Here is a 44,336-nt window from a genome sequence, read left to right on the forward strand (position 1 = left end):
GGGCCGCCGCCAGCCACAGCGGGATGGTGACCGTGTTCACGTACAGGGCGGCGGCGCGGGTGCGGCGCAGCAGCCGGACGGCCCGCGGCAGGGCCCGCAGCGACGCGGCCGCGAGCCGCACCACCCCGCCCGGCGACATGTACGCCTTGCGCAGGACGGGAACGGGCAGCACCACGACCTCGGCGCCCGCGTCCCGCAGCGGCTCCGACAGCGGCCCGTCGGCGGGCAGGGTCACCAGCACGCGCCACTCGGCGGCCAGCGCCCGGACCGACTCCACCAGCATGCGGTCCGAGCCGTAGAGATCGGGCGACGGGTGCGCGAGCACCACCACGGATCTCTCGTCACCCTCGTCCACGGCCCCCTCCTTCCGGCGCCGGATGCGCACAGTCACCGCCGTCGCGCCAACCCTCAGATTAACCGCGCTTTACTAACAAGACGCGCGAGACGGCCGCTCGCCTTACGCTGACCAAATCGAACCGTGCCGTTCTACGACCGCGGCCGGATCTTCGGTTCAACAAGGTAACGCTCAGCGAGGGGATCCAGGGTGCGCATCGCCATGGTGGGAACGCGCGGAGTGCCCGCGCGGTACGGCGGCTTCGAGACCGCCGTCGAGGAGATCGGACGCCGGTTGGCCGCCTCCGGCCACCAGGTGACGGTGTACTGCCGGGGCGAGCGACATCCCGAGCGGGAGTACCTGGGCATGCGGCTGGTGCACCTGCCCGCGGTGCGCGCCAAGGCCGCCGAGACGCTCAGCCACACCGCGCTGTCGGTCCTGCACACCGCCGGCCGCCGGATCGCGCGCCGCGGCCCCGACGTGGCGCTGGTGTTCAACGCGGCGAACGCGCCGCTGCTGCCGGTGCTGCGCGCGCTGCGCATCCCCGTCGCCACGCACGTCGACGGCCTGGAGTGGAAGCGCACCAAGTGGAGCGGCACCGGGCAGCGCTACTACCGGGCCGCCGAGCGCCTGGCGGTGCGCTGGTCGGACGCGCTCATCGCCGACGCGCGCGGCATCCAGGACTACTACCGGGAGCGTTTCGGCGCCTCGTCGGTGTTCATCCCGTACGGCGCGCCGATCCTCACCGAGCCCGACAACGCCAAGCTCGCCGAGGCCGGGTACGAGCCGGGCGGGTACCACCTGGTGGTGGCCCGGTTCGAGCCGGAGAACCACGTGCACCTCGCCGTCGAGGGCTACCGGCTCAGCAAGGCCGAGCGTCCGCTCGTGGTGGTCGGCTCGGCGCCGTACTCCGACGAGTACACCGCGCGGGTGAAGGAGCTCGCCGGAGACGACCCGCGCATCAGGTTCCTCGGCGGCGTCTGGGACCAGGATCTCCTCGACGCGCTGTACGCGGGCGCGCTCACCTACATCCACGGCCACTCGGTGGGCGGCACCAACCCGTCGCTGCTGCGCGCGATGGGCGCGGGCGCCCCGGTCGTGGCGTTCGACGTGAACTTCAACCGGGAGGTGCTGGGCGAGGAGGCCGGGCGGTTCTTCACCGGCCCGCAGGACCTCGCCGCCGAGATCGAGGCGGCCGAGCGGGACCCGGGCACGGCCGCCGACCGGGGCGCCGCCGCGCGCAAGCGGGCCGCCGAACGCTACGTGTGGGACGACGTGGCCGCCGATTACGAGCGTCTCTGCGAGGACCTGCTGGCGCGCCGGCTGACCCGCAGGACCGTCCGCGGCGGCGGGTGAGTCCGCGTCGGCGTTCGCTGCCGGGCACCGGTCGTCCGCCGCCACGTGAACGGGCCGCGTTCCGGGACGGATCTCCCGGAACGCGGCCCGTCGCGTTCTCTCCGGTCTGTCCTGGCTCTCCGGTCTGCCCTGGGCGTCTCCGCCGGGGTCAGCGCGCGGCCGTCACTTGGTCACCGCGTTGGACGCGGGGCTGGTGACGGTGTTCCCCAGGGGGTCCTTCACCCGGATCTTGTAGGTGTGCTTGCCGCGCGGCGCCTTGGTGTCGGTGAAGGTGAGGGTGGGCAGCTGCCAGAACGTGGACGCCCGGCTCACCGTGCCGACGGGGGTGGTGCCGTTGTCGCGCAGCACCTCGTAGGTGAGGTTGGCGTTGTCCATGTCCCAGGTGGCCTTCCAGGACACCCGGATGGAGCCGTTGGCCGCCTTGACGGCCTTGGGCGCCGCCACACCCGACTTCTGCGGGCCGGACTTGTTGGGCGCCTTGGCCTTGACGGCGAACCGCACGAGCCCCTGCTGCGCCACGCCGTTGACGCGCGGGAACTCGCCGCCCAGCGCGATGTACTCGGAGTTGCCCGTCACCGCCCAGGCGGCCTGGGACTGGCCGGTGAAGGTGCCCGCCGACAGGGTCGGGAACCAGTGCAGCAGGCTCGGCACCGGCTGCCTGCGGTAGTTGCTGTTGGACCCGGGGGGCGCCTGGTCCTTGCCGGTGGCGTAGGTCGTCTCGGCCAGCGCCCGGTGCCACGACGGCGGGTTCGTCTCGGGGAACGCGCCGAGCGAGGAGCAGTCGTGGGCGTGCGACACGCTGTAGAGCGACTTGCCCTGCGCGTACACGCCGTAGGTCGCGCCGTAGCAGTTGTCCAGCCAGATCAGGTCGCCGTTCGACGCCTTGGCGGCGAACCGCCCGTCGAACCAGTGCAGCCCCTCGCCGTTGGCCGACCCGTACACGGTGTCGCCGGACACGAACAGGTCGGTCACGTACGAGTAGCGGCTGCCCTGCCGCGTCGGGATCGGGCGGCTGTTCCACGTGGCGGTCGCGCCCGTGGTGGTGTTGACCGCGCCGATGCCGACCTTGGCGACGCCGTTGAGCTTCTGGAACCGGCCGCCGATGATGACGCGGTTGCTGCCCGCCATCGCCATGGCGAACACCTCGTCGTCGTCGGCGGTGGGACGCCAGGCGTCGATGAGCGACCCGTCGGACGCCTTCACCGCGGCCAGCCGCGTCCGGGACTTGCCGTTGACGTTGAAGAAGTTCCCGCCGAAGTAGACGGTCGAGTTGGTCGCGGCGATGGCGCGGACCTTGTTGGAGACGCGCGGGGCGAAGCTCGTCACCAGCTTGCCGGTGGCGGTGTCGAACGCGGCCAGCCGCGACCGCGCCTTGCCGTCCACCTCGGTGAACTCCCCGCCCACGTACACGCGCTTGCCGTCGGGGGACCGCGTGATCCGCAGGCCCTGCCCGTTGAGCGAGTGCTTGAAGTTCTTGACCGGGTTCCCGGTGCGGATGTCGAACGCGAAGATGTTCTTCGCGTCGATCTCCTTGCTGCTTCCCGGCGCGGTGCCCGGGGGCCGCGCCTTGGTGAACTTGCCGGTCGCGTAAACGGTGTTCCCGACCGTCGTCATGCTCCACACGACGCCGTTGACCTGCCAGGTCGGCAACGCGTCCGCGCTCACCGTGGCCGGCGTCCCCGAGGGCGGCGCCGTGTCGGCCGCCGCGGGGGCGGCGGAGACGCCGAGGACGGCGGTCGAGGCCGCGACGGCGGAGGCGACCGCACGACGACGTCGAAGCGAAGGACTTGTCACGAGTCAGATCCCTTGCCAGATGGCCCCTGTGACCCCTGCGGTCACTTCGATCCGGAGATCGTAATGCTCGGCCGCAGGGGACACAGCGACAACGGACGAAATTGTCTGCATATCGGGAGGCGCCCCGTCGCGGCGGGTCAGCCGTCCGGCGCACCGCCGCGGCGGGGCGCCCGTCACTCGGCCGCCCGCGCGGTGAAGTCGTCCACCGCCAGGACGACCGGCGCGTTGGTCGCGCTGCCCGACAGCTGGGAGCGCAGCCCGACGCCGCCGGACGTCTGCAGCCCGGAGGTGGCGTCGGTGCCGGTGACCTGCCAGTCGGGCTCGGCGGCGCCGTCCGCCCACACCTTCGCGCTCAGCGTGGTCGGCGCGGTGCCCGTCACCCTCAGGCGCAGCCGCAGCGGGACGCCCGGCGTGTAGGTCAGGCCGGAGACGGTCTGTTCGGCGCCGATGACAGTCTCGCTGTTGCCGGCGTCGGTGCGGCTGATTTGCAGGGAGACGACCCCGGATGGCCGCAACCGGACACGCGCCCGGTAGTCGCCCGCGCCGGCGACGCGGCGCCCGGCCACCCAGAAGTAGACGCCGTTGCCGGTGCCCTCCTTGTCGACCGACAGCTTGACGGTGACGTCGGTGCCGGCGGCGGACACGCCGTTGAGGTACGCGCCCATGGCCGCGCCGGGGGCGCCGAGCGTCATCTTGCCGACGCCGCCGCCCACGGACAGGCCGCTGACCGTCCCGACGCCCGACCACGGACCGCCGATGTCGGCGGTGCCGAACCCGCCGCTGACGGTGCGCTCGAAGCCGTCCGAGGCGAGGGTCTGCGAGCGCGCGGTGACGGTGCGCTCCGTCTCGTCGGTGGCGCCGTCGTCGTCGGTGACGGTGAGCTTGACGGTGTGGTCGCCGGGGCTGGTGTACGTGTGCGTGACGGTCGCGCCGGCGCCGGTCTTCCCGTCGCCGAAGTCCCACGCGTACGCGGTGATCGACCCGTCGGCGTCGGTGGAGCCGGTGGCGTCGAACGTGCAGGTCATCCACTCGCACTCCGCGGTGAACGCGGCCGTCGGCGGCTTGTTCGGGGTGACGGCGCCGGTGCCGACGCCGTAGTGCTGGGCGACCTGCTCGGCCGTCAGGGCGCGCGGGTACACCGCCACCTCGTCGAGCGTGGCGTTGAGGAAGTTGCTCGTCGGGCGGTTCGGCCAGGAGCCGAGGTTGTCCCCGCCGACGCGCCAGTAGCCGGAGAACTTCTCCCCGTTCTTGACGGTCGGGTCGGCGGCGACCTGCTGGCCGTCCACGTACAGCCGCATCCCGTCGGACGCGTCCAGCGTGCCGACGACGTGGTGCCACCGCCCGTCGTTGAGCCCGGCGCCGCTCTGCACCGTCTTGACGGAGTCCGCCGGCTTGGCGCCGAAGACGACGCGGCCGTCGTTGGTCATGTACAGGTGCCGGTCATAGGCGGTGCTGTTGCCGGAGTTGCGGTTGCCGTAGCCGATGATCTTGCCGCCGGAGGTGCTGGTGGTCTTGACCCACGCCTCCACGCTGAAGTCGCCCGGCGTCGGCACGGCGGGGGTGCTGGACGTGCCGGTGGAGGTGCCGTTGAACCGCATCGCCCGGTCGGAGTCGTTCGCGACGGCCCCTGCCTGGCCGCGCGTCACCCCGGACTGGAGGGTCAGGTCGTAGGGGCCCGCGTGGTCGTAGGCGGGTCCGCTGCCGCCGTCGCCCAGGCGCCAGTGGTCGGCGGGTCCGTCGCCGGCGATCGTCTGAGCGTACGCGCTGGGCGTCGCGGACACCGCGGTCACCGCGTTGGACGCGGCGCTGGTGACGGCGTTGCCGAACGGGTCCTTGGCCCGCACCTTGTAGGTGTGGGCCCCCGACGGAGGGGCCGCGTCGACGAACGCGGCGCTCGGCATGTCCCAGAAGGTGGACGCCTTGGTGACGCGTCCGATCGGCGTGCTGTCGCCGTCCCGCAGGATCTCGTAGGTGAGGTTGTTGTTGTCCATGTCCCAGGTGGTCTTCCAGGACACGCGGATCCTGCCGTCGGGCAGGGCGACCGCCTGGGGCGTGCCGAGCTCGGACTGTTCCGGACCGGTGTTGTTGGGTGCCTTGTCCTTGAGGGCGAACCGCACGAGCCCCTGCTGCGGCACCCCGTTGACGCGCGGGAACTCGCCCCCCATGGCGATGTAGTCGGAGTTGCCCGTCACCGCCCACGCGGCCTGGTACTGACCGGTGAACGTGCCCATGGCCAGCGTCGGGAACCAGTGCAGCAGGCTCGGCACGGGCTGGCCGGAGTAGTTGCTGTTGGAGCCGGGGGGCGCCTGGTCGGTGCCGGTCGGGTAGCTGGTCTCGGCCAGCGCGCGGTGCCACGTCGTCGGGTTCGTCTCGGGGAACGCGCCCAGAGACGAGCAGTCGTGGGCGTGGGACACGCTGTAGACCGACTGGTCTTGGACGAAGATGCCGTAGGTCGCGCCGTAGCAGTTGTCCAGCCACACCAGGTCGCCGTTGGACGCCTTGGCGGCGAACCGCCCGTCGAACCAGTGCCACCCCTCGCCGTTGGCGGACCCGTACACGGTGTCACCGGACACGAACAGGTCGGTGACGTACGAGTACCGAGAGTCTTGCCGCGTCGGAATGGGGCGGCTGGTCCAGGTCGCCGTCGCGCCCGTGGAGGCGTCCACGGCTCCGATGCCGACCTGGGTGGCGCCGTTGAGCTTCTGGAACCGGCCGCCGATGATGACGCGGGTGTCGCCCGGCGCCATCGCCATCGCGAACACCTCGTCATCGTCGGCGGTGGGACGCCAGGCGTCGATGAGCGACCCGTCGGACGCCCTCACCGCCGCCAGCCGCGTCCGCGACTTGCCGTTGACGTTGAAGAAGTTCCCGCCGAAGTAGACGGTCGAATTCGTCGCGGCGATGGCGCGCACCTTGGCCGACACCGTCGGCGCGAAGTCGGGGACGAGGGCGCCGGTGGCGGTGTCGAACGCCGCCAGCCGCGACCGCGGCTGCCCGTCCACCTCGGTGAACTCCCCGCCCACGTACACGCGCCGGCCGTCCGGGGACGCGACGATCCGCAGACCCTGCCCGTTCAGCGAGTGCCGGAACGACGTCACCAGCTCGCCGGTGCGGATGTCGAACGCCACGATGTTCCGCGCGTCGACCTCCTGGCCGCTGCCCTCCGCCGTGCCCGGCGGACGCGCCTTGGTGAAGTTGCCGGTCGCGTAGACGGTGTTCCCGACCGTCGTCATGCTCCACACGACCCCGTTGACCTGCCAGGTCGGCAATGGGTCCGCGCTCACCGTCGCGGGGGTCCCGGCGGGTGGTGCCGTGTCGGCCGCCGCCGGACCCGCCACGACGCCCTGGACGGACGTCGCGGCGAGCGCACCCGCCGCCGTGACGGCCGCGACGCGGCGCGTGAAGCCGCGCACGAGACATTTCATAGGAAGCAACCTCAAAGTCGTATTACTCCGGACTGTGACAGCCCGGTCACCCCACCAGGTCGCCAATACTCGACCGTCAATCATTGCCGCTCTTTTACACTGTTGGCCACCCCAGGGGACCTGCTTCGCCTGCAGCACGCCCGCTCCATCCGCCGGCGTCCGTGCTCCCCGATTCCGCGACAACCGAGGAGATAGCCGCATGCCCCGTTCGGGTTCGCGTCCGGTCCGGCCGATCCGGCAGGCAGGCCGCGTGGCCGGTTCCGGCCTGACGCTCGCATTGGCCCTCGCGCTGGCGCTGTCCGGATGCTCCGGCGACGACAAGAAGAAGAAGGAGGAGGCGGGTCCGCCGCCGCCCCCGCCCAGCCAGCAGTCCGAGGCGGACGCCAACGCCGCGCCCGGCGCGCAGAGCCTGCGGCTGTCGCAAGGGCTGCGCAAGCCGGTCACCTACGACGACAAGATCACCGTGCAGGTCACCGGCATCCGCAAGGTGCGCAACCAGAACAAGGGGCCGGGCGAGATGACGGGCCGCGTCCTGACCATCTTCACGCTGCGCTTCACCAACGGCTCGCCGCGCCCGCTCGACCTCAACCAGGTGCGCGTCGTGGCGCGCTACGGCCCGCGGAACACCGAGGCCAGCCCCACCTCCTACGCCAACCTCAACGACTTCTACGGCACGGTGGCGCCGGGCAAGACCCGGTCGGCGTCCTACGCCTTCGACCTGCCCAGCTCCGGGTACGGAAAAGTGACGCTGGGGGTCAAGTTCAGCGACACCCACAAGGTCGCGCTGTTCACGGGGGCCATCGAAGCCTGATCCGGCGCACAACGGCCGTTCACGGTCGCGTCCAATGCGCGCCGGTCGCCGGGACGAGCGGTTAGTGTTCGCGTCATGAGCGGCAGCACCCGTAGGACGTGGATCATCAGGGCCATCGCCCTGCCGGCGGCCGCCGCCGTCGCCGTCCTCGGCTGGCTGGCGCCGCGGGACGAACGGCCCGCCGAGACGGTCGCGAGCACCGTCGGCGCCGCCCGGGTCGGCAGCACCCGCTACCCCGCCCCGGACGGCGCCCTCTACGTCGCCCCGACCGGCCGCGACTCGGCGTCCGGCGACCGCGGCGCGCCGCTGCGCACCGTCGCCGCCGCCATCGCCAAGGCGCGCTCCGGCGACACCGTGGTGCTGCGCGGCGGCACCTACCACGAGTCGGTCACCGTGCCGCCCGGCAAGAAGCTGACGCTGCAGGCGTACCCGGGGGAGGCGGTCTGGTTCGACGGCAGCTCCCCCGTGACCGGATGGGTGCGGCGCGGCGACGCGTGGGCCGTCGACGGCTGGACGGCCTTCTTCGACTCCACCCCCGGCTACACCAAGGGCGCGCCCGAAAGCTCCGATCCCGCGTTCCGGTTCGTCGACCGCGCCCACCCGATGGCCGCCCATCCCGACCAGGTGTGGATCGACGGCGTCGCGCAGCGGCAGGTCGGCTCGCTCGACCAGGTCGACGAGGGCACCTTCTACGTCGACGAGAAGGCCCGCCGCCTGTACATCGGCACCGACCCGCGCGGCCGCGCGGTGCGCGCCAGCACCCTCGCCGAGGCCATCACCGTGCGCGGCGCCGGGTCCGCGCTGCGCGGCATCGGCGTGCGCCGCTACGCCACCTCCATCCCCCAGCTCGGCTCGGTGAAGGTGGCCGCGCCAGACGTCACCGTGGAGAACGTGGCCGTCACCGACTCGGCCACGACCGGGCTGAGCGTGGTGGCCCCGCGCGCCCGCGTGCGCCGCGTCACCGCGACCCGCAACGGGATGCTCGGCGTGCACGCCAACCACGCCGACGACCTGCGGCTGGAGTCGGTGCGCGCGGCGAACAACAACACCGAGCGCTTCAAGCCCTCGCCCGTCGCCGGCGGCATCAAGATCACCCGTTCCCGGAGGGTGGCGCTCGTCGGCGGCGCCGCCGTGGGCAACCGCGGCAAGGGCGTCTGGCTGGACGAGTCGGTCTACGACATCACGCTCACCGGATACCGCGTCGCCCGCAACAGCGACCACGGCGTGTCCCTGGAACTGAGCGCCAAGGCCGTCGTCGCCGACAACGTGATCCTCGGCAACGGCGGCGACGGGCTGCGGCTCAACGACACCGGGGACGCCGAGATCTGGAACAACACCGTGGTCGGCAACGGCCGCGCCGTCCACCTGGTGCAGGACCGGCGGCGCGCCGCCGACCTGTCGGTCCCCGGCCACGACCAGCGGCAGAAGCTGCCCGACCCGACCGTGCCGTGGCTGGTGCGCAACGTCGCCCTGCGCAACAACGTCCTCGCCGACGCCCGCAGCGGCGCCCCGTGCCTGCTGTGCGTGCACGACCACTCCGAACGCCCGCGCGGCGCGGAGCGCATGGGCATTTCCGCCAACGGCAACGTGTACGTCCGCCCCGGACGCGGCACCCCGTTCTTCCTGGTCGTCTGGCAGCGCGACGGCGCCGCCCCCGCGACGTTCGCCGGGCTCGAGGCGTTCCGGGCGCAGACCGGCCAGGAGAAGAAGGGCGTGGCGTTCGACGACCCCGCCGCCGCCGCGCCCGACGGCTCGCTGTCCGCCGCGGCCGCCAAGCGCGCCCGCTCCGCGCCCCTCCCCCTCCCGGCCCGCATCGCCGAAAAGGTGGACCGCCGGGCGGGCGCCCGCCACGTCGGCTCCTGGGCCGTCGCGCACGGCTGACCGGCGTCCGCCGCGCGGGCCGCGCCGGAGGCGAAGCGGGCCTATTCTGAGGGCGATCCGTTCTCGGGAGCGCCGTTGAAGGTTGCCAAGTTCTCCGTTCTGCCGCACCGCCGCACGCGGCCCGCCGTGCCCAGCGCGGGCTGGTGGACGGTGCTGCTGCCGCTGGCGTTGATGCTGTCCAGCGACTACAAGCTGCGCAGCCGCGAGGTCGACCAGGCGGTCAGCGGAAGCGCCGACCTGACGGTGCTGGTGGAGATCGCGATCTACGGCTGCACGGCCCTGTACCTGCACCACCGGTTCCGGCTGCGGCCGCCGGCGCGGCGGCCCAGCGGGGTGCTGCTGGCGGCCTGGGGATTCGCCGGGTACGTGGCGCTCTCGGCGCTGTGGTCGCCGTACAAGGAGCTCGGCGTCGTGCGCGGCGTGCAGCTGCTCGTCACGATGACGCTGATCTACACGATCGCGACCCGGGCGCAGCCGCGCGACCTGCACCGGCTGGCGCACGCCTTCATCGTGATCGTGCTGCTGTCGGTGGGCATCGGCGTGGCGCACCCGTTCCCGCGCACCGCCCACACCCAGGAGCGCTTCAACTGGCTGTACGTCCACCCCGTCATCGCGGGCGTGTACCTGGCCGTGGCGGTGCTGCTGGTCATCGGCTACCTCACCCGCCGCGAGCATCCCGAGCACCGGCTCTGGCATCCCCTGGCCTACGTCGTCGCCCTGGCGGTGCTGTCGGGCGCGCTGGTGGCCACCGGGACCCGCGGGGCGGCGCTCGGCTGCGCCTTCGGGGTCGTCGTCCTGCTGGCCACGGCGCGCGGCCCGCACGGACGCGCGGACGTCATCGTGGTCGGCGCGGCCGTGGCGGTGCTGGCGACGCTGGCGTTCTCCGACAAGATCATGGCGTTCGTGGCGCGCGGCGAGACCGCCGAGAAGCTCGCGTCCCTGAACTCGCGCACCGACCTGTGGGAGCTGGCGCTGGTCGCCTACGCCGAGGAGCCGCTGTTCGGACGCGGCCTGGGCGCGTCCCGAGGGCTGTTCCTGGAGGACATCGGGCTGGGCGGCGGCCACAACGCGTTCATCAACGCGCTGGTCGACAACGGCGCGTTCGGCGCCCTCCTCTTCGCGGCGCTGCTGATCGTCCTCGCGTACACGCTGCTGCTCCTCGCCCGGCACCGTCCGCTGCGTCCCGACGCGGGGCTGCTGCTGGGGCTGCTGGGCTTCTTCCTGGTCGACAGCATCACCACCGAGGGCCTGGCCACCCCGGCCAACGTCTCCGGCATCTGGCTGCTGATCATGGTGGCGTGGACGGAGACGCTGCGCCGCCAGGCCGCCGTGCTGACCGCGGCGCCGGCGCCCCAGGCCGAACCCGAACCCGAGCGGGCGTCCGCCCCGGTCTGACCGCTGTGGCATCCTTGCGCGTGTGGAACCACTGGGCATCAAAGGCGCCTTCTCGTTCACCCCGCGCATACACCGCGACCACCGCGGCTCCTTCCACGAATGGTTCCGGGCGGACGAGCTGCGCGCGCAGGTCGGCCACGAGCTGAACCTCGCCCAGGCCAACTGCTCGGTCTCCGCCCGCGGCGCGCTGCGCGGCGTGCATTTCGCCGACGTCCCGCCCGGGCAGGCCAAGTACGTCACGTGTCCGCGCGGCGCGATCCTCGACGTGGTGGTGGACCTGCGCGTCGGCTCCCCCGACTTCGGCCGCTGGGAGGCCGTCCGGCTCGACGAGGAGAACCGCCGCTGCCTCTACCTCGCCGAAGGGCTCGGCCACGCCTTCCTGGCGCTCACCGACGACGCCACCGTCATCTACCTGTGCTCCCAGCCGTACGCGCCCGAACGCGAGCACGGCGTGCACCCGCTGGACCCCGACCTCGGCATCGCCTGGCCGCGGGACGTCGAACCGGTGCTGTCGGCCAAGGACGCCGCCGCGCCGAGCCTGGCCGAGGCGCAGAAGTCCGGCCTGCTGCCGGACTACCGCGCCTGCCTCGACTACTACGCCGCCCTCGGCCTGCCGACCTGACCCGACCTGACCGGACCCGACCCGCTCCCGCCCGCGGCGGGCGTCGCCCGGCGCGGGACGGCGCCAGGGTCAGCTCAGAGACGGCCAGGCCGCGTGCAAGGCCTCGCGCCAGTCGCGCATGGGCTTCAGCCCTACCCGCGTCCACCGGTCGTGGCCCAGGACGCTGTAGGCGGGACGGGGCGCCGGACGCGGGAACCGGTCGGTCGTGGTCGGCCGCACCCGGTCCGGGTCGAGACCGAGCAGGGCGAACACCTCACGGGCCAGGCCGTACCAGGTGGTCTCCCCCGCGTTCGTGCCGTGGTAGACGCCGGGCGGCGCGCCCGACCCGACCAGCGCGATGACCTGTTCGGCCAGGTCGCCGGTCCACGTCGGCTGGCCGCGCTGGTCGTCGACCACCTCGACGGTGTCGCGTTCGGCGGCCAGACGCGTCATCGTGCGGACGAAATTGGGGCCGTGCGCCCCGTACAGCCACGCCGTGCGCACCACGTAGCCGCGCCCGGTGTCGAGGACGGCGCGCTCCCCCGCGAGCTTGGTGCGGCCGTACGCGCTGACCGGCGCGGGCGGGGCGTCCTCGGGGTAGGGACGGTCGGCCCGCCCATCGAACACGTAGTCCGTGGAGATGTGCACGAGCGTGGCGTCGACGTCCCCGCACGCGGCGGCCAGGGTGCGCACCGCGTCGCCGTTGACCGCCAGCGCGGCGTCCTCGTGCGCCTCGGCGTCGTCGACGGCCGTCCACGCCGCGCAGTTGACCACCGCGTCCGGGCGGTGCCGCCGCAGGGCGTCGCGGACGGCGGCCGCGTCGCGCACGTCGAGGTCGGCGCGGGTCAACGCCACGACGTCGCGGCCGCGCCCGCGCAGCCGGCGCACCAGCTCGGTGCCGAGCATGCCGCCGGCGCCGACGACCATCCAGGTCATCCGGCGTCCTCGGCGCGCTTCTTCAGCGGCTCCCACCACGCCCGGTTGTCGGCGTACCAGCGGACGGTCTCGGCGAGGCCGTCCTCGAACGACACCCGCGGCGCGTACCCCAGCCGGCGCAGCTTGGCGTCCGACAGCGAGTAGCGGCGGTCGTGGCCCTTGCGGTCGGGGACGTGCTCCACGCGGCTCCAGTCGGCGCCCACCGCGTCGAGCAGCCGCCGGGTCAGCTCCCGGTTGGTCAGCTCCGCGGTGCCCGCGATGTGGTACACCTCGCCGGGCTCGCCGCGTTCGACGACCGTCTGGATGCCGCGGCAGTGGTCGGACACGTGGATCCAGTCGCGCACGTTGCCGCCGTCGCCGTACAGCGGCACGGTGCGGCCGTCCAGCAGGTTCGTCACGAACAGCGGGATGACCTTCTCCGGGTACTGGTACGGCCCGTAGTTGTTGCCGCACCGGGTGATGCACACCGGCAGGCCGTGCGTGCGCGCGTACGCGCGGGCGATCATGTCGCCGCCCGCCTTGGACGCCGAGTACGGCGAGTTGGGCGCGAGCGGCGCGTGCTCGTCCCACGACCCCTCGTCGATGCTGCCGTACACCTCGTCGGTGGACACCTGCACGACGCGCGGCACGCCCGCGTCCAGGCACGCCTGCATGAGGGTCTGCACGCCGAGCACGTTGGTGCGCACGAACTCGCCCGCGCTGTCGATGGACCGGTCGACGTGCGACTCGGCCGCGAAGTTGACCACCACGTCGTGCCCCGGCACCACCTCGGCGAGCAGGGCGGCGTCGCAGACGTCGCCGCGCACGAACGTGAACCGCCCCTCGACCGGCTCCAGGTTGGCCAGGTTGCCCGCGTAGGTGAGCTTGTCCAGCACCGTCACCTCGGCGTCCGCCCACTCCGGATAGCCCCCGGACACCAGCTCGCGCACGTAGTGCGAGCCGATGAACCCGGCCCCGCCGGTGACCAGGATCCGCCGCGCCCTCATTTGCTGATCTGCACCTTGCTGTGGTCTCCCAGTACGAGACGGTGAGCCCTGGGCACGGGCGGAGCGGGCGTCACCCGTGCCTGCCTTCCGATGAGCGAGCACTCGATGCGGCCGACGCCGTCGATGGACGCGCCGCGCAGCACGATCGAGTACTCGATCTCGCTGTCCACGACCGAGCAGTCCCGGTCGATGGAGGTGAACGGCCCGATGTAGGAGTCGCGGACCACCGCGCCGGGCCCGATGACGGCCGGGCCGACGACGCGCGACCCGGTGACCCGCGCGCCCTCCTCGACCACCACCCGGCCGATCAGCTCGCTGGACGCGTCCACCTCGCCGGCCACCGAGGGCTCCACGCCCTCCAGCACCAGCCGGTTCACCTCCAGCATGTCGGCGACGTTCCCGGTGTCCTTCCAGTAGCCGGACACCATCGTCGACTCCACCCGGCGGCCCCGGTCGATCAGGCCCTGGATGGTGTCGGTGATCTCCAGTTCGCCGCGCCGGGACGGTGTGAGCCGCGCCACGACCTCGTGCACCACCGGGCTGAACAGGTAGACGCCGACCAGGGCCAGATCGCTCTTGGGATGCTCCGGCTTCTCCTCCAGCGCCACCACCCGGCCGTCCGCGTCGAGCTCGGCCACGCCGAACGCGCGCGGGTCGGACACCTTGGCGAGCATGATCTGCGCGTCCGGCCGCTCCCGGCGGAACCGGTCCACCAGCTCCGTGATGCCGCCCACGATGAAGTTGTCGCCCAGGTACATGACGAAGTCGTCGTCGCCGAGGAACTCCCGGGCGATGAGCACCGCATGCGCCAGCCCGCGCGGGGCGTCCTGCCGCAGGTACGTCACCTCCAGGCCGAACCGCGACCCGTCGCCGACCGCCGCCCGGATCTCCGCCTCGGTGTCCCCGACCACCACGCCGACCTCGCGGATCCCCGCGTCGGCGATGGCCTCCAGCCCGTAGAACAGCACCGGCTTGTTCGCCACCGGCACCAGCTGCTTGGCGAAGCTGTAGGTGATCGGCCGCAGTCGCGAGCCGGACCCGCCCGCCAGGACGAGCGCCTTCACCGGGCGCCCCGCACCGGCGGGAGCGACGAGACGGAGGGTTTCAACGACGGCTCCAGTGCTGCCAGGAACGTCAGTGACGCGACTTCGACATCGACATTACCGGCACCTGACCGATGACGGCCCCGCATCGTCCCACCTCGGACACCCGGTCAACCCGGACGGCGCCGCGGGCGTCACGACGCGCCGCTGATCATTCCGGCCGCGACCGTGTTGTTGGTGGCCTCGTCGATCAGCACGAACCCGCCGGTCAGCCGGTTGCGCGCGTACTCGTCGACGAACAGCGGCTGGGTGACGCGCAGGCTCACCCGCCCGATCTCGTTCAACCCGAGCGCGCCCGCCTGCTCGTCGCGGTGCAGCGTGTTGACGTCCAACCGGTAGTGCAGGTCCTTCACCAGCGCCTTCGCGGTGCGGGTGGTGTGCTTGATCAGCAGCTTGGTGCGGGGCGCCAGCTGCCGCTCCGGCGTCATCCAGCACACCATCGCCTCCAGGTCCTGGGCGACCTGCGGCCGGTTGTTCGGACGGGCGATCATGTCGCCGCGGGAGATGTCGATGTCGTCGGCCAGCCGCAGCGTCACCGACATCGGCGCGAACGCCTCGCTCACCGGCCCGTTCGGCCCGTCGATGTGGGTGATGACGGTGGTCAGCCCGGACGGCAGGTGCACCACCTCGTCGCCCGGCTTGAGCACGCCGCCCGCGACCTGCCCGGCGTACCCGCGGTAGTCGTGCAGCGCCGGATCGGTGGACTTGTGCGGGCGGATGACGTACTGCACCGGGAACCGCACGTCGATCAGGTTCCGGTCGGAGGCGATGTGCACGTGCTCCAGGTGGTGCAGCAGCGACGTGCCCTCGTACCACGGCATGTTCGCCGAGCGCTGCACCACGTTGTCGCCGTGCAGCGCCGAGATCGGGATGAAGGTCAGGTCCGCGACCTCCAGCTTGGCGGCGAACTTGGTGAACTCCTCGACGATGTCCTCGAAGACCCGCTGGTCGTAGTCGACCAGGTCCATCTTGTTCACCGCGACCACCAGGTGCGGCACCCGCAGCAGCGTCGCCAGGAACGCGTGCCGCCGCGACTGCTCCAGGATGCCCTTGCGCGCGTCCACCAGGATGATCGCCAGGTCGGCGGTGGACGCCCCGGTCACCATGTTCCGGGTGTACTGGATGTGCCCCGGGGTGTCGGCGATGATGAACTTGCGGCGCGGCGTGGCGAAGTAGCGGTACGCCACGTCGATGGTGATGCCCTGCTCCCGCTCGGCGCGCAGCCCGTCGGTCAGCAGCGCCAGGTTGGTGTACTCCTCGCCGCGGTCGGCGCTGGTGCGCTCCACCGCCTCCAACTGGTCCTCGAAGATCGACTTCGAGTCGTACAGCAGCCGCCCGATCAGCGTGGACTTGCCGTCGTCCACGGACCCGGCGGTGGCGAACCGCAGCATGTCCATCGGCTTGCCCCGCCGGTCGGACGGCCGGGCGGCGGACTCGGTGGCGGCCATTTAGAAGTAGCCCTCCTTCTTGCGGTCCTCCATCGCGGCCTCGCTGGTGCGGTCGTCGGCGCGCGTCTGGCCCCGCTCGGTGATCCTGGTGGCGGCGATCTCCTCGATCACCTCGTCCAGCGTGGTGGCGGTGGACTTGACCGCGCCCGTGCAGGACATGTCGCCCACCGTGCGGTAGCGCACCATCGCCTCGAACACCGGCTCGTCCTCGCCGCGGTTGGCGTACGGGTTGTCGTCCAGCAGCAGCCCGTCCCGCTCGAACACCCGCCGGGTGTGCGCGAAGTAGATGGACGGGATCTCCAGGCCCTCGCGGCGGATGTAGTCCCACACGTCCAGCTCCGTCCAGTTCGACAGCGGGAACACCCGCACGTGCTCGCCCGGCCGGATCCGCGTGTTGTACAGGTTCCACAGCTCCGGCCGCTGGTTCTTCGGGTCCCACTGGCCGAACTCGTCGCGGAACGACACCACCCGTTCCTTGGCGCGCGCCTTCTCCTCGTCGCGGCGCGCCCCGCCGAACGCGGCGTCGAAGCGGTGCTCTTCGATGGCGTCCAGCAGCGTCGTGGTCTGCAGCCGGTTGCGGGACGCCCACCGGCCGGTCTGCTCCACCACGCGGCCCTTGTCGATCGACTCCTGGACCGACGCGACGATCAGCCGCACCCCCAGCTCGGCCACCCGCCGGTCGCGGAACTCCAGCACCTCGGGGAAGTTGTGCCCGGTGTCGACGTGCATCACCGGGAACGGGATCGCCGCGGGCCGGAACGCCTTGTGCGCCAGGTGCAGCATGACGATGCTGTCCTTGCCGCCCGAGAACAGCAGCACCGGCCGTTCGAACTCGGCCGCCACCTCCCGGATGATGTGAATCGACTCCGCCTCAAGGACGTCCAGCTGTGACAGCAGGTAATCGCAGCGCTGCATGGTCTGGGGTTCTCTCCACGCTCTCTGGCAGATGCACCGGTGGCCGGGATGACACCGTCCCCGCCGGTCGGGGGCGGCGGGTCCGGCAGGTCAGCTCGGCGGGACCGCGCCCACGTCCCGGATGCCGGTCAGCAGCATCGATGCCGACACGGGGTGGCAGACAAGGATATCCGGCAGCCGGGGATCCTCCTGGTTGTAGCGCGGCGCGGCGCCGTCGACGCGCGACACGTGCGCGCCCGCGGCCAGCGCCACGGCGACCGGCGCGGCCGAGTCCCACTCGTACTGGCCGCCCGCGTGCACGTACGCGTCGACCTCGCCGAGCAGCACCGCGCAGATCTTCGCCCCGGCCGAACCGATCGGCACCAGCTCGACCTCGGCCTCCACGCGGTCGGCCAGCGCCTCGACGAACGCGGGAGGGCGGGTGCGGCTGACCGCGACGCGCAGGCGCCCCGGCGCGGGCTCGAGGACGCGCAGCGCCCGGCCCGCGGAGCCGTCCCACGGCTCGACGAGCGCGCCGTCCGGCGCGGTGCGCAGCGTCACGCCGCGCGCCGGCAGCGCGACCGCTCCCGCGGCGAGCCCGCCGGACCGCCACAGCGCCACGTGGACGGCCCAGTCGGCGCGGCCCTCCTCGGCGAACTCGCGGGTGCCGTCGAGCGGGTCCACGATCCACACCCGGTCGGCGTCCAGCCGCGCCGGGTCGTCCTTGCCCTCCTCCGACAGCACCGCGTCGCCCGGCCGGTGCTCGGCGAGCGCCGCGGCCAGGCGCTCGTGCGAGCGCATGTCGCCGGCCTTCCTCAGGGCGTCGGCGTCGGCGAAGCCGACCTCCTCGCGCACCTCCAGCAGCAGGCGTCCGGCGTCGCGGGCCAGCCGGGCCGCCAGCGCGTGGTCATCCCGCGGGCTCTGCGTCATCACTCGCCATTCCCGGGTCGATCGATCGGTTGGATCACCATTGTCGCCTATGCCGCTCGCCCGCTTCGGGCCGCCCCCCGCCCGTCGTCGCGCAAGGGACCGCCCGCGAGAAGACACTGCAGGCCGGACGCGGCGAACCCGGGTGGCGTCCCACCGGGCGGGACCCGTCCCGCCGACCGCTGAACGGCGACCTCAGTACGCCGACCGCGGTACGCCGACCGCTGTACGCCGTCCGCTGTACGCCGACCTCAGTACGCCCCGGACCCGCGGACCACCGCCGACCAGGTCTTCCACAGGATCAGCAGGTCGAGCGCGAGCGACCAGTTGTCCACGTAACGCAGGTCCAGCCGGACCGACTCCTCCCACGACAGGTCGGAGCGCCCGCTCACCTGCCACAGCCCGGTCAGGCCCGGCTTGACGGCCAGCCGCCGGTACACGTCGCCGCCGTAGCGGGCCACCTCCTCCGGCAGCGGCGGACGCGGCCCGACCAGGGACATGTCCCCGCGCAGCACGTTGATCAGCTGCGGCAGCTCGTCCAGCGAGTAGCGGCGCAGCTTCCGCCCGATCGGCGTGATCCGCGGATCCTTCCTGATCTTGAACAGCACGCCGTCGTGCTCGTTGTGCACCAGCAGCTCGGTCTTGCGGGCCTCCGCGTCGACCACCATGGTGCGGAACTTCAGCACGGTGAACTCGCGCCCGTCGCGGCCCACCCTGGTCTGCCGGAACAGCACCGGCCCTTCGCTGGTGAACTTGATCAGCAGCGCCACCACCAGCAGCAGCGGGCTGAGCACCACCAGCGCCACCAGCGCCATCACCCGGTCGAACAGGTCCTTGACGACCTGCCGGCCGCCGTCCAGCTCCGGATGCTCCACGTGCAGCAGCGGCAGCCCCGACACCGGGCGGATGGAGATCCGCGGCCCGGTCACGTCCATCAGCGCGGGCGCCACCACCAGCTCCACGTCGTCGCGCTCCAGCTGCCAGGCCAGGCGGCGCAGCGCCACCCCGTCCATCTCCGGGCACGCCAGCACCGCCACCGAGTCGGCGCCCACGCGCTCCACCACGGCCGCCGCCTGCCGGAAGTCGCCCAGCACCGGCACGCCCTCCACCTCGTCGACCGCGTCCTCGCCCTCGACCAGCGCCGGCGGCAGGCACACCGCGACGATGTCCATGCCGTGATAGCGCTTCTGCCGCAGCAGGCGGATCAGGTCGGCCACGGACGTGCGGTGCCCCACGGCGACCACGCGCCGCATGTACTCGCCCTCCCAGCGCCGGCGGTGCAGCCACTTGCGCAGCCGGTACCGCGCCACCAGCCCGAAGAACGTGCCCAGCGGCAGCGCCATCACCACGTACCCGCGGGCCACCTCGGTCTTGGTGGCGTACGCCACGATCGCCACCGTGGCGGTGAGGATGAACCCCGCCCGCAGCACCCGGTGGAACTCCTCGTACCCGACGCCGATGTAGCGGGGCTGGTAGGCGCGGCACAGCGCCAGGATCGGCAGCCACGCCAACGGCAGGGCCACGGTCAACGCGACGTACGGCAGGGTCAGCTCGCCCGGCATGCCCGGAAAGCGCAGCACGTACGCGACCGCGCCCGCGACCAGCATGCTCAGGAAGTCCAAGGTGAGCGCACGCCGACGATAGGTCGCCGTCCAATTGACGGAGTGGCGCTGACGCGGCCCGTCCTTCGCGGACGCGTCCGCCACCTGGACCTTGTCGACGACGGCCATAGACGTCTCACCACCCCTGCCACATGCGCCCCGGAAGACGTGGTCCAACTCGGAGACGGCTGAACGGCCTTTGAGGTTCACATGCCACGCGAACCCCGGACGGCCGCATCTTACGGACGCATCTCCCCGACGGACGCCCAAAACGGGCAGTGCGCTGCGGTTTTGTTACCTGGCCTAATGGATCACCTCACCGCCGGGCAACAAAAACACCCCCGGCGCGCCCGGCGGGGGCCGCCGCCGCGCCCGGCTCAGGAGGCGTGGAAAACGTTCTGCGCCGCCGCCAGCCCCCGCGTGAGCAGCGCCTCCACCGCGTCGGCGGCGCGCTCCACGTTCAGATCCAGTTCCTTGCGCTCCGCGGCCGAGAAATCCTTGAGAACGTACACCGCGGGATCCATGCGCCCCGGCGGACGCCCCACACCGAACCGCACCCGCAGATAATTCCCGCCGCCCAGCGACTTGGTGATCGAACGCAGCCCGTTGTGGCCATTGTCGCCGCCGCCCTGCTTGAGCCGCACCGCGCCGTAGGGGATGTCCAACTCATCGTGAACGACGACGAGCCGCTCCACGGGAACCTTGAAGAAATCGCGCAGGCCCTTCACCGGGCCCCCCGAATCGTTCATGAAACTGCGGGGCTTGGCGAGCACGACCCGCTCCCCCGCCAGGCGCCCCTCGACCGCCTCCGCGTGCACCCGGCGGTGCGCCTTGAACCGCCCGCCGACGCGCCCCGCCAGCGCGTCCAGCACCATGAACCCGGCGTTGTGCCGAGTGCCCGCGTACGACGGCCCCGGATTGCCCAAGCCGACCACCAGCCACGGCTCAGAACCCGTCACCGCACCTCCCTACCGCGAAACCCGACGGCCCCCGCCGGTGCACACCGACGAGGGCCGTCGACAACCACATGGCGCACGCCGCGACACGCGCCCCGGCGGAACCGCCCGCCTACTCGGCGGACTCGCCGGCGGCGCCCTCCGCCTCCTCGGCCTCCGCGCCCTCGGCCGGAGCCGTCGACGCCGACGCGTCGCTGATCTGCAGGACCAGCGTCTCCTCGTCGGTCGCCAGCGACACCCCGGACGGCAGCTTGACGTCCCGCGCCAGGACCTGCGTGTCGATCTCCAGGCCGGTGACGTCGACCTCCACCGCCTCGGGGATGTGCGTGGCCTCGGCCTCCACGGCCAGCTGCACGACCTCCTGGGCCACCCGGCCGCCGGCCACCACGTCGCCGACCACGTTCACCGGGACCTCCACGGTGACCTTCTCGCCGCGCTCGACCAGCAGCAGGTCGACGTGCTCCAGGAACCCCTTGATCGGGTCGCGCTGCACGTCCTTCGGCAGCGCCAGCTCGCTGCCGCCGTTCAGCCCCTCCACGCGCAGCAGCACGTTCGGGGTCTTGAGCGCCAGCATGAGCTCATGGCCGGGCAGCGAGATGTGCTGCGGGGCGGTGCCGTGGCCGTAGAGGACGGCGGGCACCTTGCCGGCCCGGCGGGCGCGCCGTGCGGCCCCCTTACCGAACTCAGTGCGCGGCTCGGCGGCGATGCGTACCTCGGACACGGCGAAAACTCCTCGTTCTTGCGATCCACGGCCGTCCGGCACGGACGTCCGCTGCGGACAAAGCGATCAGGCGGGTGCTCGATGCGTCGGGCGCCTCGAAGACTTCGTGCGTACCCCGGGGAGCGGAGATCCGACGCGGAGCCGCACTGAACGACCCGGGGCATACGCGGGTTCCCCGAGTCTAGCCGATGCGCGACCGCCCGAACGCCCGCAGGGGCGCCCGTCCCGGGACGCCGGTCAGCTGTGGCCGCCGAAGAGGCTGGTCACCGAGCCGTCGCTGAACACCTCGTTGATGGCGCGGGCCACCAGCGGCGCGATCGACAGCACCGTCAGCTTGTCGAACTGCTTCTCCTCCGGGATCGGCAGCGTGTTGGTCAGCACCACCTCGGAGATCGGCGAATTCTTCAACCGGTCCACCGCCGGACCCGACAGCACCCCGTGCGTGGCCGCCACCACGACCCGGCTGGCGCCGTGGTCGAACAGCGCGTCCGCCGCCTTCACGATGGTGCCGCCGGTGTCGATCATGTCGTCCACCACCACGCAGGTCCGGCCCGCCACCTCGCCGACCACGTCGAACACCTTCACCTCGTTGGCCACGTCCGGGTCGCGCTTCTTGTGGATGATCGCCATCGGCACGCCGCCCAGCCGGTCGCTCCACCGCTCGGTCATCCGCACCCGCCCGGCGTCCGGCGCCACCACCGTGACCTGGGACAGGTCCAGCCGCTTCTCGAAGTGCGAGGCGAGCAGGTCCAGCGCGAACAGATGATCGACGGGGCCGTCGAAGAACCCCTGGATCTGCGCCGTGTGCAGGTCCACCGTGATCAGCCGGTGCGCGCCGGCGGTCTTGAACAGGTCCGCCATCAGCCGGGCCGAGATCGGCTCGCGCCCGCGGTGCTTCTTGTCCTGACGGGCGTAGCCGAAGAACGGGGCCACCACGGTGATCCGCTTGGCGGACGCCCGCTTCAGCGCGTCCACCATGATCAGCTGCTCCATGATCCACTGATTGATGGGAGTCGTGTGGCTCTGGATCACGAACGCATCCGAACCGCGGACCGATTCGAGGAAGCGCACGAACGTCTCGCCGTTGGCGAAGTCGTACGCGGAGGTCGGCGTCAGCTCGACCTGGAGGTTGTCGGCTACTTCTTTGGCCAGGTCCGGGTGGGCGCGGCCGGTGAAGAGCATGAGCTTCTTCTGGCCGCTCGCCTTGATCCCACTCACCTCTGACAGCTCCCCCTCAATGGATGGTTCTCATGTGGGTGTTGTCCCCACTCCCCGCGCACCGAAAGAAGCGGATTCGGCGGCTCACGGGACGTCTTCTGTCGTTGTGCATGGGGACGACCCCCACCCGCCCACCGACCGGCAGACCCGGCCGACCGGCCTCACGCGCGGACGCGCGGCGGGACGCACCCGCACTCCGCCGACAGACCCCTTCCGTCGGCCGGCGGACGATTTCACGGCGAGACGCACGCGCCCCACCCTCCCCCCGCCCGGAACGGTCCGGACGGCGGACGTCACTCGGCCTCGCGGCAACACCCGGCCTCGCGACCGGACGCTAGGCGTCGCCGCCCTTCTCCTCGGCGGCGCTCCTCTCTTTGGCCCGACGGGCCGCCTCCGCGGCGGCGGTCCCCGGACGCCTGCGCTCCACCCAGCCCTCGACGTTGCGCTGCCGCCCGCGGGCGACCGCCATCGCCCCCGGCGGCACGTCCTGCACGATCACCGAGCCGGCCGCGGTGTACGCGCCGTCCCCGATGGTGACCGGGGCGACGAGCATGGTGTCGCTGCCCACCCGCGCATGGTCGCCGACCACGGTGCGGTGCTTCTTGACCCCGTCGTAGTTGACGAAGACGGTGCTGGCGCCGATGTTGCTGCCCTCGCCGATCTCGGCGTCCCCGACATAGGTCAGGTGCGGCACCTTCGAGCCCTCGCCGACCTGGGCGTTCTTCATCTCCACGTACGTGCCCGCCTTCGCCTTGCGGGCCAGGCGCGTGCCGGGCCGCAGGTAGGCGTACGGGCCGACCGACGCCTCCGGCCCGATCTCGGCCTCCACGCACACCGCGTTCACCACCGTGGCGTCGGCGCCGACCCGGGTGTCGGTGAGCGTGCACCCCGGGCCGACCCGCGCGCCCTCGGCCAGATGGGTGCGCCCGCGCAGCTGGGTCCCGGGATGGACCTCGACGTCCGGCTCGATCGTCACGTCCACGTCGACCCAGGTCGTGGCCGGGTCGACGATGGTCACCCCGGCCCGCATGTGCGCCTCCAGCAGCCGGTCGTTGAGCTGCCGCCGCGCCCGCGCGAGCTGCACGCGGTCGTTGACGCCCTGCGTCTCCACCCAGTCCGGCGTCAGGTGCGCGCCGGCGCGGTGGCCGTCGCCGCGCAGGATCGCCACCACGTCGGTCAGGTACTCCTCGCCGCCGGCGTTGTCGGTGGTGACCCGCTTGAGCGCGCCGCCCAGCAGGGTCCCGTCGAACGCGTACATGCCGACGTTGATCTCGCGGACCGCGCGCTGCTCCTCGGTGGCGTCCTTGTGCTCGACGATCGCGGCGAGCGAGCCGTCGGGGGCGCGCAGGATCCGACCGTAGCCCGTCGGGTCGGGGATCTCGGTGGTGAGGACGGTGGCGGCGTTGCCCTCCTCCTCGTGGGTGCGCACCATCGCGGCGAGCGTGGCGCCGCGCAGCAGCGGATGGTCGCCGTTGGTGACGACCACGGTGCCGCGCAGCTCGCCGACCTGCTCCAGCACGGTGCGGACCGCGTGCCCGGTGCCGCCCTGGCGCTCCTGCACGACCACCTCGGCCTTGGGCCAGCCCTGCTCCAGATGGGCGATCACCTGCTCCCGGCGGTGCCCGACGACCACGATCAACCGCTCGGGGTCCAGCTCGGCCGCGGCGGTCAGCACATGGCCGAGCATGGTGCGCCCGCACAGCTCATGCAGGACCTTGGCGGTACGGGACTTCATCCGGGTGCCCTCGCCCGCGGCGAGGACGATGACGGCAGCCGGGCGGCTAGCGCTCACTGGGAGGCTCCTCGGCATCGCGGTTAAGAACTCGGCACGGGCGCAACCGTATGGAGAGGTCCAACAGGCTGGCGACCTGCCCGTCATGGGGGCAGGCGGCAGGCCGCGGCTCACCCGACAACCGGAAGGATACCGCCCGTCCGTCTTGTGTCACCCCGGGGGCAGCCCGTCCTGCCGGATCGGCTCCCAGGTCAGGCGTGTCGCGACGCGTTCGGAGCGGTGGACGGGTCGGTATGCGGAACGGTGTGCGGAACGGCGTGCGGTCGGGGGGCGGCACGGAAGAAAGACGCGGACGGGCGGCGCCGGCGGACGCCCCCGCCCGGCGCCTCCGCGGCGCCATGGCGCCTCATTCGAACAAGGAGCTCCGCCGCCAGGATTCGAACCTGGAATCTTTGGGACCAAAACCCACTGCGTTACCAATTACGCCACGGCGGAACAACTCGGACATCCGACAGTCCGGGCCTTGACAGAGGATACAGAGTCCGACGCAGCGGCAACACATCAGTTTTCGGCCGTGTCCCGAGCGCGCAAGGTCCTGATCAGAGCCCGTTCGGACCGGTCGGCCAGATACGCCCGCGCGTGCTGCGGCCCGAGCATGGCGCCGTGCGCCCACCCTTCGATGCGGCGGTAGAGGTCGGCGCTCTTCCGCACGGCGATGTGCAGACAGCCGCGGTACTCGTCGCGGAGATTCTTCCTGACGGTCTTCGGGTTGTGCCTCTTGAGGACGGTCGTGCCGAACTCCTCCGGCGCGGCCCCGACGAGGTCCGCCCAGTACCGCACGGCGGCGTCGACGTCGGCGTTCTCGTGGATGTGCAGGCTGAAGCGGACGCAGTCGCGCGACACGCCCGCCGCCCGCAGAAAGCGGAGGAAGAAGAGGACGATCGCCGGATCGCTGTTGATGAACCTGACCCTCTCGGAGCGCCGGTAGATCTTGTCCTTGCCGCCTTCGCACCAGTAGACGAGGGCGCCCGCCACGAGGATCTCCCGATCGCCGAGCTCTCCGACCTGCTCGCAGGCGGCGAGTTTGGTCTCCAGTCGCCGCCGTTCGGCGCGCCGGTGGTAGGGCTCCCACCGGCTCTTCCACATCGCGGCGATCCGTTCCTGGGCGTACCCGGCGCGTTCCGGGGCGGGGACGTCGCGGAGGTAGCGAGAGCAGGTGCCGATGGAGATGCCGAGGGACCCCGCGATCTCGCGGCAGGTCCAGCCCTCGCGACGCAGGGAGATGGCCTTTTCTTGCAGTTCGGGGGGAAGTTTCTTGACCATGCGCCGCACTGTACGAGCGGGCGCTGACATTCCGATTATGGCCGAGCACGAAAAGTGATCGGGCGCGTCCCGACATTCAGTGACCAGCGGCGTGTTTAGGACGCGATAGGGCGAGCACGTCACAAGCGTCCGGCTCGGCGACGAGGCCGATCGGCACACCGCACCCGTCCGTCACGGACTCCCCTGGGAGGCCGCGGACGGGCACTCCACCACCGTGGCGCGCGGCGTCGCACACCGACCACGGGGTGTGAGCTTTGTGACCAGTGCGACACGGTTCCCCCCGATTTTACTTTTCGAGGCCTGTCCAACTTACGGCAGCGTAGGTTACGGTGGCGTAGGTAAGGCTGTCCCGACATGCAGGAAGTGGTGACCCATGACCAAAGCCCCCGTCGTCGACCCCCCGCTCCGTGACCGCCGGCCCCTTCCCGAGATCGACCCGGAGCCGCAGGGGACGTTCGAACGGGTCCTCGTCGCGGTGTTCACCGGTGTCCCGTTCCTCGCCCTGCTCGCCGCCGTTCCGATGGCCTGGGGCAGCTTCCTGGGCTGGACGGACGTGGCGCTGACCGCCGTGTTCTACGCCGTCTCCGCCGCCGGGATCACCGTCGGCTACCACCGGTACTTCACGCACGGCTCGTTCAAGGCCCGCCGCTGGCTGAAGATCGTGCTGGGGGTGTCCGGCAGCCTGGCCCTGGAGGGACCGGTGATCACCTGGGTGGCCGATCACCGGCGCCATCACAAGCACTCCGACAAGGAGGCCGACCCGCACTCGCCGTGGCGGTTCGGAAGCGACTGGAAGGGCCTGACCAAGGGCCTGCTCTGGGCGCACTACGGCTGGATGTTCGACGGCAACCGCACCTGCAAGGAGCGGTTCGCCAAGGACCTGCTGCGCGACCGCGACGTCGTGCGGATCCACCGCTCCTTCCCGGCGCTGGTCGCCGTGTCGCTGCTGCTGCCGGCGGCGCTCGGCGGTCTGCTCACCATGTCCTGGCAGGGCGCGTTGACCGCGTTCTTCTGGGCCGGGCTGGTCCGCATCAGCCTCGTGCACCACGTGACCTGGTCGGTCAACTCCATCTGCCACGTGTTCGGCAAGGAGGACTTCGAGGTCCGCGACAAGTCCCGCAACGTGTGGTGGCTGGCCATCCCGTCGCTGGGCGAGTCCTGGCACAACCTGCACCACGCGGAGCCGACCTGCGCCCGTCACGGGGTGCTCAAGGGCCAGGTCGACATCAGCGCCCGGATCATCCAGGCGTGCGAGAAGGCGGGCTGGGCGTACGACGTCCGCTGGCCCGACCCCGAGCGGCTGGCGGCGAAGCGGACGAAGCAGGCCGCCTGACCGACACAATTGGATGTGTGACAGAACCAGCCCCCCGGTCGAGGCGCAAGCGCATGACCGGAAAGGAACGACGGGAACAGCTGCTCACCATCGGACGCACGCTGTTCGCCGAGCGCGGCCTGGACGGCACGTCGGTCGAGGAGATCGCCGCCGCCGCGGGAGTGTCCAAGCCGGTCGTGTACGAGCACTTCGGCGGCAAGGAAGGGCTGTACGCGGTCGTGGTGGACCGGGAGTTCGAGAAGCTGCTCGCTCTCATCACCGAGGCGCTGACCTCGGCGATCCACTACCGCAGCAAGCTGGAGAAGGCCGCGCTGGCGCTGCTGGCCTACATCGAGGAGAACCCGGACGGGTTCCGGATCCTGGTGCGCGACTCCCACGGCGGCACCGGGACGGGCAGCTTCGCCAGCCTGCTCAGTGAGATCGCGGGCGAGGTCGAGTACGTCCTCGCCCGCGAGTTCGACCGCCACGGCTACGACGACAAGAACGCGCCGATGTACGCGCAGATGCTGGTCGGCATGGTGGCGTTGATCGGCCAGTGGTGGTTGGACGTGCGCAAGCCGAAGCGGGAGGAAGTGGCGGCGCACCTGGTGAACCTGGCGTGGAACGGCCTGTCCGGCCTGGAGGTGCGTCCGTCCCTGGACCCGAAGCGGCGGCGCAAGGAGCAGGAGCGCAGGGAGAAGGCCGCGGAGAAGGCCGCCGCCAAGGCCGAGAAGGCGCAGCGGAAGGCGCGCCGGGCCGAGCAGGGCTGACTCCGCCGCACCGTCCTCCGGCGGCCGGGCCGACGAGCTCGGCCGCCTCTTTCATGCCGTCGCCTCGAAGACCCTGACCCGCCGCTGGGCGACCAGCACATTCGTGTAGACCCCGGAGCGCTTCCAACACATGCGCCAGGTCCGCCCTCAGCAGGAGCCCCACGAGCGCTTGCTTTGGCCCCGAGACGGGGCGGCTGGTGCGCCGCCGGTGCTCCTTCACGACCTCGTCTTCTGCCCCTCCGGAGGTGGGCGGTGAGGCGGTGCAGAACGTAGCGGCGCACGGGTGGCCGGCAGGCAGGGCTGGGTGGTCGAAGTCGTCGCGGGGGTCGCGGATCTGACGCGGCGGCTTCCCAGGCGAACCGCGGCAGTCCTCCTGTCAGCGACTCCTCAACCCGCCGTTGGGGGCGTGGGCGCTGGTGGGGCGGGGATGGTGGGGAGCCGGTGGCCGCGTGAAGGTCGTTCGTGCGGCCACCGGCCGGGGTCGCCGGGCTCGGGTTGCGAGTCCGGGGTTCGGGAGGCGCGCCGGATCGGGCGCGCGGATGCCGCCCGCCGCGCGAGTCGGCACACCAGGGGAAAGGGTTCGGCTCCCCGCGCGGCGGACGGCATCGCGTCTCAGGGGTCTTCGCGGGCCGCCACGACGAAGATCCGGCGGAACGGGAAGACGGTTCCGTGCGGGGTAGGCGGGTACGCGCCGCGCAGGCACGCGCCGTAGACGTCGAGGAACTCGTTCGCCTCGGCGGGCCCGAGCGCGGAGAGCACGGGACGCAGGGTGGTGCCCTTCATCCATTCGAGCACCGGGTCGTCTCCGTGCAGGGTCTGCACGTAGGTGGTCTCCCAGGCGTCGACCGCGCAGCCGTGCCGGGTCAGCAGGTCGTGGTACCCGGCGGCGTCGCGGACGGGGCGGCCGGGGGCGAGGCCGCCGAGGCGGTCGCGCCAGCGGGGCGACGCGCACAGCTCGCGCAGGATGGCGTGGCTGGGCGCGTCGAAGTTGCCGGGGACCTGGAAGGCCAGGCGGCCGCCCGGGGCCAGCGCCTCGGTGGCCCAGCGGACGAGCAGGTCGTCGTGGTCGGGCACCCAGTGCAGGACGGCGTTGGACACGATGAGGTCGAGCGGCGCCGCGGGCCGCCAGGTCGTGACGTCCCCGACGGTGAAGCGCAGCCGGCCGGGGATCTCGTGGGCGCGGGCCGCGGCGACCATGTCCGGGGAGGAGTCGAGCGCCTCGATCACCGCGTCCGGCCAGCGGCGGGCCAGCGCGGCGGTCAGCTCGCCGGAGCCGCAGCCCAGGTCGGCGACGCGCCGGGGCGCGGCCAGGTCGACGCGGGCCATGAGGTCGGCGAACGGGCGGGCGCGCTCGTCTCCGAACACGCCGTACTGCGCCGGATCCCAGACGGCGGCCGCTGCTTGTCTCGACATCAAGAGACATGATGCCCGCGGCTGTATCTTGATGTCAAGAAAGTCTTCTCGATATCGAGACGAGTAGGCTGTGCGCATGCAGGATGAGGTCGACCGGCTGGTCGAGGCGTGGCACGCCGAGCGGCCCGATCTCGACGTGCGGCCGCTGCACGTCCTCAGCCGCGTGTCCCGGCTGGCCCGCCATCTGGACCGCGCCCGCCGCGCGGTGTTCGCCGCGCACCGGCTGGAGCCGTGGGAGTTCGACGTGCTGACCGCGCTGCGCCGGGCGGGCCACCCGTATCAGCTCAGCCCGGGCCGGCTGCTGCGCGCCACCCTGGTCACCTCCGGCACCATGACCAACCGGATCGACCGGCTGGCCGCGGCCGGGCTGGTGGAGCGGCACCCCGACCCGCAGGACAAGCGGGGCGTGCTGGTGCGGCTCACCGCGGCCGGTCAGGCCCGGGTGGACGCGGCGTTCGCCGATCTGCTGGACCGCGAGCACGCCATCCTGGAGGCGCTCACCCCCGAGCAGCGGGACACGCTGGCCGGGCTGCTGCGCACGCTGCTGATCCCGTTCGACTCGGACGGGGCGCCCCGGTCGTGACGGCTCAGCCGACCTCCTCGGCGAGCGTCAGCCATTCCTCCTCGACCTGCTCGGCCTCGGCCTGGACGGCTTTCAGCTCGGCGTCGAGCTCTTGGAGGCGCTCGTAGTCGGTGGCGTGGGCGGCGAGGAGCTCGTGCAGCTCCTCCCGGCGCTCGGCCAGCTTGTCCAGGCGCCGTTCGAGCCGGTCGAGCTCCTTGCGGGCCCGCCATGCCCGCGCGGAGTCCTTCGGCTTGTCCGGCTTGGCGGCCGGGGCCGGGGACGAGGCGGCGGACGGGCGGGTGGGCGCCCGGCCTCGGCGGCGGCGGTCCAGGTACTCGTCCACGCCGCCGGGCAGCAGCGACAGCCGTCCGTCGCCGAGCAGCGCCACCACGTGGTCGGTGACGCGTTCCAGGAAGTAGCGGTCGTGGCTGACGACCACGAGGGTGCCGGGCCAGCCGTCGAGCAGGTCCTCGACCTCGTTGAGCGTCTCGATGTCCAGGTCGTTGGTGGGCTCGTCGAGCAGCAGGACGTTCGGCTCGTCCATCAGCAGGCGCAGCAGCTGCAGGCGGCGCCGCTCGCCGCCGGACAGGTCGCCGACCGGCGTCCACTGCCGTTCGCCGCGGAAGCCGAGGCGCTCCAGCAGCTGGACGGCGGTCCACTCGCGCTTGCCGACGGTGACGCGCCGCCTGATCTCCTCGACCGACTCCAGCACGCGGCGGCGGGGGTCGAGCTCGTCCAGGTTCTGCGACAGGTGCGCCAGACGGACGGTCTTGCCGCGGACGACGCGTCCCTGCGTCGGGGCGACCGCGCCGTCCAGCAGGCGCAGCAGGGTGCTCTTGCCGCTGCCGTTGACGCCGACCACGCCGACCCGGTCGCCCGGGCCGAGCCGCCAGGTCAGGCGCCGGAAGAGGGCGGTGGAGCCGACCTCGACGGTCGCGTCCTCCACGTCGATGACGGTCTTGCCGAGCCGGGCGGTGGCGAACCGGGTCAGCTCCACGGTGTCGCGGGGCGGCGGCTCGTCGGCGATGAGCGCCTGCGCCGCCTCCAGCCGGAACTTGGGCTTGGACGTGCGGGCCTGGGGGCCGCGGCGCAGCCACGCCAGCTCCTTGCGCAGCAGGTTCCGCCGCCTGACCTCGGCGGCCGCGGCGAGGCGGGCGCGTTCGGCCTTGGCCAGCACGTACGCCGAGTAGCCGCCCTCGTAGCGTTCGACGCGGCCGTCGACGACCTCCCAGGTGCGGTCGGTGACCTCGTCGAGGAACCACCGGTCGTGCGTGACGACCAGCAGCGCCGTGCCGCGGGCCTTCAGGTGCCGGGCCAGCCAGTCGATGGCCTCGATGTCGAGGTGGTTGGTGGGCTCGTCCAGGACCAGCAGGTCGGACTCGGGCGCCAGCAGCCGGGCCAGGGCGACGCGGCGCCGCTCGCCGCCGGACATCCCGGCGACGGGCGCGTCCAGGTCCACGTCGGCCAGCAGGCCGGCGAGCACGTCGCGGACGCGGGGGTCGCCCGCCCATTCGTGCTCGGCGCGGTCGCCCAGCACCACCGAACGGACGGTGGCGCCGTCGGGGAACGCGTCGCGCTGCGGCAGGTATCCCAGGCGCAGGCCGCGCGCATGGACGACCCGTCCCTCGTCCGGCTCGACGCGCCGCGCGATGATCGAGACCAGGGTGCTCTTGCCGCCGCCGTTGCGCCCGACGACGCCGACGCGGTCGCGGTCGTCGAGTCCGAGGGACACCCCGTCCAGCAGCGGGACCGGGCCGTACGCCTTGCCGACGTTCTCCAGATTGATCAGGTTCACGACGTCCTCCAGGCTACCGACACCGCGCCGCGCCCGGCGCCGGGCGGCTCAGGAGCCGGAGCCGGTGGGGCCGTCGCCGGGAGGGCTGGAGGAGCCGTCCGGCGAGTCGCCGCGGCCCGGGTCGGGGGACCCGCCGGACCAGCCGCCGTCGGATCCGTATCCGCCGCCCTGCGCCTGGTAGGGGTCAGGGGCTTGGTAGGGGGCAGGGGCTTGGTAGGGGTCCTGGGCCTGGTACGGGTAGTGCGCTGCGGGGTCCGGCGAGGCGCCGTAGAACGGCGCGTCCGTCCCGTAGTACGGCGGGCCGCTTGGGCCGGGGTACGGCGGCGCGCCCCACCCGGTCGGGGGCGGCTGCTGCCCGCCGTTCTTCGTCACCGCGATGACGAGCACCACGGCGCCGACGACCACGGCGATCGCGAGCACCACCAGCACGAGGAAAAGGAGAGAGGCCAACGTGCCCGCCTTTCGGCTGTTTTTCCATCAGACGCGGCCGCCTCGGACGCGGTTCGCGGGCGCCCCGCCGCGCGCCGGGGCGCCCGCCCGCGGTCACAGGACGGTGGCGCCGGGGGCGGGGCCGGTCGCGCGCAGCGTGGAGGCGGCCACGCCGCGTTCCGCCAGGGCCGCGGCCAGGTCGGCGGCGTGCCGGTCGGACTCGGCCAGGAACGCGCACGTCGGACCGGAGCCGGAGACCAGCGCGCCCAGGGCGCCGAGGTCGCGGCCCGCGTCGAGGGTGCGGCGCAGGTCCGGTCGCAGCGACAGGGCGGCCGGCTGCAGGTCGTTGTGCAGGGCGGCGGCGAGGTCCTTGGCGCTGCCCGCGGCCAGGGCGGCGGCGAGCTCGTCGGACGCCTCGGGGGGCGGGACGCGGCGTCCGGCGCGCAGCCGGTCGCATTCGGCGTAGACGGCGGGGGTGGACAGTCCGCCGTGGGCCATGGCGAACACCCAGTGGAAGGTGCCGCCGGTGGGCAGCGGGGTGAGCCGCTCGCCGCGGCCCAGGCCCACGGCGGTGCCGCCCATCAGGGCGAACGGCACGTCGCTGCCGAGCTCGGCGGCCAGCTCCATCAGGTCGAGGCGTCCGCCGTCGTCCCACAGCCGGGCGCAGGCGAGCAGCGCGGCGGCCGCGTCGGCGCTGCCGCCGGCCATGCCGCCCGCGACGGGGATGGCCTTGCGGACGCGCAGCGCGACGCGGGGCTCGACGCCGAGCCGCGCCGCGACCAGGCGCGCCGCCCGCACGGCGAGGTTGCGGTCGTCGACCGGGACGTCGGCGACCGGCACCGGCGAGCCGGGGGCGGCCTCGACGCGCACCTGCAGCCGGTCGGCCGGCGCGGCGGTCACCTCGTCGAACAGCGACACCGCGTGGAAGACGTTGACCAGGTCGTGGTACCCGTCGTCGCGGAGGGGCCCCACGCTGAGCCCGACGTTGACCTTGGCGGGCGCTCGAACGGTAATGGCGGTCACGGGACGAACCCTATGCCAGGCGCTCACTGCCCGCCGGTGACGGGCAGGTTGCGGGGGTTGAAGTACGGGGCGGTGGCGAACTCGCGCAGCGCCGACACCGCGTGCTTGTCGCCCGTCACCGAGTACTTGCGGCGGTCGTCGCGCGGCTCGGTGGCGTGCTCGTCGGAGTTGAAGTACACCACGGCCTTGACCTGCGGGTGCTGGAGCGTCTGGGCGGCCTTGCGCAGCCACTCGGCGCGCCGGTCGCCGTAGGAGCGCGGCACCCCGAACTCCGCCACCATGATCGGCTTTGCGCGGCCGTCGGCCCATTCCAGGAAGCCGCGGATCGGCTCGGACAGGTCGCGGTACTCGTAGTCGGCGCCGGGGTAGACGTCGGCGCAGATCCAGTCGACCTGGTCGTCGCCGGGGTAGAACGGCTCGGCCTCGCCGGAGGAGAACCCCCCGGCGGTCGGGCACCACACCCACGCCACGTTGGCGACCCGCTCCTGGGCGAACACCGACCGGATGTGCTTCCACGCGGCCACGAAGTCGCCCGGCGAGTGGATCTTGGTGTTGCGCAGGCTCTCCTTGTCCATGTCGCGCTGCCAGCGCAGGAACACCGGCTTGCCGAGGGCCTTGACGGCGCGGGCCCGCTCCCGGATCAGCGCGTCGTGCTCGCCGCGGACGATCTCCCGGGTGTCGGTGCCGGACCAGGTGAGCAGCAGGTACCGGGAGCTGCGCGCCACGGCGGCGTCGGTCTCGTCGGGGAACTTGGACTTCCAGCCGTGGAAGGTCTGCACGATGTCCAGGCTGCGGCCGAGCCCGCGTTCGAAGCCGGCGACCGCCGCCATGCCGGGGCCGCCCGGCGCGTCGTCGGCGTCGTCCGCCGCGTCGCCGGTCAGCTCGTCGGGGGACACCCAGGCGCCGAAGTAGGCGCCCTTGCCGGGCGGTGTGGGGGCGACCCCCGCCCGGGCCGTGGTCTTGATCTTCGGTGTGGAGACCGCGCCGCTGCTACTGCACCCGGCCGCGACCGCCGTCACGGCCAGAGCCGCCACGGGCGCCAGTGCCCGCGCCGCCCGCGAACGCGCCTTGAACATGATCCTCCGCCTCATTCCGGTGACGCCCGGCCGGACCGCGCGGCTCCGCGTCGGACGCGTCGGTCCCGGGCGCGTCCGCGGGAGGCGGGTCCGCCGCTGGCGAGTCCGCTTCGGCCGGCCCCTGCCGGCCAGTGCCGGGGCCGGCGCACCGGTCGCCCGCCGGTTCCGGCCCGCTTCCAGGACCATACTGGGCAATGCGGGCGAAGGCGGCCACGTCCAGAGCTTCGCCTCGGGCGCGCGGGTCGACGCCCGCCGCCCGCAGCGCCCGCTCGGCGGCGTCCGGGCCGCCGGCCCAGGCCGCAAGCGCGGCCCGCAGCGTCTTGCGCCGCTGCGCGAACGCGGCGTCGACCACGGCGAACACCTGCTCGCGGGTGGCGGCGGTGGGCGGCGGGTCGCGGCGTTCGAACGCCACCAGGCCCGAGTCGACGTTCGGGACCGGCCAGAACACCGTGCGGCCGACCGGTCCGGCGCGGCGCGCCCGCCCGAACCAGGCCAGCTTCACCGACGGCACGCCGTAGATCTTGCTGCCGGGCGTCGCGGTCATCCGGTCGGCGACCTCGGCCTGCACCATCACCAGGGCGCGCCGCAGCGACGGCAGCGCGGCCAGCAGGTGCAGCACCACGGGCACGGCCACGTTGTAGGGCAGGTTGGCGACCAGCGCGGTCGGCTCGGGCCCCGGGGGGCGCGTGAGCTTCAGCGCGTCGGCGCGCACGACCTCGAGCCGGTCGGCGAGGTGCGGCGCGCGTTCGGCGACCGTCGCGGGCAGCGCCGCGGCGAGCACCGGGTCGATCTCCACGGCCACGACCCGGCGCACGCGGGGCAGCAGCGCCAGCGTGAGCGAGCCGAGGCCGGGCCCGACTTCGATCACCACGTCGTCGGGCGCCACGTCGGCGGCGCGGACGATCCGGCGCACCGTGTTGGCGTCGACGACGAAGTTCTGCCCGAGCGTCTTGGTCGGCCGCACGCCCAGCCGCGCGGCGAGGTCGCGGATGTCGGCGGGGCCGAGGAGCGGGCCGTCCGCCGTGCCGTCGGTGTCGTCTGTGTCGTCCCCCACCCGTCCAGTGTCCCAGTGTTCGGGGGGTCGTCGGTCCCGGCCGGCGCGCTCGCGGCGCCCGAGGAGGGTCACGGGGTCACGTGAACAGGCGGCTGCCGCAGTGGGGCCACTGGCCCTGCCAGCGGCCGTTCACCTTGACGTAGAGGAGCTGGGCGCGGTAGGTCTGCTCGGCCGGGCTGGCGTCGCTGGGCTTGCCCTTGCCGCCGACCGACGCCCACGACTGCAGGGAGAACTGGTAGAGGCCGTAGTACCCGGCGGGGTTGACGGCCTTGGGGTTGCCGCCGGACTCGCACTTGGCCAGCGCCGCCCAGTTCAGCCGGGCGGCCGCGCCCACGCCCTCGGGCTTCGGGCCGACCGCGAGGATCTGCGCCACCGGCTTGCGCTTGACCTTCTCGGCGATGACGACCAGGACCTTGCGGCCCTTCCGCCGGACGTAGGCGGTCTTCACGATCTTGATGCCGGGGCGGCCCTTGCGCAGCACCTTCTCGGTCCACGGCTCCAGCGACGGCTGCGTCTTGCGGACGACCGGCGCGGGCACCTTGACGACCTTGACGACCGGCTTGGACAGCAGCCGCACCACCTTGATCAGGTTCCCGGCGGGGGCGTTGCGGGGCGGCGCCACCAGGTCGTAGGGGCCGAGCGGGATCTTGGCCTGGGCGAGCACCTCGTCGACCGTCCGGCCGGTGGTCGTGACCGTGGTCTTCTTCTTGTCCACCACGATGACGACCTGGCGGGGCGGCGCGCTGGTGCGCGGGGCGTCCGCGGCGGCGGCCGTGTCGCGGGGCGCGGGCTCGCCGCCGCCGCAGCCGGCCGCCGACAACGCGAGGGGCACCGCCAGGAGCATGCAGAACGCCGAGGTACGGGGGGAACGACGCACCTTCTCCTCCACCGATGCCGAGAGGGGCATCAAGGCACACAAAACGCGTTAACGGCGTAGCACACTAGAGCCACTCGACCACCGTCCGCCACTCAGATCACTAGATATGGCGATACGAGGGTGCGTTCGGGCGGCGAGAAGCGTCACCGGGCCGCGGAGGCGGCGGCACCGGCCGGGCGGGAGGAGAGGGTCACCAGGGGCCGAAGACGCGCTCCCCGGTGGCGGCGATCGCGGCGCACAGGTCGTCCACGTCCACGCCCTTGACCTCGGCCATGAAGCGGACGGTGTGCGGGATCAGGTACGAGGAGTTCGGCTTGCCGCGGTGCGGGACGGGCGTCAGGAACGGCGCGTCCGTCTCCACCAGCAGGAGGTCCAGCGGCGCGGCCCGCAGCGCCTCGCGCAGCGGCTCGGCGTTCTTGAACGTCACGTTGCCCGCGAAGCTCATCACATAGCCCTGGGCGGCGCATTCCTTGGCCATGGCGGCGTCCCCGGAGAAGCAGTGGAAGACCACCTTCTCGGGGGCGCCCTCCTCGCGGAGGATGCGCAGCACGTCGTCGTGGGCCTCGCGGTCGTGGATGACCAGGGCCTTGCCGGTGCGCTTGGCGATGTCGATGTGCGCGCGGAACGAGCGGTGCTGGTCGTCCTTGGGCGCCCAGTCGCGGTAGTAGTCCAGGCCCGTCTCCCCCACCGCGCGCACCCAGGGCCGGGCCGCCATGTCGGCGATGTCGTTGAGGACCGCGTCGCTGACGCCGGCGGTCTCGTTGGGGTGGATCGCCACGCCCGCGTACACGTCGTCGTGCGCGGCGGCGACGTCGGCGGCCCATTGCGAGGAGGCCAGATCGCAGCCGATCGTGACGATCCGAGTGATGCCCGCCGCCTTGGCGGCCGCCACGGCCTCCTCCACCGGGACGTCCAGCATGTCCAGGTGGCAGTGGCTGTCGAAGACAGGCACCGGCAGCGGGTCGGGCAGCGGCGGGAACCGGCCCGCCGCGTACCCGTCCGTCGCACCGCGTCCGGTCACCGGCCGGCCTCCTCCAGGCGCGCCAGCTCCTCATCGATCACCGAGGAGTCCAGCTTCTTGAACAGCGGCGTCGGCTTGGACAGCGGCGTGCCCGGCCGGATCGGCCGCGACTCCCACACCGCCTCGGTGTCGTAGGACCCGGTGAGCACCGGGTAGGTGTTGACGTCGCCGTCCTCGCCCTCCTCGGTGACCTCCTTCAACTCGGGCATGCCGCTCCACACGCCCTGCCCGCCGAGCATCTCGTAGACCTTCTGGGACGACTTCGGCAGGAACGGGGTGAGCAGCGTCTTGGCGTCGTCCACCACCTGCAGCGCCACGTGCAGGATCGTCTTGACCCGCTCCGGGTCGTCCTTGAGCTTCCACGGCGCCTGCTCCGACAGGTACTTGTTGGCGTCGCGGACGACGTCCATCGCCTCGCCCATCGCGTTCTTGAAACGGGACCGGCCGAGCTCGGCGCCGACCGCGTCGAACGCGGTGCGGCTGCGCTCCAGCAGCGCCCGGTCGACGTCGGTCAGCTCGCCCGCCTCCGGGATCCGCCCGAAGTTCTTGGCGGCCATGTTGATCGACCGGTTGACCAGGTTGCCCCAGGCGGCCACCAGCTCGTCGTTGTTGCGGCGGACGAACTCGGCCCAGGTGAAGTCGGTGTCGTTGTTCTCCGGACCGGCCACGGCGATGAAGTAGCGCAGCGCGTCGACGTCGTAGCGCTCCAGGAAGTCCTTGACGTAGATGACCACCTGGCGGGACGAGGAGAACTTCTTGCCCTCCATCGTCAGGAACTCCGACGACACCACCTCGGTCGGCAGGTTCAGCGCGCCCATCGAGCCGGGCTTGCCGCCCTTGTCGCCCTTGCCGCTGTAGCCGAGCAGCATCGCCGGCCAGATCTCGGCGTGGAAGACGATGTTGTCCTTGCCCATGAAGTAGTAGGACAGGGCGTCGGGGTCCTGCCACCAGGCCCGCCACGCCTCGGGGTCGCCGGACCGGCGCGCCCACTCCACCGACGCCGAGAAGTAGCCGACGACCGCGTCGAACCACACGTACAGCTTCTTGGCCGGGTTGTCGCGCCAGCCGTCCAGCGGGATCGGCACGCCCCAGTCGAGGTCGCGGCTGATCGCCCGGGGCTGCATGTCGTCCAGCAGGTTGAGGGAGAACTTCAGCACGTTGGGCCGCCACTGCCCCTGCTTGGACCGCAGGTAGCGGCCGAGCGCGTCGGTGAACGCCGGCAGGTCGAGCATGAAGTGCTCGGTCTCGACGAACTTCGGCTTCTCCCCGTTGATCCGGCTGACCGGGTTGATCAGGTCGATGGGGTCGAGCTGGTTGCCGCAGTTGTCGCACTGGTCGCCGCGGGCGCCGTCGTACCCGCAGATCGGGCAGGTGCCCTCGATGTAGCGGTCGGGCAGCGTCCGGCCGGTGGACGGCGAGATCGCGCCCATCGTGGTCGTGGTGAAGATGTAGCCGTTGTCGTACAGCCCCTTGAAGATCTCCTGCACCACCGCGTAGTGGTTGCGGGTGGTGGTGCGGGTGAACAGGTCGTACGACATGCCGAGGCCGAGCAGGTCCTCGGCGATCACCCGGTTGTAGCGGTCGGCCAGCTCGCGGGCGGTGACGCCCTCCTTGTCGGCCTGCACCTGGATGGGCGTGCCGTGCTCGTCGGTGCCGCTGACCATCAGGACCTTGTTCCCCGCCATCCGCTGGTAGCGGCTGAACATGTCGCAGGGCAGCGCGAAACCGGAGACGTGCCCGATGTGGCGGGGCCCGTTGGCGTACGGCCAGGCGGGCGCGGTCAGGATGTGCCGACTCGACGAGGACATGCAATCAAGACTACGGCCCCGCCGGACGCGCTCGTCCCCAATCCCGAAGTGTCGCCCCCCATTTGGGCCCGGTTAGCCGTGCCCTTCCGGCTTCAGCCGATAACCTGCGGGAGGTTCCGACCCGGACGCGGAGAGCAGCAGCAGGATGACCAAGACCACGGTACGTGAGTCGGCCGCCTCGCCGAGCCCGTCCAGCCCGCGATCATCGGACCGGTGGGCGCGGGCGGCGTCGCGGCTGCGGCGGATGCCGTCGCGGCGGCGGGCCGTGCTGCTGTCGGCGCTGGTCGCCGCGTGCGCGGTGCTGGCGCAGTGGGTGCTGATGGTGCCGCCGCTGTACTTCGACCCGTACTACGTGTGGGAGGCGGCCCGGCGCTGGCCGGACATCCCGCTGGACCAGTGGCCGTTCAACGAGGTGCCGCACCAGGTGACGCGGATCGGGCTGGTGCTGCCCGCCCGGCTGGCCATGGAGGTGTTCGGCGAGGGGCAGGCCGCCTACTTCGTGATCTCGGCCGTGGGCGGGTGCCTGTTCTTCGTCGGCTGCTACCTGGTCGTCCGGTCGCTGTTCGGGGACCTGGCCGGGGTGGCGTCGGCGCTGCTCCTGGTCGTCCACCCGTTCTTCACGATCACCAACCCGTTCGGCCACGAGATCACCTGGTCGACCGGGGTGATGCTGCCCGACATGCCCGGCGCCGGGCTGTTCGCGATCGGGATGGCCGCGCTGGTGACGGCGAGCCGCCGGACGGGGCGGGCGCAGACCCGGCTGCTGCTGGCCGCCGGGCTGTTCATGGGCTCGTCGTTCCTGGTCCGCGAGTTCCTGGCGTTCCTGTTCCTGCCGATCCCGGTCTACCTGTGGCTGCTGCGGATCCCGTGGCGGCGCAACCTCGTCGTGGCCGCGCCGATGGCGGGGGTCCTGGCGTTCAATCTGGTGCACAACGCGCTGGTATGGGGCAACCCGATGGCGGGGCTGCGGTCGGCGGCCGGGCACGGCGGTGAGCCGAACGAGCCGGTGACGCGGCCGTGGGCGGCGGGCTCGTTCGTCCGCGCCATGGCGGACTGGCACTGGCTCGGCACGATCTTCCTGGTGGCGCTCGGGCTCGCCGTCGTGGGCTGGGCGGTCACCCGGGACCGGCGGCTGGCGCTCGTCCTGGTGTGGTTCCTGGCGCTGTGGGCGCCGATCACGCTGCTGTCGGGGGTGCTCGACCCGCACGACATCTCGCTGCGGGGCTGGCTGCTGCGGTACTGGTTCTCGGTGCTGCCCGCGCTGCTGGCGGGCGGGTTCGGCGCGATCGTGCTGCTGGTGCGGCGCCTGGCCGCGGACGGCGCGGCGCGCGACTGGGTCCAGGTGGTCGCGGTGGCGCTGGCGTGGGCGCTGGTGGGGGCGTACGCGGTGACGGCGGTGCGGGCCGTGCCGGACCTGCCGCGCGACCGCGCCTGGAACGAGCTGCGGGTGTGGCTGAAGGGCCGCGACGACATCCCGGTGATCTGGGCCGACCGGCGCCTGGCGCAGACCATGACGTTCTACACCCGGTCCATGTGGGGCGACGTGCAGTGGCACGGCCGGATCCACCACTTCCAGCACGTCGTCCCGGCCCTGCCGGAGGGCGCGTACCAGGCGCCGATGCTCTACACCCGCTGGCGCGGCATGGAGCTGCAGATCGCCGGCGGCTACCGGCCGAGCCCGCGGGACGGCTGGCGGCTGCTGTGGCGGTCGTCCGACGGCGTGCTGGAGATCTGGGACCACTCCGGCCGGTACCGCTGAGTCGGGCGCTCAGTCCGTGGGGCGCTGCCAGGCGACCCAGTCTCCCTCGGGGGTGCGGTGCTCGGCCACGACGCGCCAGCCGGGCGGCGCGGTGCGCCAGGTGGCGGACGCGGGCATGCTCTTGTCCCACGCCAGGATCACCAGGTCGACGTCGGTGGGCGGGGCCTGGTTGCGGCCGTCGAAGCCGCGCACCTCCGTCCACCACACCCAGTACATCTGCGGCAGGCGGATCTTCCACGCGACCGTCCAGTCGATCGCCACGGTCCGCTGGTCCCTCGGGTCGGCGATCGGACGCAGGTCGGTCATCGCGGTGTAGTCGCGGACCATCGGCCGGGCGATGTACCAGGTGGCGGTGGTGTTCATGGCCAGGTGCAGGCAGCACAGCAGCGCCGCCGGCAGGACGGGGCCGTGCCGGGGGATCCGGGCCGCCGCCACCGCCGCGGCGAGCAGCGCCAGACCGGCGAACGTGACGGGCCACAGCCGGAACTCGTTCCAGTTCCAGGCCAGGAAGGACGGCTCGGGGAAGTCGTACTGGGTGAACGTGTAGGTGGTGAGCCGGTCCCCCGCGTACCACTGGACGATCCCGGCGGTGAGGACGGCCAGTCCGGCCGCCGTCCCCGCCGCCGCCAGCACCGCGGGACGGGATCCGCGCAGCACGAACGCCGCCCCCACGGCGAACAGGATCGGCGTCACGCATGCCAGATAGCGGCCGTAGGCGTAGTTGCCGACGCGGTACTCGTCGGGCAGCGCCGCGGAGGTGGCCAGGGCGATGCCGCCTACCAGGGCGAGCAGCGCCAGGGCCAGGGCGCGCACCTGCGGCGCGGTCCCCCGCCGCACCGCCACGGCCGCCGCGGCCACCAGGCCGACGCCCGCCAGGCCGGCCGTGACCGCGATCTGGTACCAGACCTGGCCGGTGGCCAGCGACAGCGCCCACCCCCAGCCGTCCACGGTGGTGAGCCGCTGCACGAAGTTGGCCTCGAGGTTGTTGTCCCCGTTCGGGTACATGTGCGGCAGCAGGTACCCGTTGAGCTTCGTCCCGGCCGCGGCGGCGACGACGAGCGGAACCGTGCCGAGGGCCGTCCACTTCCAGGGCCGCCAGCGGCACAGGACGGCGCAGCCGACCAGCCCCGCGTGCACCAGCACGAGGATGATCCCGCGCGTGTGGGCGGTGTAGGCGTAGGCGGCGAGCAGGCCGGCGCCCGCCCCGTACAGGGTCGTCCGCGCCGGAGAGGAGTCGGCGGTCAGCCAGGAGTGCGCGAGCAGCAGCCAGCCGAGCAGCACCACCGGCAGCACCGCGTCGGTGAGCACGAACTCGGCGTAGAACACCACGGCGGGGAGCAGCGCGGTGGCGTGCGCGAACGCGTACGCCACGCGGCGCGACAGCCGCAGGCGGCGCAGCAGGACGAAGGACAGCGGCAGCATCCCCGCGCTGACCAGCGCGTTGATGCCGATGGCCAGGCGGTAGACGGCGACCGGCTCGTCGGCCAGCCAGAACGCGGGCAGCAGGAGCAGCGGGTAGCCGCCGCGGTAGATGGTGCTCCACGACAGGTCGGCGTCCGGGCCGCCGGTCAGCACCCGGGCGGCGAACAGGTAGCCGGTCTCGTCGGGGGTGGCCACCGGCATGGTCTGGCGCGAGGCCAGCCACAGCCGCACCGCCACCTGCCCGAGCCAGCCGAGCAGGAGCAGCAGCCCCCAGCCGCGCAGCAGGCGCCGCGCCGTGCGCCCGGTACGAGGCGGGGCGGTCCGGACCGGCGACTGCGCGACCGGCGGCGCCGCCGTCTGCGGGCCCCCCATCACGGCGTACCGGACGGGTCGCCGGGGCTCACGAGCAAGGGATCCATCGCCGGGTCAGCCTGTCACAATCCGGGCGCCGAGGCGTACACGGGCAGGAAACGCTCAGGAAGTTCTCGGCTTCGAGCGCGCCGAGCGACGCGACGGTCACGCAGCGCCACGGCGCGGCGGCGGATGGATTCGCGGGAAGACATGACGGTTGGGAGCTCGCGGTGCGACGGGGCGAAGGAGACGGCCCGGGCGCGGCGGGCGCGCGTCGGCGTCAGGCGTCGGTGTCCTTGGGCTTGACGTGCACGACCTTGACGTTGCCGGAGCCGAACTCCGTCGGCTTGGCGGTGCCGGACTCGGCGGCCTTCCCGCCCTTGCCGGACTTCGCGGCCTTGGTGCTCTTCCCCGCCTTCGCGGTCGCGGCGGCCTCGGCGGGCTCGGCGTCGGCGGAGGTCTCGTCGTCCGCGGCGAGCGCGTCGCCCTCGCCGGACACGCGGCGGGCGGCGGCGTCCACCACGCCCGCCGCCTCCTCGGCCACGTCCACGGCCGGCGGGTGCTGGCGGCGGCGGATCTGCAGGATGCTCAGGAACAGCGCGGCGAACACCGCCTGGAGGCTCATCATCAGGGCGGTGGCGGCGGGCACCACGATGCGCAGCGACTCGCGCGGGTTCAGCTCGCCGAAGTTGTTGATCCGCCAGTGCAGCAGCGAGGCGATCAGTCCGGCGAAGCCCGCCAGGGCGAGCAGGCCGCCGACCACCAGGCCGCGCTCCAGGCTCAGCCAGTCGACGACGCGCTTGACCCGCGGGTCGTGCGGCAGGAACCCCTCCTGCATCGCGTAGACCTTGGTGAGCAGGGCGAAGATCACCGACTGGAAGCCGATGATCATCGCCGCGGCGGCGCCGACCAGGGTGTCGACGTCGAAGGCGATCTCGCCGACCCGCACCGGGCCGAACGACAGCGCGATCCCGGCGATCAGTCCGAGCGTCATAAAGACGAGGCCGGGGATCAGGAACAGCCACCGCGGGCTGTAGAGGAGGAGGAAGCGCAGATGACGCCAGCCGTCACGCCAGGTGTTCAGGTGCGGCGGACGCGAGCGCCCGTCCGGCGACAGCGTGGTGGGCACCTCGCGGATGTCGTACTTGGCCAGCGTGGCCTTGACGACCATCTCGCTGGCGAACTCCATGCCGCCGGTCTGCAGCCCGAGCCGCAGGATCGACTCCCGGTTGAAGGCGCGCAGCCCGCAGTGGAAGTCGCCGATCTTGCTGCGGAAGAACAGCCGGCCGATGAAGCTGAGGACGGGGTTGCCCACGTAGCGGTGCAGCCAGGGCATGGCGCCCGGGGCGATGCCGCCCTTGAAGCGGTTGCCCATGACCAGGTCCGCGCCGTCCCGCAGCTCCTCCAGGAACGGCATCAGGGTGGTGAAGTCGTAGGAGTCGTCGGCGTCGCCCATGGCCACGTACTTGCCGCGGGCGGCGCGGATGCCGCCCATCAGCGCGTTGCCGTAGCCCTTGTCGATGACGGGCACCACGCGGGCCCCGGCCTCGCGGGCGAGCTGCTGGCTGCCGTCGGTGCTGCCGTTGTCGGCGACGACGACCTCGCCGTCGATGCCGTGCTTCTCGAAGAACCCGACCGTCTTGCGGACGCAGGTTGCGACAGTCTCGGCCTCGTTGAGGCACGGCATCACTACGGAGAGTTCCACGCGATCTCCTTCGTTACCCCTGGTGACCGTCTGCGGTATTTTTCACTAATCTCGTCATGTCCCGCCGGGCGGCCCGTCCTACGCCATGATGCCTGCCGGAGAGGGGCGTTGCCCGCCGCTCCCACCAAGAGCGCCCGTATCGTGTTGCCCAGATGCAACTCAAACACCCGCTCCGCAACGGTCGCGGGAGGCAGGCTAGGGGCACAAGCATACGGGCACCGCGGCCCGGAGGGTGTGGTTCGGCCGTGTGGCGGCATGGCTTGACGGCGCGGCGAGGCAGTGCCGCTGTTCGGGGAACCGGCGACGGACAACGAGTGGGAGGTGCGGCCGTGGCGGGAAACGCGGCGCGGGGCACGGTGCTCGGTGAGGACGCGGAGGCCACGCGATCCGCGGGGGACGCCGACGGGGAGCCGCCGCGGACGCCGGGCGCGTCGCGGGCGTCCCGAACGCGGGGCCTGGCCGGGCGTGTCGGCTCGCCGTCCTGGCGGCAGGCCGGGCCGTGGGCGCTGCGGGCGGC

34 protein-coding genes, 1 tRNA gene and 2 pseudogenes are annotated in these 44,336 nt (G+C 72.4%); 10 read left to right on the forward strand and 27 right to left on the reverse strand.

Annotation, left to right across the window (positions count from 1 at the left end):
- A pseudogene (locus AR3_RS18215) lies at nucleotides 1-355 on the reverse strand (glycosyltransferase family 1 protein); the annotation flags it as partial.
- A gap of 201 nt (nucleotides 356-556) precedes the next feature.
- Here AR3_RS18215 and AR3_RS18220 point away from each other — a divergent pair.
- Nucleotides 557-1,690, forward strand: coding sequence for a DUF1972 domain-containing protein (locus AR3_RS18220; RefSeq protein ID WP_083951663.1), 1,134 nt, complete (start codon nucleotides 557-559; stop codon nucleotides 1,688-1,690).
- Nucleotides 1,691-1,852: 162 nt separating this feature from the next.
- Here the strand turns inward: AR3_RS18220 and AR3_RS18225 are convergent, their stop codons facing one another.
- The gene (locus tag AR3_RS18225; RefSeq protein WP_146150168.1) at nucleotides 1,853-3,484 is read right to left on the reverse strand and encodes a PQQ-binding-like beta-propeller repeat protein; all 1,632 of its coding nucleotides are present in this window, start codon (nucleotides 3,482-3,484) and stop codon (nucleotides 1,853-1,855) included.
- 173 nt (nucleotides 3,485-3,657) lie between these two features.
- On the reverse strand, nucleotides 3,658-6,897 hold the full coding sequence (locus tag AR3_RS18230; RefSeq protein WP_067915434.1) for a LamG-like jellyroll fold domain-containing protein: 3,240 nt from the start codon (nucleotides 6,895-6,897) through the stop codon (nucleotides 3,658-3,660).
- 211 nt (nucleotides 6,898-7,108) lie between these two features.
- Between AR3_RS18230 and AR3_RS18235 the strand changes: the two genes are divergently transcribed.
- The 4 genes from AR3_RS18235 (at nucleotide 7,109) to AR3_RS18250 (ending at nucleotide 11,618) form a co-directional block, all read left to right on the forward strand.
- Entirely contained in the window at nucleotides 7,109-7,720 is a 612-nt protein-coding gene (locus AR3_RS18235) for a hypothetical protein (RefSeq protein WP_067915435.1), read from the forward strand.
- A gap of 75 nt (nucleotides 7,721-7,795) precedes the next feature.
- On the forward strand, nucleotides 7,796-9,601 hold the full coding sequence (locus tag AR3_RS18240; RefSeq protein ID WP_067915436.1) for a NosD domain-containing protein: 1,806 nt from the start codon (nucleotides 7,796-7,798) through the stop codon (nucleotides 9,599-9,601).
- Between the two features lie 75 nt (nucleotides 9,602-9,676).
- Nucleotides 9,677-10,996: an O-antigen ligase family protein gene (locus tag AR3_RS18245; RefSeq protein ID WP_067915437.1), complete on the forward strand. Its 1,320-nt coding sequence runs from the start codon at nucleotides 9,677-9,679 to the stop codon at nucleotides 10,994-10,996.
- 22 nt (nucleotides 10,997-11,018) lie between these two features.
- Entirely contained in the window at nucleotides 11,019-11,618 is a 600-nt protein-coding gene (locus tag AR3_RS18250) for a dTDP-4-dehydrorhamnose 3,5-epimerase family protein (protein WP_067915438.1), read from the forward strand.
- Between the two features lie 69 nt (nucleotides 11,619-11,687).
- Here AR3_RS18250 and rfbD read toward each other — a convergent pair whose 3' ends face one another.
- From rfbD to AR3_RS18315, 13 genes are all read right to left on the reverse strand, one after another.
- The gene (gene rfbD, locus AR3_RS18255; protein ID WP_067915439.1) at nucleotides 11,688-12,533 is read right to left on the reverse strand and encodes a dTDP-4-dehydrorhamnose reductase; all 846 of its coding nucleotides are present in this window, start codon (nucleotides 12,531-12,533) and stop codon (nucleotides 11,688-11,690) included.
- Entirely contained in the window at nucleotides 12,530-13,519 is a 990-nt protein-coding gene (gene rfbB, locus AR3_RS18260) for a dTDP-glucose 4,6-dehydratase (RefSeq protein ID WP_067915440.1), read from the reverse strand. Before rfbB ends, rfbD begins: the two co-directional genes overlap by 4 nt.
- Entirely contained in the window at nucleotides 13,516-14,583 is a 1,068-nt protein-coding gene (locus tag AR3_RS18265; protein WP_067915441.1) for a glucose-1-phosphate thymidylyltransferase, read from the reverse strand. Before AR3_RS18265 ends, rfbB begins: the two co-directional genes overlap by 4 nt.
- 173 nt (nucleotides 14,584-14,756) lie before the next feature.
- Nucleotides 14,757-16,019: a sulfate adenylyltransferase subunit CysN gene (locus tag AR3_RS18270; RefSeq protein WP_067915461.1), complete on the reverse strand. Its 1,263-nt coding sequence runs from the start codon at nucleotides 16,017-16,019 to the stop codon at nucleotides 14,757-14,759.
- A gap of 51 nt (nucleotides 16,020-16,070) precedes the next feature.
- The gene (cysD, locus tag AR3_RS18275; RefSeq protein WP_067915442.1) at nucleotides 16,071-16,985 is read right to left on the reverse strand and encodes a sulfate adenylyltransferase subunit CysD; all 915 of its coding nucleotides are present in this window, start codon (nucleotides 16,983-16,985) and stop codon (nucleotides 16,071-16,073) included.
- Between the two features lie 90 nt (nucleotides 16,986-17,075).
- Complete coding sequence (locus AR3_RS18280; protein WP_067915443.1) at nucleotides 17,076-17,894, reverse strand: 3'(2'),5'-bisphosphate nucleotidase CysQ; 819 nt, start codon at nucleotides 17,892-17,894, stop codon at nucleotides 17,076-17,078.
- A 248-nt stretch (nucleotides 17,895-18,142) separates the two neighbouring features.
- The gene (locus AR3_RS18285; RefSeq protein ID WP_067915444.1) at nucleotides 18,143-19,621 is read right to left on the reverse strand and encodes a sugar transferase; all 1,479 of its coding nucleotides are present in this window, start codon (nucleotides 19,619-19,621) and stop codon (nucleotides 18,143-18,145) included.
- Between the two features lie 248 nt (nucleotides 19,622-19,869).
- On the reverse strand, nucleotides 19,870-20,451 hold the full coding sequence (gene pth, locus AR3_RS18290) for an aminoacyl-tRNA hydrolase (RefSeq protein WP_067915445.1): 582 nt from the start codon (nucleotides 20,449-20,451) through the stop codon (nucleotides 19,870-19,872).
- 109 nt (nucleotides 20,452-20,560) lie between these two features.
- Nucleotides 20,561-21,169 (reverse strand): 50S ribosomal protein L25/general stress protein Ctc, encoded by a 609-nt coding sequence (locus AR3_RS18295; protein WP_067915446.1) that lies wholly within the window; start codon nucleotides 21,167-21,169, stop codon nucleotides 20,561-20,563.
- A 237-nt stretch (nucleotides 21,170-21,406) separates the two neighbouring features.
- Complete coding sequence (locus AR3_RS18300; RefSeq protein WP_083951658.1) at nucleotides 21,407-22,387, reverse strand: ribose-phosphate diphosphokinase; 981 nt, start codon at nucleotides 22,385-22,387, stop codon at nucleotides 21,407-21,409.
- A gap of 334 nt (nucleotides 22,388-22,721) precedes the next feature.
- Complete coding sequence (gene glmU, locus AR3_RS18305; RefSeq protein ID WP_067915447.1) at nucleotides 22,722-24,179, reverse strand: bifunctional UDP-N-acetylglucosamine diphosphorylase/glucosamine-1-phosphate N-acetyltransferase GlmU; 1,458 nt, start codon at nucleotides 24,177-24,179, stop codon at nucleotides 22,722-22,724.
- Between the two features lie 362 nt (nucleotides 24,180-24,541).
- A tRNA-Gln gene (locus tag AR3_RS18310) sits at nucleotides 24,542-24,614 on the reverse strand.
- Between the two features lie 66 nt (nucleotides 24,615-24,680).
- Complete coding sequence (locus AR3_RS18315; protein ID WP_067915448.1) at nucleotides 24,681-25,442, reverse strand: hypothetical protein; 762 nt, start codon at nucleotides 25,440-25,442, stop codon at nucleotides 24,681-24,683.
- Nucleotides 25,443-25,815: 373 nt separating this feature from the next.
- Here AR3_RS18315 and AR3_RS18320 point away from each other — a divergent pair, with 373 nt between their 5' ends.
- A complete protein-coding gene (locus AR3_RS18320; protein ID WP_067915449.1) occupies nucleotides 25,816-26,775 on the forward strand; it encodes an acyl-CoA desaturase in 960 nt (319 codons plus the stop codon).
- A gap of 53 nt (nucleotides 26,776-26,828) precedes the next feature.
- Nucleotides 26,829-27,524: a TetR/AcrR family transcriptional regulator gene (locus AR3_RS18325; RefSeq protein WP_067915450.1), complete on the forward strand. Its 696-nt coding sequence runs from the start codon at nucleotides 26,829-26,831 to the stop codon at nucleotides 27,522-27,524.
- A gap of 612 nt (nucleotides 27,525-28,136) precedes the next feature.
- On the opposite strand, the gene AR3_RS18330 is transcribed toward AR3_RS18325, so the two are convergent.
- Nucleotides 28,137-28,937, reverse strand: coding sequence for a trans-aconitate 2-methyltransferase (locus tag AR3_RS18330; RefSeq protein ID WP_067915451.1), 801 nt, complete (start codon nucleotides 28,935-28,937; stop codon nucleotides 28,137-28,139).
- A 76-nt stretch (nucleotides 28,938-29,013) separates the two neighbouring features.
- Here AR3_RS18330 and AR3_RS18335 point away from each other — a divergent pair, with 76 nt between their 5' ends.
- Nucleotides 29,014-29,520, forward strand: coding sequence for a MarR family winged helix-turn-helix transcriptional regulator (locus AR3_RS18335; protein WP_067915463.1), 507 nt, complete (start codon nucleotides 29,014-29,016; stop codon nucleotides 29,518-29,520).
- A gap of 4 nt (nucleotides 29,521-29,524) precedes the next feature.
- On the opposite strand, the gene AR3_RS18340 is transcribed toward AR3_RS18335, so the two are convergent.
- The 8 genes and pseudogenes from AR3_RS18340 to metG form a co-directional block, all read right to left on the reverse strand.
- Nucleotides 29,525-31,294 carry an ABC-F family ATP-binding cassette domain-containing protein gene (locus AR3_RS18340; RefSeq protein WP_083951659.1) on the reverse strand — a complete coding sequence of 590 codons (1,770 nt, stop codon included), beginning with the start codon at nucleotides 31,292-31,294 and terminating at the stop codon, nucleotides 29,525-29,527.
- A gap of 48 nt (nucleotides 31,295-31,342) precedes the next feature.
- Nucleotides 31,343-31,744: a hypothetical protein gene (locus AR3_RS18345; RefSeq protein WP_146150166.1), complete on the reverse strand. Its 402-nt coding sequence runs from the start codon at nucleotides 31,742-31,744 to the stop codon at nucleotides 31,343-31,345.
- A 93-nt stretch (nucleotides 31,745-31,837) separates the two neighbouring features.
- Nucleotides 31,838-32,737 carry a 4-(cytidine 5'-diphospho)-2-C-methyl-D-erythritol kinase gene (locus AR3_RS18350; RefSeq protein WP_106258245.1) on the reverse strand — a complete coding sequence of 300 codons (900 nt, stop codon included), beginning with the start codon at nucleotides 32,735-32,737 and terminating at the stop codon, nucleotides 31,838-31,840.
- Nucleotides 32,738-32,769: 32 nt separating this feature from the next.
- A complete protein-coding gene (locus AR3_RS30700; RefSeq protein WP_146150165.1) occupies nucleotides 32,770-33,780 on the reverse strand; it encodes a glycoside hydrolase family 26 protein in 1,011 nt (336 codons plus the stop codon).
- Nucleotides 33,781-34,000: 220 nt separating this feature from the next.
- Nucleotides 34,001-34,876 (reverse strand): annotated as a pseudogene (gene rsmA, locus AR3_RS18360) (16S rRNA (adenine(1518)-N(6)/adenine(1519)-N(6))-dimethyltransferase RsmA); the annotation flags it as partial.
- Between the two features lie 76 nt (nucleotides 34,877-34,952).
- Nucleotides 34,953-35,783, reverse strand: coding sequence for a resuscitation-promoting factor (locus AR3_RS18365; RefSeq protein ID WP_227022943.1), 831 nt, complete (start codon nucleotides 35,781-35,783; stop codon nucleotides 34,953-34,955).
- 160 nt (nucleotides 35,784-35,943) lie between these two features.
- Nucleotides 35,944-36,774 carry a TatD family hydrolase gene (locus AR3_RS18370; RefSeq protein ID WP_067915456.1) on the reverse strand — a complete coding sequence of 277 codons (831 nt, stop codon included), beginning with the start codon at nucleotides 36,772-36,774 and terminating at the stop codon, nucleotides 35,944-35,946.
- Nucleotides 36,771-38,582: a methionine--tRNA ligase gene (gene metG / locus AR3_RS18375; protein WP_067915457.1), complete on the reverse strand. Its 1,812-nt coding sequence runs from the start codon at nucleotides 38,580-38,582 to the stop codon at nucleotides 36,771-36,773. The genes AR3_RS18370 and metG overlap by 4 nt, the downstream gene beginning before the upstream one ends.
- 145 nt (nucleotides 38,583-38,727) lie before the next feature.
- On the opposite strand from metG, the gene AR3_RS18380 reads away from it, so the two are divergent.
- Nucleotides 38,728-40,341: an ArnT family glycosyltransferase gene (locus AR3_RS18380; RefSeq protein WP_067915458.1), complete on the forward strand. Its 1,614-nt coding sequence runs from the start codon at nucleotides 38,728-38,730 to the stop codon at nucleotides 40,339-40,341.
- A 9-nt stretch (nucleotides 40,342-40,350) separates the two neighbouring features.
- On the opposite strand, the gene AR3_RS18385 is transcribed toward AR3_RS18380, so the two are convergent.
- Both AR3_RS18385 and AR3_RS18390 read right to left on the reverse strand, forming a co-directional pair.
- A complete protein-coding gene (locus tag AR3_RS18385; RefSeq protein WP_067915459.1) occupies nucleotides 40,351-42,135 on the reverse strand; it encodes a hypothetical protein in 1,785 nt (594 codons plus the stop codon).
- A gap of 259 nt (nucleotides 42,136-42,394) precedes the next feature.
- The gene (locus tag AR3_RS18390) at nucleotides 42,395-43,819 is read right to left on the reverse strand and encodes a glycosyltransferase family 2 protein (protein WP_227022942.1); all 1,425 of its coding nucleotides are present in this window, start codon (nucleotides 43,817-43,819) and stop codon (nucleotides 42,395-42,397) included.
- Between the two features lie 329 nt (nucleotides 43,820-44,148).
- Here AR3_RS18390 and AR3_RS31770 point away from each other — a divergent pair.
- Nucleotides 44,149-44,336: hypothetical protein (locus AR3_RS31770; RefSeq protein ID WP_217998628.1), on the forward strand; the 188-nt coding region annotated here is incomplete at its 3' end.

The organism is Actinomadura rubrobrunea NBRC 15275 (genome assembly GCF_001552235.1).
GTDB lineage: Bacteria > Actinomycetota > Actinomycetes > Streptosporangiales > Streptosporangiaceae > Spirillospora > Spirillospora viridilutea.

Excerpts from the sequence above, each read along its gene's own strand:
- AR3_RS18220 (WP_083951663.1), top strand. The coding sequence starts at position 557 with ATGGTGGGAACGCGCGGAGTGCCCGCGCGGTACGGCGGCTTCGAGACC.
- AR3_RS18235 (WP_067915435.1), top strand. The coding sequence starts at position 7,109 with ATGCCCCGTTCGGGTTCGCGTCCGGTCCGGCCGATCCGGCAGGCAGGC.
- AR3_RS18240 (WP_067915436.1), top strand. The coding sequence starts at position 7,796 with ATGAGCGGCAGCACCCGTAGGACGTGGATCATCAGGGCCATCGCCCTG.
- rfbD (WP_067915439.1), bottom strand. The coding sequence starts at position 12,533 with ATGACCTGGATGGTCGTCGGCGCCGGCGGCATGCTCGGCACCGAGCTG.
- rfbB (WP_067915440.1), bottom strand. The coding sequence starts at position 13,519 with ATGAGGGCGCGGCGGATCCTGGTCACCGGCGGGGCCGGGTTCATCGGC.
- AR3_RS18270 (WP_067915461.1), bottom strand. The coding sequence starts at position 16,019 with ATGGACATGCTGCGGTTCGCCACCGCCGGGTCCGTGGACGACGGCAAG.
- cysD (WP_067915442.1), bottom strand. The coding sequence starts at position 16,985 with ATGCAGCGCTGCGATTACCTGCTGTCACAGCTGGACGTCCTTGAGGCG.
- AR3_RS18280 (WP_067915443.1), bottom strand. The coding sequence starts at position 17,894 with ATGACGCAGAGCCCGCGGGATGACCACGCGCTGGCGGCCCGGCTGGCC.
- AR3_RS18285 (WP_067915444.1), bottom strand. The coding sequence starts at position 19,621 with ATGGCCGTCGTCGACAAGGTCCAGGTGGCGGACGCGTCCGCGAAGGAC.
- AR3_RS18315 (WP_067915448.1), bottom strand. The coding sequence starts at position 25,442 with ATGGTCAAGAAACTTCCCCCCGAACTGCAAGAAAAGGCCATCTCCCTG.
- AR3_RS18320 (WP_067915449.1), top strand. The coding sequence starts at position 25,816 with ATGACCAAAGCCCCCGTCGTCGACCCCCCGCTCCGTGACCGCCGGCCC.
- AR3_RS18325 (WP_067915450.1), top strand. The coding sequence starts at position 26,829 with ATGACCGGAAAGGAACGACGGGAACAGCTGCTCACCATCGGACGCACG.
- AR3_RS18330 (WP_067915451.1), bottom strand. The coding sequence starts at position 28,937 with ATGTCGAGACAAGCAGCGGCCGCCGTCTGGGATCCGGCGCAGTACGGC.
- AR3_RS18335 (WP_067915463.1), top strand. The coding sequence starts at position 29,014 with ATGCAGGATGAGGTCGACCGGCTGGTCGAGGCGTGGCACGCCGAGCGG.
- AR3_RS18365 (WP_227022943.1), bottom strand. The coding sequence starts at position 35,783 with ATGCCCCTCTCGGCATCGGTGGAGGAGAAGGTGCGTCGTTCCCCCCGT.
- metG (WP_067915457.1), bottom strand. The coding sequence starts at position 38,582 with ATGTCCTCGTCGAGTCGGCACATCCTGACCGCGCCCGCCTGGCCGTAC.
- AR3_RS18380 (WP_067915458.1), top strand. The coding sequence starts at position 38,728 with ATGACCAAGACCACGGTACGTGAGTCGGCCGCCTCGCCGAGCCCGTCC.
- AR3_RS18385 (WP_067915459.1), bottom strand. The coding sequence starts at position 42,135 with ATGGGGGGCCCGCAGACGGCGGCGCCGCCGGTCGCGCAGTCGCCGGTC.